Source organism: Vannielia litorea, assembly GCF_019801175.1.
GTDB classification, from domain to species: Bacteria; Pseudomonadota; Alphaproteobacteria; order Rhodobacterales; family Rhodobacteraceae; genus Vannielia; species Vannielia litorea_B.
In genome coordinates this window covers 276,950-332,700 of the sequence record NZ_JAHVJR010000001.1, presented here as the reverse complement: position 1 = coordinate 332,700, position 55,751 = coordinate 276,950, and the positions used below count along the sequence as shown (strand labels likewise).

52 protein-coding genes and 1 tRNA gene (2 of these 53 running past the window's edge) are annotated in these 55,751 nt (G+C 67.0%); 28 read left to right on the top strand and 25 right to left on the bottom strand.

The window, feature by feature from the left end; genetic code table 11:
• From KUV38_RS01675 to KUV38_RS01665, 3 genes are all read left to right on the top strand, one after another.
• Nucleotides 1-207 carry the end of an ABC transporter ATP-binding protein gene (locus tag KUV38_RS01675; protein ID WP_222468391.1) on the top strand. 453 nt of this gene lie to the left of the window's left edge, so the window shows 207 of its 660 coding nt (coding positions 454-660); its start codon lies beyond the left edge, outside the window; the stop codon is at nucleotides 205-207.
• Nucleotides 208-307: 100 nt separating this feature from the next.
• Nucleotides 308-2,707, top strand: coding sequence for an FtsX-like permease family protein (locus KUV38_RS01670; protein ID WP_222468390.1), 2,400 nt, complete (start codon nucleotides 308-310; stop codon nucleotides 2,705-2,707).
• Nucleotides 2,704-3,771 (top strand): lipocalin-like domain-containing protein, encoded by a 1,068-nt coding sequence (locus KUV38_RS01665; protein ID WP_222468389.1) that lies wholly within the window; start codon nucleotides 2,704-2,706, stop codon nucleotides 3,769-3,771. The genes KUV38_RS01670 and KUV38_RS01665 overlap by 4 nt, the downstream gene beginning before the upstream one ends.
• On the opposite strand, the gene KUV38_RS01660 is transcribed toward KUV38_RS01665, so the two are convergent.
• Both KUV38_RS01660 and KUV38_RS01655 read right to left on the bottom strand, forming a co-directional pair.
• The gene (locus KUV38_RS01660) at nucleotides 3,768-4,445 is read right to left on the bottom strand and encodes a phosphoribosyltransferase (RefSeq protein ID WP_261385265.1); all 678 of its coding nucleotides are present in this window, start codon (nucleotides 4,443-4,445) and stop codon (nucleotides 3,768-3,770) included. The genes KUV38_RS01665 and KUV38_RS01660 overlap by 4 nt on opposite strands.
• Nucleotides 4,446-4,450: 5 nt before the next feature.
• Entirely contained in the window at nucleotides 4,451-6,019 is a 1,569-nt protein-coding gene (locus KUV38_RS01655) for a gamma-glutamyltransferase family protein (protein WP_222468388.1), read from the bottom strand.
• A 470-nt stretch (nucleotides 6,020-6,489) separates the two neighbouring features.
• On the opposite strand from KUV38_RS01655, the gene KUV38_RS01650 reads away from it, so the two are divergent.
• From KUV38_RS01650 to KUV38_RS01630, 5 genes are all read left to right on the top strand, one after another.
• The gene (locus KUV38_RS01650; protein ID WP_222468387.1) at nucleotides 6,490-7,713 is read left to right on the top strand and encodes an amino acid ABC transporter substrate-binding protein; all 1,224 of its coding nucleotides are present in this window, start codon (nucleotides 6,490-6,492) and stop codon (nucleotides 7,711-7,713) included.
• Between the two features lie 85 nt (nucleotides 7,714-7,798).
• Nucleotides 7,799-8,659: a branched-chain amino acid ABC transporter permease gene (locus KUV38_RS01645; protein ID WP_222468386.1), complete on the top strand. Its 861-nt coding sequence runs from the start codon at nucleotides 7,799-7,801 to the stop codon at nucleotides 8,657-8,659.
• Nucleotides 8,659-9,642, top strand: a complete 984-nt coding sequence (locus KUV38_RS01640) for a branched-chain amino acid ABC transporter permease (protein WP_222468385.1) — start codon at nucleotides 8,659-8,661, stop codon at nucleotides 9,640-9,642. Before KUV38_RS01645 ends, KUV38_RS01640 begins: the two co-directional genes overlap by 1 nt.
• On the top strand, nucleotides 9,639-10,397 hold the full coding sequence (locus tag KUV38_RS01635; RefSeq protein WP_222468384.1) for an ABC transporter ATP-binding protein: 759 nt from the start codon (nucleotides 9,639-9,641) through the stop codon (nucleotides 10,395-10,397). The genes KUV38_RS01640 and KUV38_RS01635 overlap by 4 nt, the downstream gene beginning before the upstream one ends.
• The gene (locus tag KUV38_RS01630) at nucleotides 10,390-11,106 is read left to right on the top strand and encodes an ABC transporter ATP-binding protein (protein WP_222468383.1); all 717 of its coding nucleotides are present in this window, start codon (nucleotides 10,390-10,392) and stop codon (nucleotides 11,104-11,106) included. The genes KUV38_RS01635 and KUV38_RS01630 overlap by 8 nt, the downstream gene beginning before the upstream one ends.
• A gap of 33 nt (nucleotides 11,107-11,139) precedes the next feature.
• On the opposite strand, the gene KUV38_RS01625 is transcribed toward KUV38_RS01630, so the two are convergent.
• From KUV38_RS01625 to KUV38_RS01605, 5 genes are all read right to left on the bottom strand, one after another.
• Nucleotides 11,140-11,685, bottom strand: coding sequence for a MarR family winged helix-turn-helix transcriptional regulator (locus tag KUV38_RS01625; RefSeq protein WP_222468382.1), 546 nt, complete (start codon nucleotides 11,683-11,685; stop codon nucleotides 11,140-11,142).
• Between the two features lie 16 nt (nucleotides 11,686-11,701).
• Nucleotides 11,702-12,823 (bottom strand): xanthine dehydrogenase family Fe-S subunit, encoded by a 1,122-nt coding sequence (locus KUV38_RS21075; RefSeq protein WP_222468381.1) that lies wholly within the window; start codon nucleotides 12,821-12,823, stop codon nucleotides 11,702-11,704.
• Nucleotides 12,820-13,635, bottom strand: coding sequence for an FAD binding domain-containing protein (locus KUV38_RS01615; protein WP_222468380.1), 816 nt, complete (start codon nucleotides 13,633-13,635; stop codon nucleotides 12,820-12,822). The genes KUV38_RS21075 and KUV38_RS01615 overlap by 4 nt, the downstream gene beginning before the upstream one ends.
• Complete coding sequence (locus KUV38_RS01610) at nucleotides 13,632-15,971, bottom strand: xanthine dehydrogenase family protein molybdopterin-binding subunit (protein WP_315898580.1); 2,340 nt, start codon at nucleotides 15,969-15,971, stop codon at nucleotides 13,632-13,634. Before KUV38_RS01610 ends, KUV38_RS01615 begins: the two co-directional genes overlap by 4 nt.
• A gap of 139 nt (nucleotides 15,972-16,110) precedes the next feature.
• Nucleotides 16,111-17,013 (bottom strand): LysR family transcriptional regulator, encoded by a 903-nt coding sequence (locus KUV38_RS01605; RefSeq protein ID WP_222468379.1) that lies wholly within the window; start codon nucleotides 17,011-17,013, stop codon nucleotides 16,111-16,113.
• Between the two features lie 110 nt (nucleotides 17,014-17,123).
• On the opposite strand from KUV38_RS01605, the gene atzF reads away from it, so the two are divergent.
• From atzF to KUV38_RS01580, 5 genes are read left to right on the top strand one after another with little or no spacing between them, the layout of a single operon-like run.
• Complete coding sequence (atzF, locus tag KUV38_RS01600) at nucleotides 17,124-18,941, top strand: allophanate hydrolase (protein ID WP_222468378.1); 1,818 nt, start codon at nucleotides 17,124-17,126, stop codon at nucleotides 18,939-18,941.
• A gap of 20 nt (nucleotides 18,942-18,961) precedes the next feature.
• Nucleotides 18,962-20,581 carry an ABC transporter substrate-binding protein gene (locus tag KUV38_RS01595; protein ID WP_261385117.1) on the top strand — a complete coding sequence of 540 codons (1,620 nt, stop codon included), beginning with the start codon at nucleotides 18,962-18,964 and terminating at the stop codon, nucleotides 20,579-20,581.
• Nucleotides 20,582-20,583: 2 nt separating this feature from the next.
• Entirely contained in the window at nucleotides 20,584-21,603 is a 1,020-nt protein-coding gene (locus KUV38_RS01590) for an ABC transporter permease (RefSeq protein ID WP_315898579.1), read from the top strand.
• A 1-nt stretch (nucleotide 21,604) separates the two neighbouring features.
• Nucleotides 21,605-22,462 (top strand): ABC transporter permease, encoded by an 858-nt coding sequence (locus KUV38_RS01585; RefSeq protein WP_222468376.1) that lies wholly within the window; start codon nucleotides 21,605-21,607, stop codon nucleotides 22,460-22,462.
• An 8-nt stretch (nucleotides 22,463-22,470) separates the two neighbouring features.
• Nucleotides 22,471-24,144, top strand: a complete 1,674-nt coding sequence (locus KUV38_RS01580; RefSeq protein ID WP_222468375.1) for a dipeptide ABC transporter ATP-binding protein — start codon at nucleotides 22,471-22,473, stop codon at nucleotides 24,142-24,144.
• On the opposite strand, the gene KUV38_RS01575 is transcribed toward KUV38_RS01580, so the two are convergent.
• From KUV38_RS01575 to KUV38_RS01565, 3 genes are read right to left on the bottom strand one after another with little or no spacing between them, the layout of a single operon-like run.
• On the bottom strand, nucleotides 24,141-25,223 hold the full coding sequence (locus tag KUV38_RS01575; protein ID WP_222468374.1) for a DUF1116 domain-containing protein: 1,083 nt from the start codon (nucleotides 25,221-25,223) through the stop codon (nucleotides 24,141-24,143). The two genes, KUV38_RS01580 and KUV38_RS01575, sit on opposite strands and share 4 nt — an antisense overlap.
• Nucleotides 25,220-25,612, bottom strand: a complete 393-nt coding sequence (gene hpxZ / locus KUV38_RS01570; protein WP_222468373.1) for an oxalurate catabolism protein HpxZ — start codon at nucleotides 25,610-25,612, stop codon at nucleotides 25,220-25,222. The genes KUV38_RS01575 and hpxZ overlap by 4 nt, the downstream gene beginning before the upstream one ends.
• Nucleotides 25,612-26,715 (bottom strand): amidase, encoded by a 1,104-nt coding sequence (locus KUV38_RS01565; protein WP_222468372.1) that lies wholly within the window; start codon nucleotides 26,713-26,715, stop codon nucleotides 25,612-25,614. Before KUV38_RS01565 ends, hpxZ begins: the two co-directional genes overlap by 1 nt.
• Before the next feature lie 222 nt (nucleotides 26,716-26,937).
• On the opposite strand from KUV38_RS01565, the gene KUV38_RS01560 reads away from it, so the two are divergent.
• Complete coding sequence (locus KUV38_RS01560) at nucleotides 26,938-28,188, top strand: amidohydrolase/deacetylase family metallohydrolase (protein ID WP_222468371.1); 1,251 nt, start codon at nucleotides 26,938-26,940, stop codon at nucleotides 28,186-28,188.
• A gap of 21 nt (nucleotides 28,189-28,209) precedes the next feature.
• Here the strand turns inward: KUV38_RS01560 and KUV38_RS01555 are convergent, their stop codons facing one another.
• From KUV38_RS01555 to KUV38_RS01530, 6 genes are all read right to left on the bottom strand, one after another.
• Nucleotides 28,210-28,584, bottom strand: coding sequence for a Rieske (2Fe-2S) protein (locus KUV38_RS01555; protein WP_222468370.1), 375 nt, complete (start codon nucleotides 28,582-28,584; stop codon nucleotides 28,210-28,212).
• A 419-nt stretch (nucleotides 28,585-29,003) separates the two neighbouring features.
• Entirely contained in the window at nucleotides 29,004-30,281 is a 1,278-nt protein-coding gene (locus KUV38_RS01550; RefSeq protein WP_222468369.1) for a lactate racemase domain-containing protein, read from the bottom strand.
• A 41-nt stretch (nucleotides 30,282-30,322) separates the two neighbouring features.
• Nucleotides 30,323-30,958: a GntR family transcriptional regulator gene (locus KUV38_RS21070; RefSeq protein ID WP_222468368.1), complete on the bottom strand. Its 636-nt coding sequence runs from the start codon at nucleotides 30,956-30,958 to the stop codon at nucleotides 30,323-30,325.
• A gap of 119 nt (nucleotides 30,959-31,077) precedes the next feature.
• The gene (locus tag KUV38_RS01540; RefSeq protein ID WP_222468367.1) at nucleotides 31,078-32,622 is read right to left on the bottom strand and encodes a tripartite tricarboxylate transporter permease; all 1,545 of its coding nucleotides are present in this window, start codon (nucleotides 32,620-32,622) and stop codon (nucleotides 31,078-31,080) included.
• A 12-nt stretch (nucleotides 32,623-32,634) separates the two neighbouring features.
• On the bottom strand, nucleotides 32,635-33,081 hold the full coding sequence (locus tag KUV38_RS01535; protein ID WP_222468366.1) for a tripartite tricarboxylate transporter TctB family protein: 447 nt from the start codon (nucleotides 33,079-33,081) through the stop codon (nucleotides 32,635-32,637).
• 80 nt (nucleotides 33,082-33,161) lie between these two features.
• Nucleotides 33,162-34,142: a Bug family tripartite tricarboxylate transporter substrate binding protein gene (locus tag KUV38_RS01530; protein WP_222468365.1), complete on the bottom strand. Its 981-nt coding sequence runs from the start codon at nucleotides 34,140-34,142 to the stop codon at nucleotides 33,162-33,164.
• A gap of 151 nt (nucleotides 34,143-34,293) precedes the next feature.
• On the opposite strand from KUV38_RS01530, the gene KUV38_RS01525 reads away from it, so the two are divergent.
• From KUV38_RS01525 to larB, 6 genes are all read left to right on the top strand, one after another.
• The gene (locus KUV38_RS01525; protein WP_222468364.1) at nucleotides 34,294-36,030 is read left to right on the top strand and encodes an IlvD/Edd family dehydratase; all 1,737 of its coding nucleotides are present in this window, start codon (nucleotides 34,294-34,296) and stop codon (nucleotides 36,028-36,030) included.
• A 2-nt stretch (nucleotides 36,031-36,032) separates the two neighbouring features.
• Nucleotides 36,033-37,073 (top strand): Ldh family oxidoreductase, encoded by a 1,041-nt coding sequence (locus KUV38_RS01520; RefSeq protein ID WP_222468363.1) that lies wholly within the window; start codon nucleotides 36,033-36,035, stop codon nucleotides 37,071-37,073.
• Nucleotides 37,070-38,617 carry a UxaA family hydrolase gene (locus KUV38_RS01515; RefSeq protein WP_222468362.1) on the top strand — a complete coding sequence of 516 codons (1,548 nt, stop codon included), beginning with the start codon at nucleotides 37,070-37,072 and terminating at the stop codon, nucleotides 38,615-38,617. Before KUV38_RS01520 ends, KUV38_RS01515 begins: the two co-directional genes overlap by 4 nt.
• Before the next feature lie 149 nt (nucleotides 38,618-38,766).
• Entirely contained in the window at nucleotides 38,767-39,915 is a 1,149-nt protein-coding gene (locus KUV38_RS01510; protein WP_222468361.1) for a LarC family nickel insertion protein, read from the top strand.
• Entirely contained in the window at nucleotides 39,908-40,681 is a 774-nt protein-coding gene (locus tag KUV38_RS01505; protein ID WP_222468360.1) for an adenine nucleotide alpha hydrolase, read from the top strand. Before KUV38_RS01510 ends, KUV38_RS01505 begins: the two co-directional genes overlap by 8 nt.
• Nucleotides 40,678-41,343 (top strand): nickel pincer cofactor biosynthesis protein LarB, encoded by a 666-nt coding sequence (gene larB, locus KUV38_RS01500; protein WP_222468359.1) that lies wholly within the window; start codon nucleotides 40,678-40,680, stop codon nucleotides 41,341-41,343. The genes KUV38_RS01505 and larB overlap by 4 nt, the downstream gene beginning before the upstream one ends.
• 22 nt (nucleotides 41,344-41,365) lie before the next feature.
• Here larB and KUV38_RS01495 read toward each other — a convergent pair whose 3' ends face one another.
• On the bottom strand, nucleotides 41,366-42,301 hold the full coding sequence (locus KUV38_RS01495) for a LysR family transcriptional regulator (RefSeq protein WP_222468358.1): 936 nt from the start codon (nucleotides 42,299-42,301) through the stop codon (nucleotides 41,366-41,368).
• Nucleotides 42,302-42,346: 45 nt separating this feature from the next.
• Here KUV38_RS01495 and KUV38_RS01490 point away from each other — a divergent pair, with 45 nt between their 5' ends.
• The 3 genes from KUV38_RS01490 to KUV38_RS01480 are packed head-to-tail and all read left to right on the top strand — an operon-like array spanning nucleotide 42,347 to nucleotide 44,801.
• The gene (locus KUV38_RS01490; protein ID WP_222468357.1) at nucleotides 42,347-43,132 is read left to right on the top strand and encodes an SDR family oxidoreductase; all 786 of its coding nucleotides are present in this window, start codon (nucleotides 42,347-42,349) and stop codon (nucleotides 43,130-43,132) included.
• Between the two features lie 20 nt (nucleotides 43,133-43,152).
• Nucleotides 43,153-43,875 (top strand): ribonuclease activity regulator RraA, encoded by a 723-nt coding sequence (locus KUV38_RS01485; RefSeq protein ID WP_222468356.1) that lies wholly within the window; start codon nucleotides 43,153-43,155, stop codon nucleotides 43,873-43,875.
• On the top strand, nucleotides 43,872-44,801 hold the full coding sequence (locus KUV38_RS01480; RefSeq protein WP_315898578.1) for a dihydrodipicolinate synthase family protein: 930 nt from the start codon (nucleotides 43,872-43,874) through the stop codon (nucleotides 44,799-44,801). The genes KUV38_RS01485 and KUV38_RS01480 overlap by 4 nt, the downstream gene beginning before the upstream one ends.
• Before the next feature lie 95 nt (nucleotides 44,802-44,896).
• Here the strand turns inward: KUV38_RS01480 and KUV38_RS01475 are convergent.
• Nucleotides 44,897-44,981, bottom strand: a tRNA-Leu gene (locus tag KUV38_RS01475).
• Between the two features lie 258 nt (nucleotides 44,982-45,239).
• Nucleotides 45,240-45,788: a tetratricopeptide repeat protein gene (locus tag KUV38_RS01470; RefSeq protein WP_222468355.1), complete on the bottom strand. Its 549-nt coding sequence runs from the start codon at nucleotides 45,786-45,788 to the stop codon at nucleotides 45,240-45,242.
• A 119-nt stretch (nucleotides 45,789-45,907) separates the two neighbouring features.
• Here KUV38_RS01470 and KUV38_RS01465 point away from each other — a divergent pair, with 119 nt between their 5' ends.
• Together KUV38_RS01465 and KUV38_RS01460 are read left to right on the top strand one after the other, a co-directional pair.
• Nucleotides 45,908-46,642 (top strand): rhomboid family intramembrane serine protease, encoded by a 735-nt coding sequence (locus KUV38_RS01465; protein ID WP_222468354.1) that lies wholly within the window; start codon nucleotides 45,908-45,910, stop codon nucleotides 46,640-46,642.
• Complete coding sequence (locus KUV38_RS01460; RefSeq protein WP_222468353.1) at nucleotides 46,639-47,016, top strand: GFA family protein; 378 nt, start codon at nucleotides 46,639-46,641, stop codon at nucleotides 47,014-47,016. Before KUV38_RS01465 ends, KUV38_RS01460 begins: the two co-directional genes overlap by 4 nt.
• Nucleotides 47,017-47,190: 174 nt before the next feature.
• Here the strand turns inward: KUV38_RS01460 and KUV38_RS01455 are convergent, their stop codons facing one another.
• The gene (locus KUV38_RS01455) at nucleotides 47,191-47,979 is read right to left on the bottom strand and encodes an inositol monophosphatase family protein (protein WP_222468352.1); all 789 of its coding nucleotides are present in this window, start codon (nucleotides 47,977-47,979) and stop codon (nucleotides 47,191-47,193) included.
• A gap of 62 nt (nucleotides 47,980-48,041) precedes the next feature.
• A complete protein-coding gene (locus KUV38_RS01450) occupies nucleotides 48,042-48,950 on the bottom strand; it encodes a LysR family transcriptional regulator (RefSeq protein WP_222468351.1) in 909 nt (302 codons plus the stop codon).
• Between the two features lie 93 nt (nucleotides 48,951-49,043).
• On the opposite strand from KUV38_RS01450, the gene metF reads away from it, so the two are divergent.
• A complete protein-coding gene (gene metF, locus KUV38_RS01445; RefSeq protein WP_261384629.1) occupies nucleotides 49,044-49,913 on the top strand; it encodes a methylenetetrahydrofolate reductase [NAD(P)H] in 870 nt (289 codons plus the stop codon).
• Nucleotides 49,914-49,945: 32 nt separating this feature from the next.
• On the opposite strand, the gene KUV38_RS01440 is transcribed toward metF, so the two are convergent.
• From KUV38_RS01440 to KUV38_RS01425, 4 genes are read right to left on the bottom strand one after another with little or no spacing between them, the layout of a single operon-like run.
• Entirely contained in the window at nucleotides 49,946-50,602 is a 657-nt protein-coding gene (locus tag KUV38_RS01440) for a class II aldolase/adducin family protein (protein WP_222489855.1), read from the bottom strand.
• Nucleotides 50,595-51,461, bottom strand: a complete 867-nt coding sequence (locus tag KUV38_RS01435) for a VOC family protein (protein ID WP_222468348.1) — start codon at nucleotides 51,459-51,461, stop codon at nucleotides 50,595-50,597. Before KUV38_RS01435 ends, KUV38_RS01440 begins: the two co-directional genes overlap by 8 nt.
• Entirely contained in the window at nucleotides 51,458-52,318 is an 861-nt protein-coding gene (locus KUV38_RS01430) for a VOC family protein (RefSeq protein WP_222468347.1), read from the bottom strand. Before KUV38_RS01430 ends, KUV38_RS01435 begins: the two co-directional genes overlap by 4 nt.
• Before the next feature lie 23 nt (nucleotides 52,319-52,341).
• Entirely contained in the window at nucleotides 52,342-53,814 is a 1,473-nt protein-coding gene (locus KUV38_RS01425; RefSeq protein ID WP_222468346.1) for a 2-hydroxymuconic semialdehyde dehydrogenase, read from the bottom strand.
• A gap of 166 nt (nucleotides 53,815-53,980) precedes the next feature.
• Between KUV38_RS01425 and KUV38_RS01420 the strand changes: the two genes are divergently transcribed.
• Together KUV38_RS01420 and KUV38_RS20805 are read left to right on the top strand one after the other, a co-directional pair.
• Nucleotides 53,981-54,763, top strand: coding sequence for a fumarylacetoacetate hydrolase family protein (locus tag KUV38_RS01420; protein WP_222468345.1), 783 nt, complete (start codon nucleotides 53,981-53,983; stop codon nucleotides 54,761-54,763).
• Between the two features lie 149 nt (nucleotides 54,764-54,912).
• Nucleotides 54,913-55,751: the beginning of an ExeM/NucH family extracellular endonuclease gene (locus tag KUV38_RS20805; protein WP_261385115.1), read on the top strand. The gene runs 4,027 nt beyond the window's last position; the window shows 839 of its 4,866 coding nt (coding positions 1-839); its start codon is at nucleotides 54,913-54,915; its stop codon lies off the right edge, out of view.

The window sequence follows — 55,751 nt, the reverse complement described above, 5'->3', positions numbered from 1 at the left end:
GGCCGCGCCTTGGCCGCCAAGCCACCGCTGATTCTCGCCGATGAGCCCACCGGCAACCTCGACGAAGAGAACGCCGCCACCGTCCTCGCCCTCATGCTCGAACTCGCCGCCGAAACCGGCGCCGCCCTCGTCACCGTCACCCACTCCGCCACCGTCGCCGCCGCCATGTCGCGCCGCCTGCACCTGTCACGCGGCAAGCTGGCATGACCCGGCCCGTCGTAATTTCCCGAGGAGCCGCAGCGCGCACATCACCGCGAGCACGCCTCGAAGGGCGGACGAGCCGCCCACGCCCGCACCCCGCCCGCCAATGACCCGCGCTGCCCTCCACGCTCTCCTGTCCCACTGGCGCCGCCACCCCGGCCAGCTCGCCACGCTGCTTCTAGGTATCGCGCTCGCCACCGCCCTCTTCTCCGCCGTCCAAGCCATCAACGCCGAGGCCCGCGCCTCCTATGCCGCCTCCGAGGCCACCCTCTCCCCCGACGCGCCCGACCATCTGACCTCCCCCGCAGGCCGCATCCCGATGCAAACCTTCCTCGCCCTCCGCGCCGCGGGCTGGCAGGTCTCCCCGGTCTGGGAGGGCGAAACGCCCGAGGGCCTCACCGTGCAGGGCTACGACTTTCTCACCCTCCCCATGGGCAGCCTGCCGGACCTCGCGCCAACCCTCGCGCAGATGCCGCCCTCCGCCCTCATCACCCTGCCCCCGCCGCAATGGGCCGCGCCTGAGAGCCTCGCCGCGGCGCCGCAAGCCACCCCGGCCCCCGGCCTCGCGCCCGGCCTCCTCGTCACCACGATCGACGGCGCAATGTCCCTCGCCCCCTCCGGCGCCATCACCCATTTGCTCGTCGCCCCCGACGCCGCACAGCCCCTCACCCGCCCGCCGCTGGCCGAGGTCGCCCCCACACTCACCCGCAGCCGCCCGCAGGGCGGGGCCGAGATCGCGCGGCTCACCCGCAGCTTCCACCTCAACCTCACCGCCTTCGGCCTGCTTTCCTTCGCGGTCGGCCTCTTCATCGCCCACGGCGCCATCGGGCTGGCCTTCGAGCAGCGCCGCCCGATGTTCCGCACCCTCCGCGCCCTCGGCCTGCCCACCCGAACCCTCGCCGCGCTCACCCTCGCCGAGCTGACCGCCTTCGCCCTCGTCGCGGGCACGCTGGGGCTCGCCCTCGGGCATGTCACCGCCGCCGCGCTCCTTCCCGATGTTTCCGCCTCCCTGCGCGGCCTTTACGGCGCCGCCCTGCCCGGCCAGCTCGCCTTCCGCCCCTCATGGGCGGCGACCGGCCTCTCCATCGCCCTCGCGGGCACGTTGGCCGCAGGCGCAGGCGCCCTCCTCGCCCTCGCCCGCCTGCCGATCCTCGCGGCCGCCAAGCCCCGCGCATGGGCCCGCGCCTCCGCCCGCAGCCTCGCGCTTCAGGCCGCCGCCGGGGCCGCCCTCGCGGCCGTCGGCGCTGCCGCCGTGCCCCTGATCGGCGGCCTGCCCGGCGGTTTCGCCCTGCTCGGCGGCCTGCTCCTCGGCGCCGCGCTCGCTCTGCCCGCCCTGCTCGCCGCGCTCCTCGCCGCCGCCCAAGGCCTCGCCCGCCGCCCCCTCGCCCAATGGCTCTGGGCCGATGCCCGCCAGCAACTCCCCGGCCTCCGCCTCGCCCTCATGGCCCTGCTGCTGGCGCTCGCCACCAACATCGGCGTGGGTACGATGGTCAGCTCCTTCCGCCTCACCTTCACCGGCTTCCTTGACCAGCGCCTCGTCTCAGAGCTCTACGTCACCGCCCGCAGCGAAGATGAAGCCACCCGCCTCCGCGCCTTCCTCGACACCCGCCCCGAGGTGCAGGCCACCCTGCCCATCTGGCACGTCGACATTCCAATGGCCGACCAAGGCACCGGCGAGCTCTACGGCGTGGCCGACCACCCCACCTACCGCGATAACTGGCCGCTCCTCTCCGCCACCCCCGGCGCATGGGACCGGCTCGCCACCGGCGACGCAGTGATGATCAACGAGCAACTCGCCCGCCGCGCTGCCCTCGGCCCGGGCGACACCCTTCAACTCGCGCCCGACTGGAAGCCCCAGATCGTCGCCACCTATTCCGACTACGGCAACCCAGGCCCCCAAGCCATCGTCGCCACCCCCGCGCTCACCCGCCACTTCCCCGATGTGCCAAAGCTCCGCCACGGCATCCGCGTCGCGCCAGACAATATCCCCATGCTCACCGCCGCCTTGACGGATGACTTCGGCCTGCCCCCCACCGCGCTGGTGCCCAACGCCGAGATCAAGGCCTACTCGCTCGCCATCTTCGAGCGTACCTTCGCCGTCACGGCGGCCCTAAATGCCCTCACCCTCGGCGTCGCCGCGCTGGCGATCCTCACCGCCATGCTCACCCTTTCCACCATGCGCCTGCCCCAAATCACCCCGGTTTGGGCGATGGGCACCACACGCGCCCGCCTCGCCACGCTGGAAGCCCTGCGTACCCTCGCCCTCGCCGCCTTCACCGCCCTGTTTGCCCTGCCCCTCGGCCTCGCCCTCGCCTGGGCGCTGCTGGCGGTGGTCAACACCGAGGCCTTCGGCTGGCGCCTGCCCATGTTCCTCTTCCCCGCCCAATGGGCGCTACTCTTCGCCACCGCGCTGGCAGCAGCCGCGCTGGCCTGCTTCTGGCCGGTGCTGAAGCTCCGCCGCACCCAGCCCGCCACCTTCCTCAAGACCTTCGCGAGCGAAAGATGAGCCTCACCCGCCGCACCCTCCTCGCCGGCCTCGCCGCCACGCCGCTCTCGGCGACCGCGCAGGGCTTCGCCGGTCTCGGCACCGAGGCCGATGGCTTTGCCCTGCCTTCCCGCAGCACCACGCTCACCTTCCCCACCGATCACGGCCCCCACCCCGCTTTCCGCATCGAATGGTGGTATCTCACCGCCACCCTCGCGGGGCCGGACGGCACCCCCTACGGCATCCAGTGGACCCTGTTTCGCTCTGCCCTCGCACCGGGAGAGCGTGAAGGCTGGTCCTCCCCGCAGGTTTGGATGGCCCACGCCGCCCTGACCACGCCCGAGAGCCACCACTCCACCGAGCGCCTCGCCCGTGGCGGCACCGGGCAGGCAGGCGTCACAGCCGCCCCCTTCGCCGCATGGATCGACGATTGGCACATGGTCGCCAACGGCTCCGGCACTGGCGACGAACTCGACCACCTCGACCTCACCGCCTCCGCCCCCGACTTCGCCTACAAGCTCCAGCTCACCGCTACCGGACCCCTCGTCCTCCACGGCGACAAGGGCTACTCGGTCAAATCCCCCACCGGCCAAGCCAGCCACTACTACTCGCAACCCTTCTACGAGGTCTCCGGCCGGCTCATCCTCCCGAACGGCGACATCCCCGTCACCGGCAACGCCTGGCTGGACCGCGAGTGGTCTTCCCAACCCCTGGCCGAAAATCAGGACGGCTGGGATTGGGTCTCCCTCTCCTTCTCCACCGGCGCCCGCCTAATGGGCTTCGCCCTGCGCGCCACCGACGGCACCGCCTTCACCTCCGCCACATGGATCGACCCGGACGGCACCACCACCTCCTACGTTAACGGCGCCCTAACCCTAACCCCGCTGAATGGCAGCACGCCCCCCACCCGCTGGCGCGTCACCCTGCCAGACAAGGGCGTCGATGTTGAAATCGACGCCCTCCGAGCGGACGCATGGATGAATGTCAGCTTCGAATACTGGGAAGGCCCGGTCTCAATCACCGGCAGCCACACAGGCCTCGGCTATCTGGAGATGACAGGCTATGACCGCCCGTCTCGGCCCTAACCCACCGGCGCGTATCCCCCCGGCCAAGCCTCCAGCAGAGGCGAGTGAAACACCCCTTCCACCGCCACCCGCCCGGCCAGCGCGGGCTTCCAGCGTTCGGTCTGCAGCATCGCCGCCCCCACCACCACCACCTGCGCGCCGACCTTGTCCAGCAGGTCCAGCGCGGCCACCATCGAGGTGCCGGTCGAGACCGCATCGTCGATCACCGCAACGCGCGCGCCTTTCAGCAGCGGCAGCATGCGCGGGTCGATGTAGAGCCGCTTGCCGCCCCCGGGGCTGGTGACCGAGCGCAGCGGCTCCGAGAGCGCCTCGTCGTACCAGAACTTGCGCGAGGTGCCGAGCGGCAGGTAGCGGCCGTGGCCCAGTGCCTCCGCCACCCCCGCCGCCAGCCCGAGGCCCAGCGTGGGCAGGCCGACCACCCGGGTCACGCCATGCGGGCGCAGCGCCTCGGCCAGCAGCGCGGCCAGCTGCCCCGCCACGCTAAAACTCGCCTGGTTCAGGATCAGCGAGGCCAGCGCCGTCTCTGTGCCCTCCAGCGGGCGCAGCGGCAGCCACAGCACCTCGCCGCCCGGCAGCGCCGCCGGAAAGCGCCCCACGTAGGGCGGCGGTGGCGGCGGGCCCGGCTCGATTTTTTGCCAGAAGTCCTCCGGCGCCATGCCACCCGCGCCCGCCATACCCGTCAAAGCCCCAGCGCCGCGCCATCGGCGCGCGGGTCGCTGGCGGCCTCGCGCAGCCCGCCGGGGTGCAGCACCACCGCGCCCGCATGGCCTGCAAGATCGCTGAAGGGCGGCAGCATCTCCACCTCGTGGCCCGCCTGCCGGAGCTCTGCCACCAAGCCTGGGTCCATACGGCTCTCCACCTTCAGCGTGGTGGTGTCGTCGCCCCATGTCTTGCCCAGCAGCCAACGCGGGGCGGTCACCGCCTCCTGCAAGCCCATGCCGAACTGCGCATACCGGCTGAACACGGCGGCCTGAGTCTGCGGCTGGCCCTCGCCGCCCATCGTGCCATAGGCCATCACCCGCTCGTCCGTCAGCTCTGCCATCGCCGGGTTCAGCGTGTGGAAGGGCCGCTTGCCCGGCGCCAACTGGTTCGGCCCATCACCCAGCGAAAACGCCGCGCCACGGTTCTGAAACACCACGCCCGTCTTGGGGCAGGTTAGGCCGGAGCCGAACTCCCAGAACACGCTCTGGATGAAGCTCACCACCGTGCCCTCGGCATCCGCCGCGCCCATCCAGATCGTGTCGCCCTGCCGCGGCTCATAGGGCCATGGCAGTGCCCGCGCCGGGTCGATCCGCGCGGCCATATCATCCACCGCCGCCGCCTCCAGCCACGCCTGCGCCTCCACCCCGTCGCCCAGCTCGGCGTTGCGCCGGATAAAGGCCTGTTTGGTCGCCTCGATCAGCCCGTGGATATGGTCGAACCCCTCGCCTTCGCGCACCCCGAGCCGGTCGAAGAGCGCCAGAATGCTGAGCGAGGCCACGCCCTGCGTCGGCGGCAGCATGTTCCACAGTCGCCCCTGCGAGGTGCTAACCTCCAGCGGCACCCGCCGCTCCGCGCGGTAAGCCTCCAGATCGGCGCGGCGCAGCGGGCTGCCCGCAGCCTCCAGAAAGTTGCCGTGGGTCGCCGCGAGATCGCCGCTGTAATAGTCGACCACCCCCGCCTCCGCGATCCGCTCCAGCGTGGCCGCAAGGGCGGCCTGCGTCAGCCGGCTGCCCCGCTCCGGCGCGCTTCCGCCCGGCATGTAGATATCCGCGAAGCCGGGCACCGGCGCGAGGCCCTCGGCCTTTTCTGCCGTGCAGTCCGCCTGATTGCCCGTCACCGCAATGCCCTCGCGGGCGAGCGCGATCGCTGGGGCGAGCAGCCGCGCAAGCGGCATCGGTGCATCGCAGAGCGCCAGCGCCGCGCCCCAGCCGCCTACCGTGCCCGGCACCGTGAGCGCCGCCAGCGGCCCCCGCGCCGGGATCGCCTCTGCATGGCCCTGCGCGGCATACCAATCCGGCGTCGCCAGCCCCGCCGCCTGCCCGCCCGCGAAGATCGCGACCGGCGCCTGCCCGGCCCGCTTGATCAGCCAGAACCCGTCGCCGCCGATACCGTTCATATGCGGATAGGCCACCGCCACCGCTGCCGCTGCGGCCACCATCGCCTCTACCGCGCTGCCTCCTTCGGCAAGCACGCCCGCCCCGGCCTGTGCCGCCGCCTGATGCGGCGCGGAGATGGCCCCCTTGAGGCCGAGTGCGGGGTTGAGCATGTGGTGTCCTCTCGGTCGCGCCGGTGGTGGTCTGCTGCGTCTTGCGGCCCCAACGGGCACATTGCGCAGTATGCCACCTATATTGCCGCGAAGCCGGGCGCATGCAAGCGCCCGCCCCCGGCAGCCGCTCCGGCACATCCAGCGACCACCAGAAAATCCGATCAAAACAGTCGGCTTACTGAAGGGTTTACCCTCTGTCTGTCCGCAACCCAATTCACGCCTATCCAGTGGAATCACACACGGCTCACGCCGCAACACAACTCCACGTTGCGCCACGATACGCAGTATGCCCACAAAACACTCAAACGCCGCGCCCGCCCGCCTCATTCTGGCACATCCACGCAATCCCACCCCCGCACCCGGCTTGGTCAGTAGAATACACAGTATGCTGATAATATCGTCTCCGGAGGACAGGAATCCCGGTCGTGGCCCGCCTCGACCAGCCAGAGAAGCCAACAGGAGACGTGACAATGACCACCCAAGGGACATCCCACATCAAGGCCAAGACTCTTGCCGCCGCACTCGGCGCCGTAGCCGCCGCCAGCCTCGCCGCCCCGGCGATGGCGCAGGACGTGCTGAAGATCGGCGCACCGCTCGCGCTCACCGGCGGGCTGGCCGACGAGGGCCACAAGCAGGAACTGGTCTGGAAGATGTGGAGCGACAAGGTCAACGCCGCAGGCGGCATTGATGTAGGCGGCACCAAGATGCTGGTCGAGATCGTCGAGTACGATTACCAGACCGACGGCAAACGCGCCGGCCAGCTGGCCGAGAAGCTGATCAACGACGACGAGGTCAATGTGCTGATGGCCCCCTTCGGCTCGGGTCACACCAAGATCGTCGCCGCCGTGGCCGAGCGCTACCAGATCCCGCTGGTCGCCTGCGTCTCCTCCTCGACCGAGGTCTTCAACCAGGGCTTCAAGTATCTCTTCGGCACCCTCGCGCCCAACAGCGGCATGACCGAGGCGATGGTCGCCGAGTTCAAAGAGACGATGCCTGAGCTGGGCACCATCGCCGTCTATGGCCGTGACGACGTGTTCCCCAAATCTATGGCCACCGCCATCTCCGCCGCCGCCTCCGGCGCGGGCATCGAAGTCGTCTATGAAGAGCTCTACCCGGTCGGCGCGATCGACCACTCCGCGGCGCTCTCCACCATCAAGTCCATGTCGCCCGACTGGGTCTACATGACCGGCTACACGCAAGATCTGATCCTCGGTCGCAAGCAGATGGAAGACCTCGGCATCGAGGCCCCGATCATCACAATGGTCACCGGCCCGGCCTACAAGGAGTTCACCGAGGGTCTTGGCGAGCTGGCCAACGGCGTGAGCAGCTCGACATGGTGGCACCACGCCACCGGCTACACCGACGTGTCGGGCGCATGGGACTCCACCGATGCCTTCTACCAGGCCTTCCTCGAAGCCTCCGGCGGCGAAGATCCCGACTATGTCCACGGCTCCTGTGCCGCCGCCCTCGATGTCGTGGCCGATGCCGTAACCCGCGCGGGCTCGGTCGAGCCGACCGCCGTGCGCGACGCGCTGGCCGCCACTGACCTCGAAACCTTCTATGGCCCGATCAAGTTTGGCGAGAACGGCATGAACGAGGGCCGTGAAATGCCGATCATTCAGGTGCAAAGTGGCGAGATCAAGATCCTCTACCCCGAGAGCATCGCCGACGCCGAGATGATGGTGATCGAGTAACGCCTCCGGCTGGCCGGGCTGCCCCTGCGGCCCGGCCAGCCACCGGCCTCTCCCCCTCCGAATTTCTCCCAAGGAAACAGAATACATGGGTTTCGCGCAGATTCTGGCGAACGGAGTCGTGCTGGGCACGCTCTACGCCTGCATCGCCATCGGCTTCTCGCTGGTCTGGGGTGTCCTGAACGTCATCAACATGCTGCACGGCTCGTTCATCGTGCTCGGCGGCTACCTGACTTACTTCGCATGGGCCTCCACCGGCATCAGCCCCGTGATCATCCTGCCCGTCGTGGCGGTGGCGCTCTTCGTGCTGGGCTACGCCTTGCAATACCTCTTCATCAACAAGGTCGTGACGGCCCCGGTGCTGACAACGCTCACGCTCACTTTCGGCCTCGACATGATCCTCTACAACCTGATGACCGTGTTCTTCACCGCCACGCCCCGCCGGGTCTCGCTCGACTACGGGCGGATCGACGCGCTCGGCGTGTCGATGCCGGTCGACCGGCTGATCGGCATGGGGCTGGCGCTGGTGCTCACCGGCCTGCTGTTTCTGGTGCTGAAAACCTCGCGCATCGGCCGCGCGATCGTCGCCGTCCGGATGGACCGTGAGGCGGCGGCGCTGATGGGCATCCGGGTCAACCACATCTACGCCACCACCTTCGCCATCGCCGCGCTGATGGCCGGGGCGGCAGGGGCGGTCTTTGCCATGGTCTTCCCGGTCACCACCAACCTCTCGGGCGTGTTCCTCGGCAAGGCCTTCGTGATCTGCGTCATCGGCGGGCTGGGCGGCGTGTCCGGCGCTCTGGTGGGCGGTCTGGCCCTCGGCATCATCGAAAGCTTCGCCGGCGTCATCGTCGGCCCGCAGAACGCAATCACCATCGGCTTCCTGATCATGCTGTTCCTGCTGATCGTGCGCCCCACCGGCCTCGTCGGCGTGAAGGGATACGAGTGATGTCGCGCAAATCCAACCTGACCCTCATCGTCATGGGCCTCTGGGTTCTGGCGCTGGCGCTCGCGCCCACCGTACTGGGCAACTACGAGGTGCGCATCGCGATCTCCATCGCCATGTTCACCGCGCTGGCCCTGAGCTGGAACATCATCGGCGGCTTCACCGGCTACCCCTCCTTCTCCACCGCCGCCTTCTACGGCATCGGCTGCTACGTTGGCGCACTGGCGCAGCGCAGCGGCGTGCCGGCGGCACTGGCATGGGTGGCGGCAGCGGCCTTTGTCGGCGGCGTCTCCTTTGCACTCGGGGCCATCGTGCTCCGGCTCAAGGGCCACTACTTCGCCATCGGCTCCATCGCGCTCGTCGATATCTCCCGTCTGGTGATCTCCTCCTGGGGCAGCGTCACCGGCGGCGGCAACGGCCTCAATGTGCCCCTGCTCGAGGGCCGCCCACCCGAAGTCTCTGCGCTGGTGCTCTACGTGATGCTCGGCATCATGGTGCTCGCCTTCGTCACCAACGTCATCGTCGACCGCACCCGCCTCGGCTTCGGCCTGCGCTGCATCGACCAGAACGAGGACGCCGCCGACATGGTCGGCATCGACACCACCCGCTACAAGATCGCCGCCTTCGTGCTCTCCGCGATCTTTCCGGGCGCCGTGGGGGCCGTCTATGCCTCATGGGTCGGTTACATCGACCCGACCGACAGCTTTGACATCCTCACCACCGTGAAGGTGCCAGTGATGGCCATGCTGGGCGGCGCGGGCACCCTGCTCGGCCCGGTTGTCGGCGCCTTTAGCTTCGTCATGCTCGAAGAGATCTTCTGGGCCAACTTCCTCGAGTGGAACCGGGCGATTATGGGGGCCATCGTGGTGGTGCTCATCTTCTTCCTGCCCGGCGGCATCCTGCGGCTGGACTGGAAGCGCATCCTGCGCCGCCTCTCCGACCGCAGCAAAGCCCGCAGCACTGACAAGGGGAGCGCCAAGGAATGAGCGCCATACTCGAACTCTCGAACGTGTCGCGCCAGTTCGGCGGCATCAAGGCGCTGAACGATGTGTCCTTCTCCCTTCACGAGGGCGAGATCGTCGCCCTCATCGGCCCCAATGGCGCGGGCAAGACCACGCTGGTCAACGCGATCACCGGCGTTCACAGCCCGAGCAGCGGCAAGGTCGTCTTCAAAGGCGAGGACGTGACGAAGCAAAAGCCGTTTCAGGCCGCCCGGCGCGGGCTGGCCCGGACCTTCCAGATCGTGCAGCCCTTCCCCCGGATGACAGTGGTGGAGAACGTCGCCGCCTCGGCGCTCTTCGGGGGCAACCCCGAGAGCATCGCGGCGGCCCGCGACCGGGCGATGGAAGAGCTGGAGTTCGTCGGCCTCGGCCATGTGGCCGAAACCCCGGCATCTTCGCTCACCCTGCCCAACCGCAAGCGGCTGGAGCTGGCCAAGAGCCTCGCGATGGGGCCAAAGGTGCTGCTGCTCGACGAGGTGAACGCGGGCCTCAACGCTACCGAGATCGACGTGGCGCTCGACCTGATCCGCCGGATCGCGGCGCGCGGCGTGTCGATCCTGATCATCGAACACCTGATGAAGGTGGTGCTCAGCCTCTCCAGCCGCGTGCTGGTGCTGCACCACGGCGAGCTGATCGCCGAAGGTCCGCCACAGGAGATGGTCCACGACCGCAAGGTGATCGAGGCCTACCTCGGCCCGAAATTCGCAGAACGCTTCCAGAAGGAGATGGCCGATGGCTGAGGGCCTGCTCGAAATCTCCGGCCTCCAGGCCGGCTACGGCGACGTGCAGGTGCTCTGGGATATCTCCCTCAGCGTGAAGCGCGGCGCGATCACCTGCATCGTCGGCTCCAACGGCGCGGGCAAAACCACCCTGCTGCGCACCATCTCCGGGCTGATCAAGCCGCGGGCTGGGTCCATCAAGATGGCCGGCACCGAGATCGCCGGCGCCTCCCCCGATGACGTGCTCGGCGCGGGCGTGGTCCACGTGCCCGAAGGGCGGCGGCTCTTCAAGGGGCTCTCGGTGCGCGACAACCTGCTGCTCGGCGCCTACATGCGCCGCGACACTGTGCAGGTGAACCGAGACCTCGACTTCGTGATGAACACCTTCCCCATCCTGCGCGAGCGCTCCTCGCAGGATGCCACCACCCTTTCGGGCGGCGAGCAGCAGATGTGCGCCATCGGGCGGGGCATCATGTCGGCCCCCAAGCTGCTGATGATCGACGAACTTTCGCTCGGCCTCGCCCCGCGTCTCGTCGAGGTTCTCAGCGAGGCCCTGACCGAGATCAACGGCACCGGCCTCAGCATCCTCCTCGTGGAGCAGGACGTGCTGACCGCGCTCGACCTTGCCAGCCAGGGCTTCGTGATCGAAACCGGGCGCGTCACCATCACCGGCCCCAGCGCGGAGCTGGCCGAAGATGCCCGCATCCGCGAGGCCTACATGGGGCTGTGAAAACGGGCGGCTCGCCCCGCGCGGGGCGGGCGCTCAGTTGGCCTTGCGCTCAAGGTCCGGGTAGGCGTCCACAATGGTCCGCATCGCCTGCATCAGCTCGCGCCGGGCCTCCGCCGTCAGCGGCTCCAGCGTGCGGCTGTGCGCCGCCGAGGCCGCCTCATCCACCCGCTGAAGCAGGTTGATCCCCACCTCCGTCAGCGTCGCGATCTTGCTGCGCCCGTCCGTGGGCGATGGGCGGCGGCGGATCAGTTTGCGCTTCTCCAGCCGCTGCATCACATCCGCCGTGCTGGTCCTGTCCAGCCCGACCGCGCGCGAGATCACGATCTGCTCGCTCGGCCCAAGCTGCCCCAGCGCCGTCAGCACCGAGTATTGCACCGGGGTGATCCCCTCGCTGGCGCATTCCTGCAAGAACAGCGCGGTGTGAATCTGGTGCAGCCGCCGGATCAGAAAGCCCGGCCGGTCGCGCAGCCCGGTCTCGGCCCAATCGTTGCTGCGGGCCGCCCGCAGGAGCTTTTCCTCCTCGCCCGCATGGTCCCGCTCGGGCACCGCCTCCTGCGCCCCGCGCTCCAGATTATCCATCGCACTCATCTCCACCCTATGTGCTGCGCCCGACCATATTGCGCAGGGCCGCGAGGATCAAACGCGCAAAACCCGGCGGCGCGGAGGCTGTCGGGGCCTCGCCCCGCGCGGCGGCTTCCACGTTAGCGGTGAAGTCGGCCAGCAGCCTGTCCACCACCCCCGCCACGATCGCGGGCCGGCCCACCTGCGCCAGCGGGCCGCTCAGCTTGTAGAGGATCTCGCAGGTCAAATCGCAGCCTGCATCGCCGCTCGGAGCCAGCGCAAAATGCACCTCCCCCCGCGCCGTCGAGCGCGAGCTTCCATCGCCGCCCTGCCCCGCCACCGCGCCCCGCATCTCCGCAGGCTCGTAAGTCACAAAGGCCGTGCCGCCAAACCGCGCCGTGATCGGCCCGATCTTCGCCGCCATCGCGCCCGTCACCCGCTCGCCCTCGACGGACTCAACAGAGGCACCCGGCATGCAGGCGGCCACCTGGCGAATGTCGCTGAGCACGGCCCAAACACTCTCTGCCGGCAGGTCAATCCGCGCCACCCGCTCCAGCCGGTGCCCATCGGTCAGCGGCGCGGGCCGCTCCGCCACCACCGGCGCAGCCGCCGCTTCCGCCACTACCTCGGGCGCTTCCGCCGCGCCAAACCGCGCCGAGGCAATCACCGCATCCCGCGCGGGCGGCTCGGGCGCCACATGCGGCCCCTCCGCCAGAACGGCCTTGATCGCTGCCACGATCCCCATGTAGCCGGTGCAACGGCAGAGATTGCCCGCCAGCTCCTCGCGGATCCGCGCCTCATCAGCCTCCGGCAGCCGGGTCGCAATGTCATAGGCCGTCGCCAGCATCCCCGGCGTGCAGAACCCGCATTGCAGCCCGTGGTGCTCCTTGAAGGCCGCCCGAATGCGCGCCATCAGCGCATCGTCTCGATAATCCTCCAGCGTCCGGATCTTCGCGCCCTCGCAGGCAGCGGCGTAGGTGATGCAGCTCCGCACCGGCTTGCCGTCCTTCACCAGCGTGCAGGCCCCGCAGACCCCTTGCTCACAGCCGATATGGGTCGCCGTCAGCCCCATCTCCTCGCGCAGAAAATCCGCCAGATGGGTCCGCCCCTCGCCACTGTAGCGCACGGGCTGGCCGTTCACGGTGAACTCGGTCATTCGCTCTCTCCTTCGCGCAGCGCGGCAATGGCGCGGGCCGTGGCCGTGGCCTGCAAGGCCCGGCGCTCCGGGGGCAAAAAGGGCAGCGCCTCTTCTACCACCACACGCGGGTCGGCCCGCCCCTCGATCAACGCCTGCGCCTCGGGCAAAGCCACTGGCGCCCGCTCGATGGCCCCGGCCACCACGGCAAACTCGCCGCGCTCCGGGTCGGCCAGCACGGCCGCCGAGGCCTTGGCGAACTCACCCAGCTTGCGGCAGAACTTCCAGTAACCCCAACGTGCCCCCGCCCCCCGGCGCGGCACCCGCACCGCGCAGATGATCTCCCCCGGCCTCAGCGCCGTCGCCAGCGCCCCGGTGAAGAAATCCCCAAGCGCAAGCTCCCGCGCGCCCTCTGGCCCCGCCAGCAGCACCGAAGCGCCAAGCGCGCGCAGGGTCACCACCCAATCCGCCGCCGGGTCGGCATGGGCCAGCGAGCCGCCCACTGTGCCCCGGTTGCGCACGGCACGATAAGCAATCCGCCGGGCGATCTGCGGCAGCCATCCCGGCGTGGCATCGACCAGCCCGCCATCCTCGAACTCCGCATGGGTCAGCGCCGCGCCGTAGAGCACCGAGTCTGCCTCCTCTGTCACCCCGCGCAACTCCGCGCAGGCCGACAGGTCCACCAGCACCGCAGGCCGCGCCAGCCGCAGGTTCAGCATCGGCCCAAGCGATTGGCTCCCCGCCACCGGCTTGGCCTCTTCGCGCCCGCCCAGAAGCGAAACGGCCTCGCCGCACGACCCCGCCAGCACCAAATCAAACCGCCCCGGCTTCATCGCTGGCCTCCCGCGGCGAGCGCCGCCAGCACCCGCTCGGGCGTGATCGGCACCTGCCCAATCCGCGCCCCGAAGCCACGCAGTGCATCGTTCACCGCATTGCCAATCGCGGCGGGCGGGCCAATCGCCCCGCTCTCGCCAATCCCCTTCTGCCCGAACCGGCTGATCGGCGAGGGCGTCTCCATGTGGTCAATCACGATGGAGGGCGACTCCGCCGCGCCGGGCAGCATGTAATCGGCCAGCGTCGTGGCCAGCGGCTGGCCCTCGCTGTCATAGGGCATCTCTTCATAGAGCGCCGTGCCGATGCCCTGCACTGCACCGCCCCAAACCTGCCCGTCCACCACCATCGGGTTCACCAGCACGCCGCCATCCTCGACGATCCCGTAGCGCTCGATCTCCACCTCGCCGGTTTCTGGGTCCACCAGCACCAGCGCCGAATGGCAGGCGTAAGAGAAGGTGCCTGTGTCGCGCACCGTCTTGTAGCCCTTCGTGGCCTCCAGCCCGCCCGCATCCACGCCCTCCGGCAAGTCCTGCGGCGCATGGTACCAGGCCGCCCCAATCCTGCTCAGAGAGACCGAGCCAGACGGCCCCCGCGCCTCGCCATCGGCAAGGGTGATCTGCTCCGGCTCGGCCTGCAGCAGCTTGGCCGCAATCGCCTTCACCCGCTCCGCCAGTTCCTCGCAGGCCGTCGCCACCGCGCCGCCCGCCATGACCATGCAGCGCGAGCCCCATGTGCCGGTGGAATAGGGGGTCAGCGCCGTGTCGCCATGCACCAGCCGCACCTTGCCCGGCTCCACGCCCAGCACCTCATTGGCCACCTGCGCCAGCGTCGTCTCAAGGCTCTGCCCGTGGCTCTGCACGCCCACCCGCAGCTCCAGCCCGCCATCGGGCGTCATCCGCGCGGTCGCCTGCTCGTAGCCCGGAACCATCGGAATGCCCCAACCGCTGTAAACCGAGGTGCCGTGCGCCCCCTGCTCGCAAAAGATCGACAGGCCCACGCCCAACAGCCGCCCATCCGGCTCGCCCTTCTCTTGCCGCGCACGCAGGGCAGGCAGGTCCAGCGCCTTCACCGCGCGGTCCAGCGCCTCCACGTAATCGCCGGAGTCAAAGATCTTTCCGGTGATATTCACAAACGGCATCTGCTCGGCGGGCGCGAGGTTGCGGCGGCGAAACTCGGCAGGCTCGATCCCCAACTCGCAGGCCAAATCGTCAATCACCAGTTCCATCGCAAAGCACACGCCCGTCCGGGCCACGCCGCGATAGGGCAGGATCGCGGGCTTGTTCGTCGCCACCGACCATGTGCGGCAACGGTAGCCCTCCATCACGTAGGGCCCCGGCAGGATCGAGGCGACCTGAGCCGCCTCAAGGCAGGCCGAGAACGGATAGGCCGAATAGGCCCCGCTATCCACGATCGCCTCGCAATCCACGCCCAGCAGCTTGCCATCGGCCGAGGCATAGCCGGTGATGTCATACCAATGCTCGCGGCAGTTGGCATTACCCGCCAGCTGCTCCCGCCGATCCTCGATCCAGCGCATTGGGCGGCGCAGGCGCATGGCGAGCCAGCCCAGCACCACCTCTTCGGCCAGCAGGATACCCTTGTAGCCAAAGCCGCCGCCCACATCGGGCGCAATCACCCTTATGCGGCCCTGATCCAGCCCGAGGCACTCGGCCAGCCCGTTGCGCACGATATGCGGCATCTGGGTAGAGGTGATGATCACCAGCTGATCTGCCTGATCGTCAAAATAGGCCACCGCGCCGCGCCCCTCCATCGGAGACATGCACTGCCGCGCGGTGCGATACTGGCGGCGCACGGTCACGGTAGCCTTCTCGATGGCCGCCTCGATCCCCTGCTCGAACCCGCTTTCCAGAAAGGCGTTTTCTTCCCACTCCGGGTGCAGCAACGGCGCATCCTTGTCGCGCGCCTTCAGCATGTCATGCACGGCTGGGAGAGGCTTGGCATCCAGCCGGGTGAGGTCCGCAAGGTCTTCGGCCTCGGCGCGGGTGGCTGCCACGCAGGCCGCGATCGGCTCGTTCACATGGCGGATGCGGTCCGCGGCAAGGATCGGCTGCACAGAGCTGCGAAAGCCCGGCAGGCCGCTGTCCGCCCGAATACCCTGCACCCCGTCGAGGTCGGCGGCGGTAAAGACCTGATGCGCCGCGCCCTCCGGCTTGGCGATGCCCAAAATCTCGGCATGGGCCAGCGGGCTGCGCAGAAAAGCGACTTCCAGCATGTTCGGCATCCGGATGTCACCCACGAACCGGCCCCGGCCCTCCAGATATCTGTCATCCTCGAAGCGTGGAATCGAAGCGCCCACGCCGCGCTCGGAAGTCTTCACCGATGGAGCCTTTCTTTCGCCCCGCCTATGGCCGCAGGGCAGATTGCCAGTGTGCTGATAATCAGCATACCGATCTTTTTTCGATCTGCAAGCACCCGGCTGAAAAATCAGGCATGGCGGCGCGGCATAGGCGCGTGGCTCACTCGTAGCGTTCTGCGAGCACCTGCTGGATCTGCCGCGCAAACCCGGCGACCGCCACCGGCATCACCCGCCCCTTGAGGTGGCCAAGGTAAATGCGCCCCACGGCAAGGTCGCGCCGGTCGATCGGGCGGCTCACGGTGCCATCCTCCCAATCGCCAGAAGGCAGGCCCACCGGGATCTGGAAGGCGATGATCTCCTCCGAGCGGGTCAGGTTGCGCATGAACTCGAAGTTGTCAGACTCCACCATCACCTTCATCCGCGCCGAGCTGCGCCTGGCGGCGGCGTCGATCAGCCCGCGCACCGAGATGTTGCGCGCCGGCATGATCAGCGGATAGCCGAAACACTCGCGCAGCCGCACCACCTCCTGCCGCGCCAGCGGGTGGCTGGCGGCCATCACCGCATGCACCGGCTGATCCACCGCCAGCAGCACGTCGAAATCCGAAAGCTGCGCAGGCTCGAACACCAGCGCGAGGTCGGCACTGTGATCCACCAGCGCCTCCTCCGCCGCCGCCCTGTCGCGCTGCATCACGTTGAAGGTCACGAGCGGATGCTGCGCCCGGTAAGCCGCGATCTGCTCAGGGAAGAAATAGGGCAGCATCGCCTGCGAACATGCGATCGAAACATGCCCCCGCCGCTCCCCCTTCAGGTCCGCGAGCTGCGCCTTCAGCCGCTCCATCTCCCCGATCTGCCCGCGCGCCGATTGCACCAGCAGCTCTCCCGCCGCTGAAAGCCGCACCCCGGTCGACATCCTCTCGAACAGCTCCGCGCCCAGCTCTTCCTCGAAGGCCAGGATACGCCGGTTGAGCGCCGTGGAGGTGATCGAGAGCGTGTCCGCCGCCCGCCGGATCGAGCCGGTGCGGGCCACCGCGTCAATGTATTTCAGCGTGGTCTGAAAGCGCATGATCCCTCCATGTGGTGCAACAAATGCAGCGCGATGGTGCAGAAATAGCAGTATCGCGCATCGCCTGCGAGTGCTTCCATCGGGTCAGACTCACCGAACGGACAGGCCCAATGCTGCAAGATCTCCCCTTCTACATCACCACCCTGCACACGGCCTACGCCAGCGGCACCACGCCCGCCGAGGTGATGCAGGAGGCGCTGCGCCGGGTCGAGGCGGCGGGCGATCCGGGCATCTTCCTGCACCTCGCCACCGAGGCCGAGCTCCTGGCGATGGCCGAGGCGCTCGGGCCGTTCGATCCGGTAAAATACCCGCTCTACGGCCTGCCCTTCGCGGTGAAAGACAATATCGACGTGGGTGGATGGCCCACCACCGCCGGCTGCCCCGCCTTTGCCTATACACCTGAAAACGATGCCTTTCTGATTGCCCGCCTGCGTGCCGCCGGGGCAATTCCGCTGGGCAAGACCAGCCTCGACCAGTTCGCCACCGGCCTCAACGGCACCCGCACCACCGGCCCCGCCCCGCTCAACGCGATCAACCCCGCGCTTGTGCCCGGCGGCTCTTCGGGCGGCTCCGGCGTGGCGGTCGGGCGCGGCCTCGTCACCTTCTCGCTGGGCACCGATACCGCAGGCTCGGGCCGCGTGCCCGCCGCGATGAACGGCGTCGTCGGCCTCAAGCCCACACTCGGCGCGCTCTCCGCCTCTGGCGTCGTCCCCGCCTGCCGCAGCTGCGAGACCCCCTCGATCTTCGCCCTCAACGTCGACGATGCCTACCGCGCCTACCAATCCGCCGCCGGATACGACCCCGCCGACGGCTACGCCCGCCCCATCGCCACCCCCGCCCCCGGCGCGCTTCGCCCGCTCGCCATCGGTGTGCCGAGCAAGGCTACCCGCGAGTTCTTCGGCGACAGCGCGCAGGAAGAGAATTTCGACGCCACCCTCGCCCACCTCATCGCCGCCGGGCACCGCATCGTCGAGCTGGATTTCAAGCCCTTCTACGAGGTCGCCGTCATGCTCTACGATGGCCCCTGGGTCGCCGAGCGCCACACCGTGATCGAAGACCTGATGCGCGATGATCCGGAGGCCGTGCTGCCGGTAATCCGCGAGATCGTCGGCAAGGCGCAGAGGTTCTCGGCCACCGATACCTTCCGCGCGCAATACCGTTTCCGCGACCTCAAGCGCCTGATCGAAACCCAAATCGACGGGCTCGACATGCTCTGCGTGCCCACCATCCCCGCGCTCTGCACCGTGGCGGATATCGCGGCCGAACCCGTCGCCGCCAACTCCCGCCTCGGCACCTACACCAACTTCGTCAACCTGCTCGACATGTCGGCGCTGGCGGTGCCGGTCGCACCCCGCGCCGATGGCCACCCCGGCAACGTGACCCTCGTGGCGTGCGCGGGCGAAGATGCCCTGCTCGCCGCCCTTGGCCGCGAGCTTCAGGCCACGCTGGCCCCCGCCCCCGGCGGCACCGGCTGGCCGCTCCCGCCCCTCGCCCCTGCCAGCGATGCGCCCGCCGAGGATGAAATTGCCCTTGCCGTGCTTGGCGCCCACATGTCGGGCCTGCCGCTCAACGGCGATCTCACCAGCCGCGGCGCGCGCTTTCTCTACGCCTGCGAGACCGCACCCGACTACCGCTTCTTCAGCCTCCCGGGCGGCCCACCGCACCGGCCCGGACTCCTGCGCTGCACAGAAAAGGGGCAAGGCCACCGGATCGCGCTTGAAGTCTGGGCAATGCCTGCCTCCAAAATGGGCAGCTTCCTCAAAACCCTCCCCGCCCCTATGACCATCGGCACACTGACTATATCCGATGGCCGCGAAGTTACGGGGTTCCTGTGCGAGTCTGCGGCCACCGCCTCGGCCGAAGAAATTTCCCGGTTCGGCGGTTGGCGCGCCTTTCTCGAAACCCAATCCGCAAAAGCGGACACCTGATAACCGACATGGAGACCATGATGAAACGACGCGACTTTCTCAGGGCCGGTTCGGCCACCATCGGCGGCGCCGCCCTGCTGCCCTTCCTCCGCGCCCTGCCCGCCTCTGCGGCAGCCGGGGATGACACCCTGCTGGTGGTGATCGGCGACACGATCAACAGCCTCGATCTGCACCGCACCGGCACCAACCGCCCCTCCTACCAGGTGGCCGTCAACATCTATGACCGGCTCGTGCGCTTCGGCACCAAAACGCTGGAAGATGGCACCATCGCCTACGATTCCACCGTCATCGAGCCCGAGATCGCCGAAAGCTGGGAAGTCGCCGAAGACGGCAAATCGATTACTTTCAAAATCAGCCCCAAGGCCAAGTTCTGGGATGGCAGCCAGGTCACGGCTGAAGATGTGAAATGGTCGTTCGACCGCGCCGTCACCCTCGGTGGCTTCCCGCTGACTCAGATGAAGGCGGGCTCAATGTCGTCGCCCGAGCAGTTCGTGGTGGTCGACGAGATGACCTTCCGGGTCGATCTGCCCGCCCCCTCCAAGCTCGCCCTGCCCGACCTCGCCGTGCCGGTGCCGCTGGTGATCAACTCCAAGGTGGCGATGGAGCACGCCACCGAAGATGACCCATGGGCCACCGAATATCTGCACGAAAACCCCGCAGGCTCCGGCCCCTACAAGGTCACCCGCTGGGATGCCGGCCAACAGTTCGTCTACGAGCGCAACGAGGATTGGGCACTTGGCACCCTGCCCCCGATGAAGCGGGTGATCGTGCGCGAGGTGCCCTCCGCCGCCACCCGCCGGGCCCTGCTCGAGCGCGGCGATGTGGATTTCTACATGGATGTCCCCTCCAAGGACGCCAAGGAGATGGCCGAGAGCGGTGTCGCCAAGGTCGAGGGCGCGCCGATCGACAACTGCCTGCACGTGCTGGGCCTCAACGTGGCCATGGCGCCCTTCGACAACAAGCTTGTGCGTCAGGCCATCGCCTTCGCCCTGCCATACGAGGATATCCTCGCCGCCGGGGCCTATGGCCGTGGCAAGCCGATGTGGGGCGGCACTGAGGCCAGCCCTTCCACCACCGAATGGCCCCAGCCCTTCCCCTATGCGACCGACCTCGAGAAGGCCAAGGCGCTGATGGAGGAGGCCGGGTTTGCCGACGGGTTCGAGACCACACTCTCCTACAACCTCGGCCTCGCCGACTGGATGGAGCCGACCGCGCTGCTCATCCAGGAAAGCCTCGCCAAGATCGGCATCACCGCCACGCTCGACAAGATCCCGGGCGCCAACTGGCGCACCGCGGCCCTCGTCGAAAAGCGCCTGCCGATGCATCTCGAAAACTTCGGCGGCTGGCTCAACTACCCCGACTACTACTTCTACTGGGCCTATATCGAGGGGCACCTCTTCAACTCGTCGAACTACTCCAACCCCGAGATCGCCTCGCTGGTGGAGGAGACCCTGACGATGGAAACCGATGATCCGGCCTATGAACCCAACATCAAGCGGATGATCGAGATCGCTTTTGAGGACGTGCCGCGCATCCCGCTCTACCAGCCCTATCTCGACGCGGCGATGAAGCCCGAGGTCGAGGGCTACGTCTCGTGGTTCCACCGCCAGCTCGCCGTCACCAACATGGCCAAGGGCTGATCGTGGAAAAGCTCTCGCGCATCTTCGGCAGGGTCGTTCAGGCGATCCCCCCGGTCTTCGGGGTGACCCTGATCACCTTCCTGCTGACCCGGGCCCTCCCGGGCGACCCGGCGGTGTTCTTTGCCGGTCTCATGGCCAATGAGGACACCATCGCCCAGATCCGCGCAGAGCTGGGGCTGGATCACTCCCTTCCTGTCCAGTTCCTCTACTACCTCCGGGATCTCCTGCATGGAGATCTCGGAAACTCCCTCTCCACCGGCCGTCCGGTGCTGACCGAGCTGATGAGCCGCCTGCCCGCCTCTCTGGAGCTGACCCTCGCGGGCCTGCTGCTGTCGATGGCCATCGCCATCCCGCTCGGCGTGCTGGCCGCCACCCGCCCCGGCAGCTGGGTCGATCACCTCTGCCGCGTGCTTGTCACCGCAGGCGTGTCGCTGCCCACCTTCTTCACCGGGCTGTTCCTGATCTACATCTTCTACTACCTGCTCGGCTGGGCGCCCTCGCCGCTGGGCCGGCTCGATTTTCTCTACCTCTCGCCCCCGCAGGTGACCGGATTCTACTCCATCGACGCCGCGCTTGCCGGCGATTGGGAGGTGTTCTGGGCCAGCCTGCGCCAGATGATCCTGCCCGCCATCACCCTCAGCCTCTTTGCACTCGCACCCATCGCCCGCATGACCCGCGCCGCCATGCTGGCCGCGCTCTCGGGCGAATACGTCCGCACCGCGCGGGCCAACGGGCTGGGCGGTGCGCGGGTGATCTGGGTCTATGCCTTCCGCAACGCCGCCCTGCCGGTGCTGACCACGCTGGGCATGGTGTTCTCCTTCCTTCTCGGCGCCAACGTGCTGGTCGAAAAGGTCTTCTCCTGGCCCGGCATCGGCTCCTACGCCATCGGCGCGCTGGTCGCCTCCGACTATGCCGCCGTGCAGGGCTTCGTGCTCTGCATGGCCCTGCTCTTCGTGGTGGTGAACCTCTTCATCGACGTGGTGCTCACCCTGATCGACCCGCGCATCGGACTGGAAAGCTGACATGGCCGCAACGCTCACAGCCCCCCTCGCCCGCCTCCGCTACACGCTCTCCGGCAACCCCCTCACGGCGGTCGGCTTTGGCCTCTTCGCGCTGATGATCTTCCTCGCCCTCTTCGGCCCGGCCATCGCCCCCTACGACCCGCTCGCCACCCGCGCCGTCAATGCGCTGCAACCGCCCTCATGGGCGCACCCCTTCGGGACCGACCACCTCGGGCGCGACGTGTTCAGCCGCGTCATCGTCGCGACCCGGCTCGATCTGGGCATCGCCCTCTCCGCCGTGGCGCTCTCCTTCGTCATCGGCTCCGCGCTCGGCTGCCTCGCGGGCTTCTTCGGCGGCTGGGCCGACCGCATCATCGGCCGCATGTCCGATACCATCATGGCCTTCCCCCTCTTCGTGCTGGCAATGGGCGTGGTGGCGACCATGGGCAACACGGTCGAAAACGTGATCTACGCCACCGCCGTCATCAACCTGCCCTTCTACATCCGCGTCGCCCGCGCCGAGGTGGCCGTGCGCCGCAACGCCGGCTACGTGCAGGCCGCCCGGCTCTCGGGCAGCTCCAGCCTGCGCATCCTCGCCACCCAACTCTTCCCCAACGTGTTGCCGCCGATGATGGTGCAGATCTCGCTCAACCTCGGCTGGGCCATCCTCAACGCGGCGGGCCTCTCGTTCATCGGGCTGGGCGTGCGCCCGCCCGCCGCCGAATGGGGCATCATGGTCGCCGAGGGCGCCTCCTACATCATCTCCGGCGAGTGGTGGCTGGCCCTCTTCCCCGGCACCGCGCTGATGCTCGCCGTCTTCTGCTTCAACCTCATGGGCGACGGGCTGCGCGACCTCGTCGACCCGACCCGCCGCACGTGAGGCCGCCAATGACCCCGCTTCTCAAGGTCGAGAACCTCTCCATCGCCTTCCGCACCCGCAACGGCGAGGTCACCGCCCTGCACGACGTCAGCTTCGAGGTCGGCGCGGGCGAGGTGGTCGGCGTGGTGGGCGAGAGCGGCTCGGGCAAGTCGGTCTCCGCCTACACCACCATCGGCCTGCTCGATCAGGCGGGCCGGGTGGCGGGCGGCAGCGTCAGCTACGATGGCAAGCCGCTGCTCGGCCAGCAACGCCCGCTCCGGGGCCGCGAGATCTCGATGATTTTCCAGAACCCACGGGCGGCGCTGAACCCGATCATGACCGTCGGCCAGCAGCTTTCCGACGTGCTCAAACGCCACGCGCTCGCCGGGCGCACCGATGCCAAGGCCAAGGCCATCGACCTGCTCCGGCAGGTCCAGATCAACGACCCCGAAGAGCGCTACAACGCCTATCCCTTCGAGCTGTCGGGCGGCATGTGCCAGCGGGTGATGATCGCCCTCGCACTGGCCTGCTCCCCCCGCCTGCTGATCGCCGACGAGCCGACCACCGGCCTCGACGTGACCACCCAGAAAACCACGATGGACCTGATGCGCGAGCTGACCCGCGCACGCGGCATGTCGGTGGTGCTGATCACCCATGATCTCGGCATGGCCGCCGAATATTGCGACCGGATCGTGGTGATGGAAAAGGGCCGCGTGGTCGAGAGCGCCCCGGTGCGCCAGCTCTTCACCGCGCCTCGCCATCCCTATACCCAAAAGCTAATCGCCGCCTCCCCCGGCCCCGACTCGCGGCTGGAGGATCTGACCCGCGGCCAGCTCGAAGCCCCCGCCAAGATCACCCCCACCCCGCAAAACCGCCCCGGCCCCGACCGGCTGCTGGAGGTGGTGAACCTCGTGAAGGAATTTCCCCGCCGCGGCACCGGCTTCTTTGGCCGCAAGCCCGCGCCCTTCCGCGCCGTCGATGGCATCAGCTTCGAGTTGCGGCGCGGCGAGAGCCTCGGGCTGGTGGGCGAGAGCGGCTGCGGCAAGTCCACCACCTCCTCCATCATCGCCCGCCTGCAAGATGCAACCTCCGGCTCGGTCATTTTCGATGGGCATGACATCCTGCACCACCCGGCCCAGCGCTTTGCCCGGATGCCCCAGCGCGGGCAGGTCCAGATGGTGTTTCAGGACAGTCACGACAGCCTCGATCCGCGCTGGTCTGCATCGGATGTGATCGCACAGCCCCTGCGCCGGATCATGGGCATGAAAGACGCAGGAGAACTCAGCCGCCGCACCGCCATGCTGGCCGAGATGGTCGGCCTGCCCGGCGAGTTGCTATCGCGCTATCCGCACCAGCTTTCGGGCGGGCAGAAGGCGCGGGTCAACATCGCCCGCGCCATCGCCACCGACCCGCTGCTGTTGATCCTCGACGAGCCGACCTCGGCGCTCGACGTGTCGGTGCAGGCCGTGGTGCTGCAACTGCTCGACCGTCTGCGCCGCGAGCTGGGCATGAGCTACATTTTCGTTAGCCACGATCTCAACGTGGTGCGCCTGCTCTGCGAGCGCACCATCGTGATGAACCGGGGCAAGATCGTTGAGGAAGGCAGCGCCGAGCAGGTCCTTCACGCGCCGCGCGCCCCCTACACGCAAAAGCTGGTGGCCGCGATCCCGCATTTCGAGCCGGAGAAACTGCGGGTGTCCTAGGCCCCCGGCCACCCCGCCAGCCCACGCCCCACAAGCCCCTCGCCCTCCGCACCGAGCATCGCCAGCATGATGCCCGGATGCCGGCCCAGCCGCGCGGCGGCGCAGCCGAGGTGAATATCCTCCGGCAATTCCGGGTGCGGCGCCAGAAAGGCGGGCGAGGCTTCAAAGACCTCAGCGCCATAAAACGGCGCAAGCGCCTCCCGCAGCGCAGGCGCATGCCGCAGGATCGGCCCGCCAAGCCCCAGCGCATCAATCACCGCACTATCGCCAATCGCAGGCAGCACCTTCGCCGCGCCGCCATCCATCCTCGGGCCTTCGGGCGTGGTCGCGGCCCGCACCTGCCAGACCCCCGGCGCGTCCGAGGTCATCCAGCCAAAGGCCACCCCGTTGCCTCCCGCGGCTATTACCATCGGCTCCGGCGCCCGCGCCGCGCCGGCCTTCAGCATAACCGCCGCCGCCGCCATCACCGCGTTCAGCGCAAAGAGCGGCATCCGCGCATAGGCCTCCGCCGCCCCGCTCATTCCCAGCCGATCCGCCAGCGCCGCGCTCATCGCGGCCACCGAGCCGTGCAGGTCATCCCCCGCCGCAATCGCCTGTGACATCAGCGGCATAAGCGCGACGCCCTCTCCAATCGCCGCCCGCAACGGCCCCTCCATCGCCACCATCTCCCCGATCCGCGCCACCTGCGCCGCCGGATTGGACACGCCAAACCGCAAGGCTCCGTCCAAGGCTCCATCGCTTACCGGCGAAAACGCCTTCACCCCCCCGGCCTCCACCACCAACACCGGCATGTTCGGGGCGACCACACAAGCCAGCGGTGTCACCACCCCCACCTCCTGCGCCGGACACATCGCCACCTCGCCCGCCCGGATCATCCCTTCCGCCGCCTCCGGCGCATCCGCCCAACCCTCCGCCAACACCGCCGCCACAGCCGCATTTACCACCGGCCGCGGCATCACCGCCGGACCCTCAAACGCCGGCCCCGCATGCAGCAACACCCGCGCCCCGAGCCCCGGCACCGCCTCGCCCAGCCGCAGGCAGCCCGTCAGCACCAGGCTGATACCCTCCCACAGGCTCATTGCCCGCCCTCCATCAGCGAGACATGCGCCGCCACGATCTTCCAACCATCCTCGAACCGCACCCAACTGTGCGTCTGCCGACCGATCCTGTCGCTCCCCTCGCGGGTGAACTCAGTGCAGGCGGTGGCAAAATCCTTGCCGAAGCTGGTGATCACCGTGTTCTGCAACGCCCTGTCCAACCCCTTCGAAGGCCGCGCCTTGCGAAACGCCCGGATCGCCTCGATCCCATACAGGTTCTCCCCCGCCCCCAGCCGCACGGTCAGCCCGTGGTGCCAAAAGAGGTCATCCATCTCGTCGATCAGGTTGCTCGTCAGGGCGCGTTCGTAGCGGGCAAAGGCAGCTTCCACCTCGGCCAGCGTTTCGGGGTCGTTCACCACAGGGTCGGTCATCAGGGCTCCATATCTTCGGCAATTGCAATGAGGTCAGCGTCACGGCCCGGCGCCGCGATCAGCGAGAGAGAGAGCGGCGGGCCGTCGGGGTTGGCCACCGGCAGCGCATATTGCGGCAGGCCCGCGAGCCCCGCGACCGAGAGCAGGCCAATCGCCCGGCCCCGCGTGCGATCCAGCACCTCAGGCGCGGCATCGCGCATCGGCGCCGGGGCGGGCGTGGTGGGCATCAGCAAGAGCGTGTCGCCCGCCAGCGCCTCGCCCATCGCCGTGGCAAACCGCGCCCGCGCCGCCACCGCCGCCTTATAATCGCCGGGCGTCATGTCGCGCCCCACCTCGAACCGCGCCCGCACGTCCGGCGCCAGCCCGGCGCCTCGCGCGGTCACGAAATCGCCCAGCGCCGCCCAGGCCTCGACCGCCTGCACCCGGCGAAACACCTCGCCCCGATCCATCCCGCACTCGGGCAGCGCAGCATCCTCCACCGCCCGCCCCGCCACGATCCGCTCCGCCGCTTCCCGCAGCGCGGGCGCCGTCCCGGCCCAGAGCGCGCCCGGCATCCAGACCCGCGCAAACCCGCCCCGCCGCGCCAGGCCGGAAACCTGCGCGACCGCCGCCATAGGTGCAGCCGAACGGGCAAACCAGCCGACCACGTCAAAGCTCGGCGCCAGCGGCGTCACCCCGGCCATCGGCACCGCCCCGTGAGTCGTGCGCAGCCCATGCAGCCCGCACCACGCCGCCGGAAGCCGCACCGACCCGCCGGTATCGGTGCCCAGCGCAATATCCGCCGCCCCGCAGCTCACCGCCGCCGCGCTCCCCGAAGAGGAGCCGCCCGGAAGCCGCTCCGGCGCCGCGCCATTGGGCGGCGTGCCGTAATGCGCATTGCGCCCCATCAGGCTGAAGGCCAGCTCATCCATCACCGTGCGCCCTACCATCTGTGCGCCTTCCGCCAGCAGCGCCGCCAGCACCGGCGCATCCGCCTCCGCTGCCGCCCGGCCCTCGGCCCACCCCGGCGTGCCCGAGCCATTCACCCAGCCCGCACCGTCGATATTGTCCTTCACCGCCAGCCGCAGACCGGCAAGCGGGCCCGCCCCTTCAGCGGCCGCCATGCTCCGCGTGATGAATATTTCGTCAGCAAGCTGCGTTTCTGCCCGCATTTCGCGCAAATCCCCTGTTCTACATGGCGGTGGCGCCTTGATAAGAAGAATTGATCAGGATACTGATTAAATCAAGAGGAGGTCACCGCCGCCCGCCAATCCGCGCCCGCAACGGGCCACAACGGGCCGCCCGGTGACACCGAAACGCGACGCAGGAAAGGGACGCATATGACCATGGGCTACGAGACTGTGCTGAAGGGCGGCCGGGTGATCGACCCGGCAACAGGCCGCGACGGGCAGTTCGATGTTGCGATCAAGGGCGGCAAGATCGCCGCCATCGAACCCACCATCGCCCCCGACGGGGCCGAGGTGGTGGACCTCTCCGGCAAGATCGTCATCGCCGGCATGATCGACACCCACGGCCACATCTACCAGCACGTCACCGGCAAGTTCGGCCTCAACCCCGATATGGTCGGCGTCCGCTCCGGCGTGACCACCATCATCGACCAGGGCGGCCCCAGCTGCATGACCCTGGGCGGCTTCAAGCACCTCATCGACCCGGCCGCCAAGACCAAGCTCTATTGCTTCATCTCCGCCTATCTCGTCGGCGGACTGGAGGGGCACATGTACCCCGATCTCTACGGCCCCAACGGCGTGAACCCCGAGCACACCATCCGCGTCGCCAAGGAGAACCTCGACATCGTGCGCGGCGTGAAGGCCCATGCAGAGATCGGCGGCCAGTCGCGCTGGGGGATGGAGGTGATCAAGGTCGGCAAGCAGATCTCCCGAGAGCTGGGCCTGCCGCTCTACATCCACCTCGGTCAGCTCTGGCCCTCGCTCGAGGAAGGCCCCGTGCCCGACCCCGACGAGCTGATCCGCGAGCTGGTGCCGATCATGGAAGAGGGCGACATGCTGGCCCACCCCTTCACCCGCCATCCCGGCGGCTTCGTCTCGGAGGAGGGCGAGGTGCACCCGATCGTCTTCGAGGCCATCGACCGCGGCGTGCGCGTCGATGTGGGCCATGGCTCGCATTTCAGCTTCGAAGTCGCCAAGAAGGTGCTCGACACCGGCATCAAGCCCTTCACACTCGGGGCCGACATGCACGGCTTCAACGTCACCGTCCCGCCCGAGGGGCTCGACAAGGGCCTGCGCGAATCCAACCCTTTCTTCGGCGCCGCCCCCTTCAACCTCACCGTGGCGATGACCGAGCTGATCACCCTCGGCATGACCCTCCCCGAGGTCGTCGCAACCGTCACCCAGAACCCCGCCACCGTGCTCGGCAAATCCGATGAGCTTGGCTCGCTTCAGGTCTCGCGCGGGGCTGACATTTCGGTGCTCGAAATCATCGACGGCAAGTTCAAGCTGTTCGACAATTCCGGCGTCGAGGTGGTGACAGACAAGCTCGTGCGCCCGGTGATGTGCTTCAAGGATGGCGAGCGCTTCGACTCCGACTCGCCGCTGATCCCGCCGCCGGTCTACGCCTGACCCGGCGGCCCTCGCGGCGCTTCAGGACAAATCCCAAACCTTCTTCTGGCCCTCCGGCGGATCGCGTCGGAGGGCCTCTGCGTCCACCTGTACCCAGCCCTCCTGCACCCGCGCCGGATAGAGCCGCAGGTCATCCACCCGCCACCCGACAGAGACCTTCCCGCTCTCCAGATCGAACCGGGCAAAATGGCGCGGGCATTGCACTTCGCAGCCCTCGATGCGCCCGTCCTGTAGCGAGGCCTTGTCATGCGGGCAAAGACTCTGAAACACCCGCGGCGATGCGCCCACCAGCGCCACCCCCACCAAATGCCCCGCCACCCGCGCCGTCACCACCCGCCCCTCCGGCAGGTCGCGCATGAGAGCCACGTTCTGATAGTCGGGCAAATCGTCAGACACCGCCGCCTCCGCTGGTCGCAACCTGCACCACGCAGGCAGATACTCAGCACCCTGATCATTTTACCTCAGATGATCAACCCTTCCAGCCCCGGCGCCTCTTTTCGCGCCGATTAGGGTTGGTGGGTCTCTGGTAAGCGGCCGGAAACATTAAAAGCAGTCAAGCCAGTGCTAAGATTGAACCTGAGAGGCGAGACAGCCGCTTCTCCACCGCGCACCGCACGCCGCCAATTCATTTCCAATCGGCAACAGCCACAAAGAGTGTGATACACCCACGTCACGCGAGCCAGCGGTTCCAACATCGGTTGACCACCCTCTGCGTACCAGCGTCGGCATCGAAAAACTCAATCGACCCGTCCACCATCTACCGGCCATGTCTCCTGAGCGTACCCCCACGCAGCAGAGCTTCAGCCACCCTGCGGTCAGTCCCCGTACAGCAGGCTCCCCGCCGCGTCGAACATCATCGGACTCGGATCACCTAGGATTTCAATAGAGGGGTTGCTGCGGGCCTCGGGCAGCAGGGCCTCGGAAATCTGGATCTCTTCGAGATGCAGCGTGTTCGATAGCCTGACCATCTGCAGCTGATCCAGATCGGGAACGTTGCAGGTCTTGACCGCGATCCGGGCGGCATCCCGGTCGGTTTCCATGATTACCGGAATGCGCGCGCCAGCCAGAACCGTCGAGGTGATGCAATTGGCATAGGTCGCCGGAAAATCGATCTTCTCGTAGAGTCGGCGCGTGCAGATGTCGGCAAGTCCGATCCCGGTGGCATTGCCGCCGCTGTTCTCGGTGAGGTCGAGCACCGCCATCTTCCCGACCTCCTGAGTGGTGGTCACATAGGGCGTGGAGGCGCGGCCGGTGATGTTGGGGTCCATCCCTGTACCCGAATACTCCTTGCCCATGCGGTCGACGATGAGCACATCAATCGGGCGGAAAAGGATGCGCGGCATGTTACCACGCGCCTCGGCCAGCAATTCGGGCTCTCGCGCGAGGATCCTGTCGCCCGCAACCGCTTCGATCCGCGAGATCCTGTCATAGGCATTTTCCACCGTCGCGAGGCCAAACAGGATCGGTGTGTGTTCCAGCTTGAAACGGGCCATCTCCAGCACGTTCTCCGCCATCTTGCCAAACCCGAGCGCATGGCAACTTTCGGCGCCCTGCTGCTTGCCAAGCCCGATCGTCACCATCTTGGCGAGGCCGCTTTCTATGGTGCCGCTGAAACTGGTGTGCGGTTTCACCCGGTTGATGACGATGATGCCATCAGCCTGCATGGCCTCCTTGTCCATCAGGATTGGCAGCCCGTTGGGCAAGCGCCCAAGCTCGACGGTCTCCATCGAGGACCGGATCGGGCAGCCCGCGCTTTCCTCGGTCACGCCAAGCTTGCCGAGCAGCTTGATCTGGCCTTCGGGCGTAGCGCCGCCATGGCTGCCCATGGCCGGCACGATGTAGGGCCGGGCACCCAGCGCACGAAGGGCGTCGACAGTCGTTCTCACCAGCGTGGGCAGCTCGGCGAGCCCTCGGCTTCCAACGCCGACGGCAACCGACATGTCAGGGCGTACCAGAGCGGCGATCTCAGGCCGCGCGATCTCTGCACGCACCGCGCTGGCAACATCGGTCACGGCATTGTCGGCGAATACCTGTCTCACCGTCACCATGCGGGGCAGTTCGACATTTGCCAGAAATTCGTCAATGACACTCATCGCCTGTCTCCTGCCTCTTTCCCGGGCCGCCGAACGCGCATTCAATCAAACCGCGAGCGCCAGACGGAGATGTAGTGATCCTTCGCGGGCGCAAGATGGTCTCTACAGGCCACCACAAGCGCGTCTCGGTCGCCTCGCCTGCACGCGTCTATCATCGACAGATGCTCACTCGCGGCCCATTCCAGCGAGGCAAGGTCATTGGTGAAGATCGAGCGATAGGCATGGCTCTTCTGCGCAAAAATCTCGATGGCTTCGATCAGCGCTGCATTTCCGCAATGCGCAAACAGCTCCCTATGAAACTCGATGTTGGCGTGAAAGACCGCGCGCTTGTCGCCCTCGGTGATCCCGATCGAATGGCGCCCCTGGATCTCTTCGAGCTTCGTGACAGAATCCGCATCCATCGGAAGCGGAATGAGGCCGGCGGCCTGCGTTTCCAGCAGCACCCGCACCAGGTGGATGTCGTTGACCTCCTGCGGGGTGTAGAGGCGCACGACGGCACCGCGATTGCGGATGCGGTCCACAAGCCCCAGCCGTTCGAGCTCGATGATCGCCTGCCGGGCAAGGTAGCGCTTGATGCCGAAGCGCTCGGCGATCTCGTCCTCTACAAGCCGCTCGCGCGGGTGAAGGTGGCCAAAGACGATATCCTCTTCCAGCCGCCGCGTGATGTCGCGCGTCACTTCTTCGGCGCTGCCGCTCGTTTTCGGATCTTCTCTACCCGCCTTGGTCACTTCACATCTCACTTCTGGCTTCGTTCACGTCACCTGTCTGGAGCACTCTATCTCTGGATCGGCAAGAATCATCCATGTGTCTTACGCGAGTCAACCTCGCTTTCCGAGGCGCTCGCTGATCTGCGGCGGAGTCCACCGAGCCAGCTGAAGAGCGGCGTCGCCTGCAGAATGGACAGAAAGGCAATCCCCAGCAGCACGGCCGAAATCGGGCTCTGGAGAAAGATCATCCAGTTGCCCTGCCCGATCAGGAGGCTCTGCTCGAGACTGGTATCGAGAACCGGCCCAAGGATCAGCCCGATGACCAGCGGCGGCGTCGGAATCTTGCAGGCGTCGAGGACAAACCCGAAGAGCCCGAAGCCCAGCATCAGCCAGATCTCGAAGATCGAGTTGTTCAGCGCATAGGCACCGATGATCGACAGAACCACGATGACCGGTCCGACAACCCTGTTGGGGATCTTGGTGACCGAGACACAAGCCCGGGTAAACAGCATGCCCACGGCAAAGAGCGCGACATTCGCAAACAGGACGGCCCAGAGAAGCGTATACGTCACATCGCCATGGTCGGTCATCAGCGTCGGGCCGGGCAGGATGCCATGCACCATGAGCCCGCCCATGAGAACCGCCGTCGAGGACGAGCCCGGAATGCCCAGCGAGATCGTCGGAATCAGCGCCCCGCCCACGACAGAGTTGTTCGCCGCTTCGGGTGCCACGATGCCCGCCGGATGACCGGTGCCGAAGGCCGCCTTGTTGCGCGAGAACCGCTTGGCCTCGTTATAGGCAAACCACGAGGCCGTATCGCCGCCGGTTCCGGGGATCAGGCCGGTGGCCACGCCGATCCCGGCAGAGCGGATGCTGTTCGGCAGCATTTTCACGAACTCGATCGCCGTCGGCAGCATCCGGTCCCGCACATTCGAGATCCTGCTGCTGGTCTGGGTATCGCCGCCCATCATCAGGCGAATGGCCTGCGGGATGGAAAAGAGCCCGATCAGGGCAACGGTAAACTCGACGCCTCCGAACAGGTTCAGGTTTCCGAAGGTGAAGCGGGGCGTGCCTGTCGTCGGGTCCATGCCGATCATCGAGATCAGCAGGCCGAGCGCGCCGGACATCAGGCCAAGCACGGCAGAGCCTTGCGAAAGCGACCCGATGATCGTGATCCCCAGCACCGCAATCGCAAAAATCTCGACCGGCCCGAAGTTGAGCACCAACCGGCCCAGCATCGGTGCCACCGTCAACAACACGATTGACGAAACGACACCCCCGATCAGCGATGCCGTCAGCGAGTATCCAAGCGCCTTCCCGGCCTTGCCGGCCTGCGCCATCGGGTAGCCATCGATCACCGTGGCCGCCGCGGCGGGGGTGCCCGGGGTGCGCAGCAGGATCGCCGCAATGGAGCCGCCATACATCGCGGACAGGTAAAGCGACGCCAGCATGGCAAGGCCCGTCGCCGGTTCGAAAGAAAAGGTCAGCGGCAGCAGCAGGGCGATGGCCATCGTCGCGGAGAGGCCCGGCATCGCGCCGACGAACATGCCGATCAGCGTGCCCATGACGATTGCCGCGATGTTGATGGGCTGGACCACATTGGTCAGCCCGATCCAGAGGAAAGAGTCAGTCACGTCAGGTTCCCCTCATGCGCCGGGATAAAGCGGCAACGGAAGGCCAAGGAAATGGATGAAAACCGCCCAGATGACGCCTGTCACGAGCGCGGTGGTGATCAGGATGCGGCTCCAGCCGATGGGCCGCAGTGCACCGAGCGACAGCAGAAGAAAGACGGGCGTGGCGATGAGGTATCCCACCACAGTGATCGCCGCCGCATAGGCGATGCTCAGGCCCGCAAAGCACACCCCGATGGTGATGGCACGCGTGTCGATGGCGGGGATGAGCCGCAAGGCACCTTCTGCGCTTTGCCTTCTCCAGGCCATCAGCTGACCGCCAATCGCCAGCAGGGCCAGCAGGATCACGGCCCAGCCAAGCAGGGTCGGAAGGCGCGCGGCGGCCCTTGGATAGTCTTGCGCCGTGTAACGGAAAAAAAGGGCCAGAGCGATCGCAGCCATGGCCACCAGAATGCGTCCCATCGGTTACTCCCAGAGGAAAGGCGGACAGTATCGGAAGGGCAAGTGGCGGCCCGAAGGCCGCCACCCTGTGCCGAAACGGCTCAGTTCGACTGAACGTCGTCCTTCACTTCGTTCCAGACCTCGGTGAAGGTCTTTTCCTGAGCTTGCAGGAAGGCGGTGTAATCATCGCCACCGATGAAATCGATGTTCATCGCCTGGGCCGCTGCGGCCGCCTGAAACTCGGGGTTCTCGGTCACGCGGCGAAGCCCCTCGACCAGCTGAGTGCGGGCCTCCTCGGGGAAACCGGCCGGCGCGCTGTAGCCACGCGAAGACCCTGCCACAACATCGTAGCCCAGTTCCTTCGCGGTCGGCACGTCAGGCAACTCGGCGAGGCGCTCCTCCGCAAAGACGACCAGCGCGCGCAGATTGCCCGCCTCGACCTGCGGGAAGGTGATGCCGACGTTGTTGAAACTGGCGTCGATCTGCCCGCCCATCGCGGCAGTCCACGAAGGTCCATCACCCTGGAACGGCACCTTCTGGAATTTCACACCGGCGGTGCGCTCGAAGGCGACCGTGGTGAAGAAATCGTCGCCGCCGATGCCGGAGTTACCGACAGTGACAGCGCCGGGGTTGGCCTCAGCCGCTTCCATAAGGTCAGCGAAGGTCTGATAAGGGCTGTCCGCGGCCACAACCGCAATGCCCGGGTCGGTCACGATGTTCGCAAGCGGCGTGAGTTCCGAGATGTTGTAGGTGATCGTGTCGTTCATGATGTAGTTGGTCATCAGCATCGGCGTATTCGTGATGCTGATGGTCTCGCCGTCGGGCTTCACCTGCTTGGCCAGCCGGGTCCAGGCGATCGCGCCGGTCGCGCCCGGCATGTACTGGTTCACGAAACTCACGCCGAGCTCTTCGGCAAGGAAGGGCTGCACAAGCTGCGCCAAGGCGTCAGATCCGCCCCCGGCCTTGAAGCCCATCAGAACCGTCACTTCGCTCGCCGCGTCATAGCCCTGGGCCACCGCAACGGCCGGCGCGGAAGCCCCGATCGCTAGAGCGATAGCTGCTGTCGAAAGTAGTTTTCTCATAAGAAGTCCTCCCATTTTTCAATTCCCGCCGCGACGTTAGAAATCGCCGACCATTCTGTCAAACAAATTATTGACAATCTGCTTGAAGGTTGGTGAGTAGGCTATGCAGAACAGTACGTTCCGCATGAATTAAGTGATGGAGGATGGCCGCATGAGCACGAAAGACGACACGCCCAAGGGTATGCGCAAAGGGCTCACCAGCTATGGTGATGCCGGGTTTTCGCTGTTTCTGCGCAAGGCCTTTATCAAGGGGATGGGCTATAGCGACGCCGCGCTCGACCGCCCGATCATCGGCATCATTGACACCGGCAGTGATTACAACGCCTGCCACGGCAACATGGCTGATCTTATAGAGGCGGCAAAGCGGGGCGTGATGCTGGCCGGCGGGCTGCCGATTCCCTTCCCGACGATCTCGATCCACGAATCGTTCTCGCACCCGACCAGCATGTACCTGCGCAACCTGATGGCCATCGACACCGAAGAAATGATCCGCGCCCAGCCGATGGACGCCGTGGTCATGATCGGCGGCTGCGACAAGACGGTTCCGGCCCAGCTGATGGGGGCCGCCTCGGCCAATCTTCCTGCAATCCAGCTTGTCACCGGCCCGATGCGGACCGGCAGCCATCGCGGCGAGAAGGTCGGGGCATGCACCGACTGCCGCCGCTTCTGGGGCCGCTACCGCGCCGGTGAGATTGACGATCAGGAGATCACCGAGGTCAATGACCAGCTCGTGCCGGGCACCGGCACCTGTGGCGTCATGGGCACCGCATCGACGATGGCACTCGTCACCGAAGCGCTGGGCATGATGGCCCCGGGCGGCGCCTGTGCCCCCGCCGTCTCTGCGGACCGTCGCCGCATCGCCGAAAGGTCGGGCGAGCTCGCCGTGCAGATGGCCGCCGCCGGGCTCACGCCCGACAAGATCATGACCGAGGCCGCTTTCGAGAATGCATTGGCCGTGCTTCTGGCCGTCGGCGGCTCCACCAACGCCATCATCCACCTGACGGCCGTTGCCGGGCGCATGGGCATCAAGATCAACCTCGACAAGTTCGATGCCCTCGGCCGCAAGATCCCGGTTCTGGTCGATCTGAAGCCTTCCGGCACGCAATACATGGAAGACCTGCACGCTGCTGGTGGGCTCGTCACCGTGCTGCGCGAGTTGCGCGAACACCTCAATCTCGATTGCCTGACCGTAACCGGCCGCACCCTTGGCGAAGAGATCGACGATGCGCCCGCCGGCTTCGCTCAGAACGTCGTCTCAAACCGAGAGGCCCCGCTGTTTGCCGAAGGCGGCATGGCCGTTCTGCGGGGCAACCTTGCCCCGCGCGGCGCGATCATCAAGCAATCCGCCGCCAACCCTGACCTGATGGTTCATCGTGGCCGCGCTGTCGTCTTCAATTCCATCGAAGACCTGACCCGGCGGGTGGATCTGCCCGAACTTGATGTCACCAAAGACGACATTCTGGTTCTTCAGAACGCTGGCCCCAAGGGCGCGCCGGGCATGCCCGAAGCGGGCTACATGCCGATTCCGCGCAAACTGGCGGAACAAGGGGTGAAGGACATGGTCCGCATCTCGGATGCGCGCATGAGCGGCACGGCCAGCGGCACCATCATTCTGCATGTCACGCCCGAAGCCGCCAGCGGCGGGCCTTTGGCGCTAGTCCGTGACGGCGACGAGATCGAGCTGAACGTGCCGGACCGCGCGATCACCCTGCATGTCAGTGAAGATGTCCTGGCTGAACGACGCGCCGAACTATCGGTTCCGGTGCACCCGAACTCGGATCGCGGTTACAGAAAGCTGTTCCTCGAAACAGTCACCGAAGCCGACCTTGGTTGCGATTTCGACTTCCTCGTGCCCGCGCCACAAGCCACCGGGCAGGCAGACGGCTGACCATGCGGCTGCCTCCCGAAACCCTCAGGCGGTTCGCGGCGGAAAAGCTTGGCGAAGCCGGTCTGTGTTCGAACCATGCCGAGATCGTCGCGGACACGCTCGTCGAGGGCGATCTGCTCGGGCACGTGACGCACGGGCTCGCCCTGCTCCCTCGCTACCTCGACGAGTTGCGCAGTGGCGGCATGGCGCATGAGGGCGCCGCCGATGTCACCAGCCCGGATGGCTCTGTTGTGGAGCGCTGGGATGGCAACTGGCTCCCCGGCCCGGTGCTGGTCCGCGCGGCACTCACCGTCGCCTCGGCCAAGGCGCGCCAACACGGCGTGGGGGCAATTGCCATCGCGAGAAGTCACCACATCGCCTGCCTCGCCGCTTACCTCGAGGCAGTCACCAAGCAGGGCCTCGCTGTCATCATCGCCTCCTCCTCTCCGTCAAACCGCGATGTCGCGCCCTTCGGGGCCACCGGTGGCGTCTACTCCCCCAACCCGATTGCCGCGGGCTGGCCGACGAATGGCGCACCGGTGATGCTGGATGTCTCGATGTCGATCACGACAAGCGGAATGGTCGCCGCAATGGCGGCACAGGGCAGCCGGCTTCCCGGCGGTTGGCTGGTCGATACGGAGGGCCGGGCCACCGACGATCCGGCAACCCGCGCGGCGGGCAGCGGCGCCCTGTTGCCGCTCGGCGGGCTCGACCACGGGCACAAGGGCTTCGCGCTGGGCCTGCTGGTCGAAATGCTGACAACCGGCCTCTCCGGCCACGGACGGCTCGAGGGCACCGACCGCTGGGGGGCGTCGGTCTTCGTTATGGTCCTCGATCCCGCGCATTTCGGCGGGCGAGAGGCCTTTTGCGCACAGGCCTCTTGGATTGCACAGGCCTGCCGCGTGGCAACCGTCGCAAACGGCGCGCCGCCGGTGCGGCTGCCGGGCCAGCGCGCGCTGGAACGGCGAGCGGACAACATAGCCAACGGCCTGGCCCTGGCACCCGACCTTCTGGCGGTGTTGCAGAAGCTGGGCCTGCAAAGCGAAACAAGGGTAGCACAATGAGCGAAACACTGGAAAAACTGCACCGAGGCCCGGCCATCCGCCTGCACCCCGACGACAATGTCGTGGTCGCCTACCGCGAGATTGCGCCCAAAACCGAGATCCCGGGGGAGGGCGTCACCACGAACACCCCGGTCCCGGCAGGCTACAAGATCGCCACCCGGGCAATCGCCAAGGGTGAGCCGATCCGCAAATACAACGTCACCATCGGGTTCGCGGCAAAGGATGTGCGGCCCGGCTCCATGCTGCACAGCCACAACATCGAGTTCCGCGAGTTTGATCGCGATCCCCGCCATGCCAGCGAGTATCAGCCGGTGGTGCCGGTGCCCGAAGAGGATCGGGCGGTGTTTCAGGGCATCATTCGGCCCGATGGCCGCGTGGCCACCCGCAACTACGTCGGCATCCTGTCGTCGGTAAACTGCTCGGCCACGGTCGTCCGCAAAATCGCCGCGCACTTCACCCCCGAGGTTCTGGCCGACTATCCCAATATCGACGGTGTCGTGGCGTTCCCCCACGGCCTTGGCTGCGGCATGGAAATGTCGGGCGAACCGATGGACCTGCTGCGCCGCACCATTGGCGGCTACGCCACCCATGCCAACCTTGCAGGCGCCATCCTGATTGGGCTGGGTTGCGAGAGAAACCAGATCCCGGCGCTCATGCAGCACAACGGCCTCTCGCAGGGCCCGCGCCTGCTGAATCTCGTCATGCAGGAGACGGGCGGCACCCGCAAAACCATCGAGGCCGGCATCGCCGCGGTCAGGGAGATGCTGCCCGAGGCAAACGATGTCGCGCGCCAGCCCGTCCCGGCCAGCCACCTGAAGGTCGGCCTGCAATGTGGCGGGTCTGACGGCTTCTCGTCCATCACCGCCAACCCCGCCCTCGGCCACGCCGTGTCCATCCTCGCCCGCCACGGCGGCACCGGCATCCTGTCGGAAACGCCAGAAATTTACGGCGTCGAGCACACCCTGACCCGGCGGGCCCGTTCGGTCGAGGTCGGTCAAAAGCTGATGGACCGCATCCGGTGGTGGAAGGACGAATACTCCCCCGGCCGAGACGTGCAGATCAACGGCGTGGTCAGCCCGGGCAACCAGATGGGCGGTCTGGCAAACATCTTCGAAAAGTCGCTCGGCTCTTCCATGAAGGGCGGCACCGGCCCCTTGATGGAGGTCTACAAATACGCCGAGCGCGTGGAGGCCAGCGGCCTCGTCTTCATGGATACGCCCGGCTTCGATCCGGTTTCCGCAACCGGCCAGATCGCAGGCGGCGCCAACCTGATCTGTTTCACCACCGGGCGTGGCTCCATGTTCGGAGCCAAGCCTGTGCCCTCCATCAAGATCGCGACCAACACGCCAATGTATAATCGCCTGACAGAAGACATGGATCTGAACGCGGGCGTCATTCTTGATGGCGAAGCGACGCTGGAGGAGACCGGCGAAATGATCTTCGCCAAGATGCTCGAAACGGCGTCTGGCGTTCCGACCAAGAGCGAGGAACTGGGCCTGGGTGACAATGAATTTGTCCCGTGGAGCATCGGCATCATGAGCTGAGGCTGCTACAAACGGATCGGACCTTGGCCGGGCGCAGCAGTGAGTCAGCCAAGTGGGAGCGGAGGAAACCAGATGCCAGCATCATACCCCTGCCGGGGCAAGGCGGGTGAGCGCCGCTTAAGGAGCCATGCCCGCTGGAGTCGTCTGGCATGAGCCGCCACGTCCACATTGATGCGATTGGCGGCCTGTCAGGTGACATGTTCGCCGCGGCCATGCTGTCCACCTTCCCCGAGGCCCGGGATACCCTGATTGCCGATCTGCAGGACGCCGGACTTTCCATGCACGTCACGCCGCGCATCGACAGCATTCGCAAGGCAGGGTTCGCGGCCACGCAGATCGTGTTCGACATCTCCTCCGATGCGCCGCCCACCCACCACTGGAAAGACATTCGCGCGCGCCTTGAAGGGTCGGGGCTCAAAGCCTCGGTCAAGGCCACCGCAATCGGCATCTTCACTGGTCTTGCCGAGGCAGAGGCCGCCAGCCACGGCGTTCCGGTCGAGACCGTCCATTTCCACGAAATCGCGGATTGGGATTCTCTGGCGGATATCGTCGCCGCGGCCTCGCTGATCGAGAGCGTGGAGGCCGGGAGCTGGTCCTGCTCCACATTGCCGCTCGGGCGCGGGCGGGTCGATACCCAACATGGGCTGATCCCCGTGCCCGCCCCCGCAACCGCCCATCTGCTGGCCGGGTTCTGCTTTGTCGATGACGGTGTCGAAGGCGAGCGGATCACCCCCACAGGCGCGGCGATCCTGCGTTTCCTCGCGCCAACGCAAAACGGCCCGCCCCCCGGCATGAGGCTCTCGGGTTCCGGCATCGGCGCTGGCCAACGCGATCTCAAAGGCATCCCGAACGTCTGCCGGCTCCTGCAGTTCGAGCCTGCCGCTGGCGAGGTCGACATGGTCGGCCAGATCTCCTTCGAGATCGACGACATGACCCCGGAAGAGCTCTCCGTCGCGCTGGATCACATCCGCTCAGGAGAGGGCGTCATGGATGCGGGATACACCGTCGGATACGGCAAGAAGTCGAGGATCCGCTACAATGTCACCGTCCTTGCGCAGGCATCGCGGGTCGATGAGGTCGCCCAGCTCTGTCTTGTCGAAACCAGCACCATCGGCCTGCGGATCGAAACGGTGCGCCGGCGCGTGCTGAAGCGCGAGGCCGGAAAGGCGGACGGTTTGCGCACCAAGACGGTCGCGCGACCCGGAGCCTCGACCACCAAGGTCGAGAGTGATGATCTGGCCGCGATCCCCACCCTCGCCGCCCGTCGCAAGGCCGCAACCGGTGCGATCGATGGTTGATGCCGAAACACGCCTCGCGCAGGTCTTAACCCGCTATCCCGATCTCACCATCGCCGTGAGCGGTGGCGTGGACAGCCTGACATTGGCAACATTCGCCGGCAGGATTGCGCCCGTTACCGTCGCACACGCCGTGTCACCCGCCGTCCCGGCAGAGGCCACCCAGCGCGTCAGGGATCTTGCGCAGTCCGAGGGGTGGACACTCCGGGTTCTCAACGCTGGCGAGTTCAACGACCCCGCCTATCTCAGCAACCCGCTCAACCGCTGCTATTTTTGCAAGACCAACCTCTACGCGCGTATCAGGGAGGTCGTGACAGGCACCATCGCGGCGGGCACGAACACCGATGACTTGGGCGAGTATCGGCCCGGTCTGCAGGCCGCTTCCCAGCACGGCGTGGTTCACCCCTATGTCGAAGCCGATGTTTCAAAGGCGGATCTGCGCGCCTTGGCCGCGCGGCTCGGCCTTGGCGAGATCGCGGCGCTCCCGGCCCAGCCCTGCCTCGCCAGCCGCGTCGAAACCGGCATCCCGATCCGCGCCGAAGACCTCGCGTTCATCCATCGGGTGGAACAGGCGGTCAGGCAGATGAGCGGGCTCGAAGATGTGCGCTGCCGGCTGACCGGGGCTGGCGTTCGGCTTGAGACAAGCGGCGCGCTGCCAGAGGCCTCCGTCGCGCGCGTGGCCGAGTTCTGCCGCACGGCAGGGCGTGCCTTCGTTGGCGTTGCCCCCTACCGGCGCGGCAGCGCATTCGTCGCGCAGGGCTCGCAATGACGGGGTCTCACACGGTCATGGATTGGGAGCGCGGAGCCCGAACCGGCGTCCCCGAGGTTGTCTTCGCCCAGTCCAAGACCGAGGCGCAGCTCCGCGATATCGTCGCGGCCCACCAATCGCGCAACCTGCCCTTGCTGCTGACCCGCCTGACCGATGCGCATCTCGCCGCGCTTTCGGACCTGTCCGTAGCCTTCGATGCCCTCGCCCGCACCGGCGTTCTGAACGCACCCGAAATGCCTGCTCGCGCCCCCCGGCTGGGCATCGTCAGCGCTGGCACCTCCGACCTGCCCGTCGCGCTCGAGGCCTTTCACACCGCCCGATTCCTTGGGCTGGATGCGGAGCTGTTCCCCGACCTTGGCGTCGCCGGACTGTGGCGGCTTCAGGACCGGCTCGAGGAGGTCGCCGCCTTTCCCCTGCTGATCGCCGTTGCCGGAATGGAGGGCGCCTTGTTCTCGGTTCTCGCCGGGCTGGTGCGCGCGCCTGTCATCGCAGTGCCAACATCGGTCGGATACGGGGTGTCCGAAGGCGGCAAAGCCGCGCTCTCTTCCGCGCTGGCAAGCTGCGCACCCGGCATCGTCACCGTGAACATCGACAACGGCTTCGGCGCCGCAGCCGCTGCCCGCAAGTTTCTCACCCTGTCCGATCCGCAATCGGAGGGCTAACCGGGGCCTCGGCCACAAAGGCTCAAGCCAGCATCTGCTCTTTCAGAACCGTCCCGGCAACCTGATCGAGCACCTCGGCCAGATGGGTGCGCGGCGCATTGCGCTGGTACAGCAGCCCGATCCCCCGCGACGGTATCGCCGTCGGCAAGGGCAACACCCGCACCCGGCTTCCCTCCGGCCTCGGCCCGGCCCAATCAGGCACCACCGACACACCAAGCCCCCGCCCGACAAGCACCGCAATCGCATCCAGCGCATCGAGTTCAAACCGGATGTCTGCCGCGATCCCGGTGTTCTCGATCCACTGTGCCGCCAGCCTGCCGCCCCATTGCTCACGGTCGTAAAGTATCAGCGGTGACGCCGCGAGAATGTCGAATACGCTCGTGCGCGGCTCGTCCGCCGGCACCATCAAGACAAAGGTCTCCCGGCGCCAGAGCGAGAACTCCAGCATCTTCGGCAGGTCAAACTCCGGCGCCACGATCGCCGCCGCGTCGATCCCGCCCTCCGTCGCCATGGTGAAGAGCTCCGCCGATGTCCCCGGCACGAGGTGCAGCCGCAGATGCGGATAGAGCTTGGTGCTGGCCTCTAGAATTGCGGGCAGCAGCCCGGTCAGGGCCGTCGCGATGGCGCCGATCCGTAACTCCCCCGCAATCTCCGACCCGAGCGCGGCGGTTCGCAGGTTCCGCAGGTCCGCAAGGAAGCCGGGCAACTGCTGCAACACGGCATGCCCGGCCGCCGTCGGGCGCACGACACGGCCCGCGCGCGCCACCAAGGCTTTTCCGAACTCCTCCTCAAGCGCCCGCAACCTGAGCGCCACGGCGTTCGCCGTCAGGCCCAGTTCGCGCGCCGCTGCCGCCATGGAGCCCTTCTCGGCCACAATCTTGAACGTGATCAGGTTGTCCGTATCCAAACCCAAGTTTCCCTTCGTTTTGAACTCAGAATTACCCTGTTTTTCCTTCATTGAAAATTGCCTAGCTACGGTCCTGTTCAAATACGGGAGAGCAAGATGGATCTGGGTCTGAAAGGGCGCGTGGCGCTCGTGCTTGGTGGTGGCGGCGGCCTTGGCAGCGGCATTGCCAAAAGCCTCGCCGCAGAAGGCGCCTCGGTCGCCGTGGCCGATATCGACAAGGCAACAGCAGAAGCGACGGTATCTGAGATCACCAGCGCGGGCGGCAAGGCCACCGCGATGGCCTGGGATCTGTCAGATCTCGGCGCGGTCGACGCCAATGTCACGGCAGTCGAAAGCGCGCTGGGTCCGGTCGACATTCTGGTGGCGATCACGGGCGGCCCGCCCCCGGGCACCGCAAGCGGCCAGTCCACTGAGACATGGCGCAAGTTCTTCGATTCGATGATCGTTTCGGTCATGTCCATCTCCGACCGCGTGCTCCCCGGCATGCGCAGCCGTGGCTGGGGCCGCATCATCACCTCAACCTCCTCCGGCGTGGTCGCGCCCATCCCCAACCTCGGCATCTCGAACGCGCTGCGCCTCACGCTGGTCGGCTGGTCCAAGACCGTGGCGGCCGAAGTCGGCAAGGATGGGGTCACTTGCAACGTGGTTATGCCGGGCCGTATCGCGACCGGTCGCATTACCTTCCTCGATGAGAAGAAAGCCGAGCGCGAGGGCCGAAGTGTCGAAGACGTGCGCGCCGACAGCCTCGCGATGATCCCGATGGGTCGCTACGGTGACCCCGCAGAATACGCCGACATGGTGACCTTCCTCGCATCGGATCGGGCCGGCTACATCACCGGCTCCCAGATCCGCATCGACGGCGGCTACATCCCCAGCATCTGACAGCAAAAAGGCAACCCGACATGACGGATACCAAAGTCACGCCTCTCGACGCCGCGGCCATCGAGGTTCTCAAGACGATCACCACCGCCACGCTCACCACGATCCTGCTGAAGAAGGGTCTGCGCAATGTCTGGATCCGGGGCGGCATGCCGCTGCGCCCGGGTCAGGAAAGGGTCGTCGGCCCCGCGTTCACCTTCCGCTTCGTGCCCGCCCGCGAAGACCTTGCAACCCCCGCCAGCTGGGGCAGCCCGATCTCGACCCGTGCCGCTATCGAGGCGATGCCAGAAGGCGCCTTCGCCGTGATCGACGCGATGGGCGTGGCCGATGCAGGTGTCTTCGGCGACATCCTCTGCGCCCGAATGGTCAAGCGCGGCGCCGTCGGGCTCGTCACTGATGGCGTCGTGCGCGATGTCGACGGCGTGCTTGGCACCAACCTGCCGGTCTGGTCGCGCGGGGCCGCGGCGCCACCCTCGGTGGCCGGCCTCACCTTCGTCGGCTGGGAAGAAACCATCGGCTGCGGCGGCGTCTGCGTCATCCCGGGCGACACCATCGTGGCCGACAAGGACGGCGCGGTCGTGATCCCGGCGGCCTACCTCGGCGAGATCCTCGAAGAAGCCCCCGAGCAGGAACGCCTCGAAGGCTGGATCGTGAACGAGGTCGAGAACGGCGAGAAACTGCCCGGCCTCTACCCGATGAACGAGGCCACCCGTGCGCGCTACGACGCCTGGAGGAAAGACGCGTGATCTCGGCCAGCACCAAGGGCGTCTTCGCAATCGCGCCCACACCCTTCGATGATGAAGGCGCGCTCGATGTGGCCTCACTGGCCCGGATGACCGAGTGGTTCCTCGACCGCAAGGTCGACGGCATCACGATCCTCGGCATCATGGGCGAAGCCCAGAAGCTCCGCCCCGAGGAAAGCGTCACCGTGGTCAAGGAGGTCATCGCCGCGGCGCGCGGCCTGCCGATCGTGGTGGGCGTGTCCGCGCCCGGCCTCGCCGCCATGCAGGATCTCGCCGCAAAGTCGATGGAGCTGGGGGCCGCGGGCGTCATGATGACGCCGCCGGGCACCATGCGGACCGATGATCAGATCACCGGGTGGTTTTCCGGGGCCGCCGGAGCCATCGGGCCAGACACGCCTTGGGTGCTGCAAGACCATCCCACGGCAACCGGCGTCGTGATGTCCTCCTCCGTCATCCGGCGCGTCGTGGAGCAGCATGAAAACTGCGTCATGCTCAAGCATGAAGACTGGCCCGGGCTCGAAAAGATCACCGCCATTCGCAGGTGGCAGAGCGAGGGCGCTATGCGCCCGCTGTCGATCCTGTGCGGCAACGGCGCCCTGTTCCTCGACATGGAGATGGGTCGCGGCGCCGACGGTGCCATGACCGGCTACGCCTTCCCCGAAATGCTGCGCCGCGTCGTCGATCTCTCCGCGACTGACCCGGATGCTGCGGCCGATATCTTCGACGCCCATCTGCCGCTGCTCCGCTACGAGCACCAACCGGGCATCGGCCTCAGCGTCCGCAAACACATCCTCGCACGTCGCGGCGCCATCGCGAGCGCAGCCCTGCGAAAGCCCGGCCCGGCCTTGAGCAAAGAGGCCAAGGCCGAGATCGACCGATTGCTCGCGCGCCTCGCCGTAAAAGACCCCACCTCGCTTCCAGCGGCGTGAAGCACCACACGGCTGAATCCCCGATCAAGTCAGCGTCGGCACCATCACTGATGCGCCAGCATCAGTGATGCTCTGGCCGATTTCGGAGAAGCCTTTGGTACCCGCGGCCGGACTCGAACCGGCACGGCATAAAGCCAAGGGATTTTAAGTCCCCAGTGTCTACCATTCCACCACGCGGGCACGAGGAGGCGTAACGGCGCGACCATACCCGCCCCTGCGGCGAGGGCAAACCCGAAGGGCGGGCGGCCCGGGTGGAGTTGCTGAAAATAAACTTTGCTCAGCGCGGTGGGTTAACCACCGGCGATCATGTCATCTGACATGCGCATGGGATGTGCATGGGATGTGCATCATTTGTGCATCAATAAAATATGGGGTTAACGCCAATCCGGCCCTAGGCGGGCGCAGGGTTAACGGATTGGGGCAGATCGCGGCGGCGACTCAGATGTCTTGGTTTTCCAGCATCGGCATCAGCCCGCGTTCTGGCAGCCACGGGTTGAGGTCCAGCGCCTCTTCCAGCGCCGTCTTCGCCTCGCCATTGCGGCCCAGCCCCATCAGGGTCAGGGCCTTGCCTGCGATGGCAGCGAAGTGGTCAGGGGCGCGGGTAATGGCGGCGTCGAGGTCGGTCAGGGCGGGGGCATAATCCTGCTGCATGAACCGGATGAAGGCCCGTTGGTTGTAGCCTTCGGCGTAGCTCGGGCAGTAGTCTACCAGCGCATCGAAAGCCTTGATTGCGCCCTCGAAATCATAGGCTTCGCGGCGGTCCAGCCCTTCGTCGAGCAGCTCCTGCGCGCGGGCGTCCGGGGCGGTCGACCAGATCTCCCACATCTCGTTGGTGTGGGCGCGGGCTTCCCGCTCGCTGCCCGCGTCGCGGACCGATTGCAGCACCGCCTCGCGCTTGTCCGGCTCGACGAGCACCTCCATGTCGCAGCGCTCCGCGGCGAGCGGGGTGGCGGCCATCAGGGCGGGGATCAACCATTTGCTAACCATGAGCCAGCCTCGCCCTTGTGGCCCGGTTGCGTCAACGCCTCACACGAAAACATGATTAACGCCGCGCCGCCGGGCCGCCGCCGCTTGACCCGCCCGCGCCCTGCGGGCACTCATCCCCCATGTTCCCGATCCGAGACCACAACCCCTCCCGCAAAACCCCATGGGTCACCCTCACCCTGATCGGGGTGAACGTGGCCGTTTTCCTGCTGCTGACCCTGCCGCTGAACGACCGCCAACTCATTGCGCTTTATACCGAATATGGCGTCACCCCGGCCCGGGTGGAGGCGCTCGATTACATCACCGCCATGTTCCTCCACGGCGGGGTGATGCACCTGCTGGGCAACATGCTCTTCCTGTGGATCTACGGCGACAACCTCGAAGAAGAGATGGGCCCCCTCCCCTTCCTCGCCTTCTACCTCGCCACCGGCGTCGTCGCGACATGGCTGCACGTGGTCTTCTCCCCCGGCAGCACCGTTCCGCTCGTCGGGGCCTCTGGGGCCATCGCCGGGGTGATGGGCGGCTACCTGCTGCTCTATCCCAAGGCCAAGATCGACGTGCTCTTCATCATTGTTATCATTCCCAAAATCTGGCCAATCCCGGCATGGATCGTGCTGGCGATCTGGTTTGCCCTGCAGCTGGTGAACGGCACCATGACAGTCGGCTCCGGCGCGGGCGTGGCCTATTGGGCCCACATCGGCGGCTTCGTCGCGGGCCTCATCGGCACGCTGCCGTGGTTCCTCAAAGAAGGGGCCGCCCGCTGGTGGCAAAAGACCGACGGCCACCCGCCCCACCCCGATGCCGAATACGGCCGCCTTTCCTCCACCTCCATCCCCACCGTCCGGAGACGCAAATGACGGAAACGCCGCGCAAGGCCACCTGCCACTGCGGCGCGGTGGAGCTAGAGGTCACCCTCGTGCCCGCCGGTCTCGGCACGATCCGCCGCTGCGACTGCTCCTTCTGCCGCCGCCGCGGCGCTGCCCCGGTCTCGGCCCGGCTGGCCGACCTTAAGGTGGTGAAAGGCGCGGAGAGCCTCACGCTCTACACATGGGGCACCCACACCGCGCAGCACTGGTTCTGCGCCACCTGCGGCATTTATACCCACCACCAGCGCCGCTCGAACCCCGAGCAATACGGCGTGAACGCGGGCTGCCTTGAAGGCGTCAACCCGCGCGATCTGGAGCCGGTCCCGTGGTCCGACGGCGTGAACCACCCGAGCGACCGCGCCTGAGGCGGCCGTTCGGCATGGATATTTGCAGCAAGAAAATGCAGCGGAACGGTGGCCATCAAGCCCGCGCTCCCCAAAAGGGAACACATTGAATCAAATGCGCGCCGCCATTGGCCGCGCGCATCTGCATTCATTCACTCACGTAAGGGAAGCCCCGACCCCCGCTCCGGAACGTCCTCAGGCGCCGCGCACCTGCTTGGCGAACTTGTTGAAGATGGTGGGGTTCGCGGCGATCAGCGCGCCGCCTTCGAGCACCCGCTGGCCCTCATCCATCGGCTCCACGAAGCCGCCCGCCTCGCGCACGATCAGCTCGCCCGCGGCGATGTCCCATGCGTTCAGACCGCGCTCCCAGTAGCCGTCGAGCCGGCCGGCAGCCACGTAGGCCAGGTCCAGAGCGGCGGCGCCCCAGCGGCGCACGCCGGCGCAGGTGGGCAGCAGCCGGGCGCAGGCCTTCAGGGTTTCGGGCAGCTCGGGGCGGCCGCCGAAGGGCAGACCTGTGGCGAAGATGCACTCGATCATCCGCTCGCGGCCCGACACCCGCAGCCGGGTCTCGTTCATCCAGGCGCCCGCGCCCTTTTCGGCCCAGAAGCACTCGTCCTTGGCCGGGTCATAGACCACGCCCGCCACGACCTCGCCCTTGTGCTCCAGCGCGATCGACACCGCCCAATGCGGCAGCCCGTGCAGAAAGTTCGTCGTGCCGTCGAGCGGATCGACGATCCAGCGGCGGGTCGGGTCTTCGCCATCCTCGCCGCCGCCCTCTTCGCCCAGCCAGCCGTAGGTCGGCCGCGCGCCCATCAGATCTTCCTTGACGATCTCCTCGGCCCGCATGTCGGCCCGCGACACAAAGTCCCCCGGCCCCTTGGACGAGACCTGCAGGTTCTCCACCTCGCGGAAGTCCTTCACCAGCGAGCGGCCTGCTTTGCGGGCGGCCTTGATCATGGTGTTGAGGTTTGCGCTGCCTTGCATCACTCGGCTCCTTTGGCGTTCAAGCCCGCGCGTATAGGCCGGAATCGCGCCGCTGCCAAGCGCTAGCCCGCGCGTTGCAGCTTCAACGGCTCAGTGCGGGCGAGGCGGAGGAAATGGGCCATGTAGGGCTTGGTCGCCTCCTCGTCGCGGGTGGCGGCATAGAGGCGGCGGGTCAGCCCGTTCTCTGTAAGCGGGCGGGTGATGTAATCGTCGCTCTTCACCGTCGCGCGGAGCACCCAGTCGGGCAGCACGCTCACGCCGCGCCCCGAGGCCACCAGCAGCAGGATCACCGCCGTCAACTCGCTCTGGCGCACCTGCCGGGGCTGCACCTTGGCGGGGGTCAGAAATTGCGAGAACACATCGAGCCGGGCCTGATCCACCGGGTAGGTGATGAGCACCTCGTCGCGCAGGTCTTCGGGCTCCACCCATCCCTTCGCCGCCAGCGGGTGGGAGGCGGCGGCGACGAAGGTGGGCTGATAGTCGAACAGAGGCGCAAAGCTGATGCCGGGCAGCTCTTCGGGGTCGGAGGACACCACCAGATCCACCTCTTCGCGGTTCAGCGCGGGCAGCGCGTCGAACGCAAGGCCGGGGCGGATATCGACATCCACATCCGGCCAGGCCCGGCGGAACTGCTCCAGCACCGGAAACAGCCACTCGAAGCAGGCGTGGCACTCGATGGCAATATGCAGCCGCCCGGTCTTGCCCGACTTCAGCGCCTTGAAATCCGCCTCCAGCGCCTCGATCTCCGGCAGCACCTTCTCGGCCAGCTTCAGCAGCCTGTGCCCGGCGGCAGAGAGCTTCAGCGGTTTCGACCGGCGGACGAAAAGCTCCACCCCTGTCTGCTCCTCCAGCCCCTTGATCTGATGGGAGAGCGCCGACTGGGTGATGTTCAGCATATCCGCCGCCCGTGCCAGCCCGCCCGCCTGGTGGATTGCCCGCACGCTCCGCAGATGCCGAAACTCTATATGCATGTGAAACTCATGATCGTGTTGAGAGTTATGAGCTTGTTTCACATCCGCGCAAATGCGACAACCAAAACCGACCAGATACCCATGAGAGCCGACATGCCCGCCGTTCCTTCCGTTTCTTTCGAGTTCTTCCCGCCGCAAAATCTTGAGGCCTCGTTTCGCCTCTGGGATACGGTGCAGGTTCTCGCCCCGCTGAATCCCTCCTTCGTTTCCGTCACTTATGGCGCAGGCGGCACCACCCGCGAGCTGACCCGCGAGGCCGTGGCCACCCTTCACAAGTCCTCCGGGCTCAACGTGGCGGCCCACCTGACCTGCGTGGATGCCACCCGCGAAGAGACGCTGGGAATCGCCCGCGGCTTCCATGAGGCCGGCGTGCGTGAGATCGTCGCCCTGCGCGGTGACCCGCCCAAGGGCTCGTCCGGGTTCGAGCCGCACGCGGAAGGTTTTGCCAATTCCTGCGAGCTGATCACCGCGCTCAAGGACACCGGCGACTTCAAGATCCGCGTCGGCGCCTACCCCGATCCGCACCCCGAGGCAAAGGGCGACGGGGCCGATGTGGAATGGCTCAAGCGCAAGTTCGAGGCCGGGGCCGATGAGGCGATCACCCAGTTCTTCTTTGAGGCCGAAACCTTCCTGCGGTTCCGCGACGCCTGCGTGAAGGCGGGCATCGACAAGCCGGTGATCCCCGGCGTGCTGCCGATCGAGAACTTCCGCAACACCGCCCGTTTTGCCGCGCGCTGCGGCGCCAAGGTGCCAGCCTGGCTCGAGGAGGCCTTCGCCGCCGCCGAGCGCGACGACCGCGAGGAGCTTCTGGCCACCGCGCTCGCCACCGAGCTTTGCACCGAGCTGCTCGACGAGGGCGTGGAGCACCTGCACTTCTACACGCTCAACCGCCCCGGCCTCACCCGCGACGTGTGCCGCGCGCTCGGCGTGCAGCCGGTGCAGACGCTCGAAAACGTGGCCTGATCTCGTAGGGCGGGACCTGTTCCGCCTTACCCCTACCCCTCCGGGTCTCCGAACGTCAGGTAATCCCACATCCGGTCCATTATGCGCCCGCCCCATGTGTCGCGCGCCTCGGCCTCCTCGGGCGTCACAAGCGGCCCGTCCAGCCCTGAGCCCAGCACCTCCAACTCGATCCGGGCGGCATCCTCGGCGTACCACGCCAGCACCACGGCCTCTTCGATGCTCTCGCCCACCGTCACCAGACCGTTGCCGCGCATCACCCCCGCCCGCTGGCCCGCCATCTGCGCCGCCAGCGCCTCTGCGCTCGCGTCACCACGGATCAGCAGCGGCGAGTCCCAGAGCGCGATCCCTGCCCTGAAGTAGGCTCCCATCCCGTGCCGCATCTGCGGCACCCGGCCCAGCGCCGAGAGCGCCATGATCTTCGGCGGCATCGTCCGGGTGATCCCACCCGCCTCGGGCCGTGCCTTGTAAAGCTGCTGATGTATCCGCACCTCGCCCAGCACGCCCTCGGGCAGCGGGCCGTTCACAGGCACCACCGTGCCTGCCGCGCCCACAGGCACCTGCCCCATTGGCACCGGCGCGCAGACGAGAAACTCGCTTTCCGAAAGCCGGACAGAACAATGCCCATAGGCATGGGCCAACCCCGCGCGGCCCAGCGCGCGGCCGGCCATCCGCAGCTTCACCTCAGTCATCGCTGTCACGGAATTCCGCAATGTCCGGCTTCGCGCCCCACTTGCAAAACCCCTTCGGCTCCGCCGGAAACTGCCGCTCGCGCCAGAGCAGCTCATCGGCAATCTCCGCCACGCCGCTGGAGTATTCAAACACCATCCCGTCCGGCCCCTCGAAATAGAGGAACTTCGCCGTCGAGGTCGGATGCCGCCCCGGGCCGAAGACCATCCGCACATTCCGCTGGCGCAAAAAGTTGAAGCTCCGCTGAATATCGTCCGCCGACTCAACTTGGTGATTGATGTGCTGAATCCCCTTCCGCTGCGCCGGGAAGAGCGCAATCGTATGGTGCACTTCGTCGATCCGCAGCAAGGGCGCATCACCGATCCGGTCACTCACCCGCGCATTGCACACCTTTGTCCAGAACGCCTCGTCCCGCACCGGATCGGTGCTGCAGAGGCCCACGTGGCTGAACCCGGTGATCCCCGCATCCCGCGTGCCATGATACCGCTGCCCGCTCATCTCGGGCCGCACCACCAGCTCGATCCGGTTGCCCGTAGGGTCATCGAACCCGATGAAGGCCCGCACCTGCCGCAGCCCCGCCTCTTCTGGCGTGCCCACATGCACCGCATGGCCAATCGCCTCCAGCGCCGCCGCCGCCTCGTCCAGCTCGGCCTCGCTGGCCACCTCGAAGCCCACCGCATGATCGGTCGGGTCGCCCTCGAAGTAGCACAGCGTATGCGCCCGCGCGTCCGAGCGGAAATAGGCGGCCCCGCGCCGCCGCTCCGCCACCTCCAGCCCGAGGTAATCGCGGGCAAAAAACTCCGCGCCCTCAAGGTCGCGCGTGCCCATCCGCACGTAGCTCACATCGCTGAGTGAAATCATGGCTCCCCCCCGTATTCCGGCACCGTGCTGCCGCTGCCCCAGGCGCAAAACCCGGCCCGCGTGGCTGGAAACTGCCGCGCCAGCCCGTCCTGCGCCGCGCCTTCGGCCACATAGCCAAAGCGCATCTCCTCCGGCCCGCGAAAGCTGATAAAGAGCGCGCCGGATGCCGGGTTGCGCCCCGGCCCGCTGACCACCGGCACCTGCCGCGATTGCAGGAAGTATCCAGCCTGCATCACCTGATCCATGCCTTCGACCTCGAACTGCATTTCCATCAGCCCGTCCCGTTCCGATGGCAGCAGAAGCACGCGATGGTGCGCGCCGTCGATCGCCAGATAGGCGCCCTCGCCCACCCAGTCGCTCACCCGCGCGCCCAGCGCCTCGCGCCAGAGCGCCACGTCGGCTTCCACATCCGTCGAGCCAATCACCACGCTTGAAAACCCGACAATCCCGGCATCGCGCGGCCCGTGATACCGCCAGCCGCTCGCCAGGGGGCGGACAACAAACTCCAGCGCCAGCCCGCCGCGCAGCCGCACGCCCGCCATCGCCTTGCAGCGCCGCGCGGCGCAGTCGGCCTCACTGCCGCGCCAGGGCTTCAACCCCCGTGCTGAGAGCCGTTCCGCCAGCGCCTCCAGCGCTTCCGTGTCGCGCAGCTCCAGCCCGAGTGAGGCGCTGGCGCCATCGCCCTCCGCCCGCTGAACCAGCGCCAGCGCATGGTCGCGAAAGTCCGAGCGGAAGAGCGCCACGCCCTCCTCCGCCTCTACCCGCTGCAGGCCGACAATGCCTTCTGCAAACTCCGCCGCGCGGGCCAGATCGGCCACGGCAAGCCGGACGTATGACAGTTTCTCAATGATGCTCATCTGCGCGCTCCTTGGCCCCCGCCTCAGAGTTTCACACAGATATTGCGGGTTTCTGTATAAAACTCCAACCCGTGAACCCCGCCCTCGCGGCCGATCCCGCTCGCCTTCATGCCGCCAAAAGCGGTGCGCAAGTCGCGCACGAACCACGAGTTCACCCATGTGATCCCCGCCTCCAGCTGCGCCGCCACCCGATGGGCGCGGCTCACATCCTGCGTCCAGAGCATGGAGGCAAGGCCATAGGGCGTGTCATTGGCCCGGCTCATAACCTCCTCCTCCTCGTCGAAGGGCGCGATATGCACGCAGGGGCCGAAGATCTCCTCGCGCACCACCGGGCTGTCATCGCTGAGCCCAGTCCAGATCGTCGGCTGCACCCAGTTGCCGCCCGCCAGCGCGCCCGGCATCTCCAGCCGCCCGCCGCCGGTGACCACCTCGGCCCCGCCCGCTGCTGCCTTCTGGTAGTAGCCCAGCACCTTGGCCGGATGGTCCGAGGGGATCAGCGGGCCGAATGTGGTGCCCTTGTCGAACGGATTACCCGGCACCAGCGCCTCGGCCTTCGCCTTCAGCCCCGCCACAAACTCCTCGAACACGGGCCGCTGCACGTAAAGCCGCTCGGTCTGCAGGCACACCTGTCCGCCATTCATGAATACCGCCCGCGCCGCCTGCTCCAGCGCGGCCTCCATATCGGCATCGGCAAAGATCACCCCCGCGTTTTTGCCACCCAATTCGAACGACACCGGCCGCACGCCCTTGGCCGCCGCACACATGATCGCCTCGCCAGTGCGCGTCTCGCCGGTGAAGGTGATGCCATCCACGCCCGGATGCTCGGTGAGCCATTGCCCGGCGGCATTTGGCCCACCGCCCTGCACCACGTTGTAAACGCCCTCCGGGATGCCCGCATCGCGGATCACCTCGGCCAGCAGCGCCGCCGTGGCCGGGGTTTCCTCCGAGGGCTTCACCACAACCGTATTGCCGCAGGCCAAGGCCGGGCCAACCTTCCATGTCATCAGCAGCAGCGGCAGGTTCCAGGGGCAAATCACCGCGATCACCCCGCGCGGGCCGCGCAGGGAATAGTTCAACGCATCCCGTCCATCGGGCGCCACGAAGGGAAAGGCCTCACCCGGCGTGTGCTTCAGCACCTCGGCAAAGGCCCTGAAGTTCGCCGCGCCGCGCGGAATATCGAGGTGCGAGGCCATGCTCACCGGCTTGCCCGTGTCGAGGATCTCGGCCCGCAAGAACTCCTCCGACCGCGCCTCGATGCCATCGGCAATCGCGTGCATCGCCTTGGCGCGTTGATCCACCGTCATCTTGCCCCACGGCCCGCGCAGCGCCGCCCGTGCGGCCTGCACCGCAGCATCCACCTGCGCCGCGCTCGCGGCTTGAACCAGCGCCACAACCTCGCCCGTCGCCGGGTTGATATCCTCGAAGAGCTCTCCCTCCGCCGGCAGGGCCTTGCCCCCGATGAAGCTCGAAATCCGCCGCGCGCTGCCGCCGTCCATGGCCTGCCTCCCTCTCACTACCGAAACCGTAAAACCGGGCTTCGGGCCGGTCAACGAAATTATCGATAATTTCCCTATCACCGATAAAAACGCAAGTCATTAACATGTTATCTCTTGGCAAATCCTCCCCGACAGGCCACAAAAGCGCAAACGGAGGACCCTCATCATGCTGACCGAAGATCAACGCGCCAAGGCCGTCGCATCCCTGCTCGAAAGCCACCGCACCAAGGTGCAGGGCGAGCGGCCCTCGGCCATGTTCCCCGAGATCGAGCTTGAGGACAGCTATGCCATTTCCTCCGCCGTGGCCGAGGCGCGGGTGGCCGATGGCCGCCGGATCGTCGGCCACAAGATCGGCCTGACCTCCAAGGCGATGCAGGCGGCCAGCAAGATCGACGAGCCCGATTTCGGCTACCTCTTCGATGATCAGCTTCTGGCCGATGGCGCCAAGGTGCCTTTCGAGAGCTTCTGCAAACCCCGCGTCGAGCCCGAGCTGACCTTCGTGCTGCACTCCCCCCTCAAGGGCCCCGGCGTGCAGCTGATCGACGTGCTTCGCGCGACCGAATGGGTCATCCCCTCCATCGAGATCATCGACGCCCGGGTGACCGAGCCGCGCAAGATTTTCGACACCGTGGCCGACAACGGCGCAGGCGCGGGCATCGTCCTCGGTGGCCGCCCGGTGCGCCCCGATGCCATCGACCTGCGCACCGTAGGCGCCGTCTTCTACCGCAACTCCGAGATCGAGGAGACCGGCCTCGCCGCAGGCGTGCTCGGCCACCCCGCCATGGCCATCGCGTGGCTGGCCAACAAGCTCGGCCCCTATGGCACCGAGTTGAAGCCGGGCGACTACATGCTCTCGGGCAGCTTCACCCGTCCGGTGCACGCGCAAAAGGGCGATACGCTGCACGCCGATTTCGGCCCGCTCGGCTCGGTGGCGGTGCAGTTCACATAACAGGCGATCCCCCGCCTACTGGCCTCCTGCCGCCGCGTAACCCCTTCCCATGCTCACCGGGCCATGCCCGAATGTGAACGTGTTCATCTTCACGTTACGCTGGCCTGTTTTTTCAGGGCCAAACAAGAATTTTTCCAGGGGGAATCACCATGCCGCGCGATAACGGTCACTCTTTTCACTCCAACGGTCATCACAAGGGGCGCGGCCACGGCCACGACGATCACCGCCCACAAGTGATCTTCCAAGGCAGCCGCCGGGATGATGTGATCGAGGCCAATGATTCCAGCAACCTGATCTTCGGCCACGGCGGTGATGACATCATCTTCTCCGGCGCGGGGCTCGACATCATCAACGGCGGGCGCGGCACCGACACCTCTGTCTATTCCGGGTCGGTCTCCGACTACGATGTGTCCACCCTCGGCTGGGGCTGGTTCAAGACCACCGTGGTCACCGGCCCCGAAGGGGTCGACGTGCTCACGGGCGTCGAGGCGCTCTACTTCCAGGCCGATGACTATACCCTCTGGATCGACGGCACCAACAACGCGGTGCTCGCGGGCGACGATGCCGCCGCCACCGATGAAGACACCCCCCTGACGATCGACGCCGCCACTCTGCTGGCCAACGATCAGGAGTTCGATGGCGACGCGATCACCATCACCTCGGTCGATGCCACCTCTGCCTCCGGCGCCTCGATCAGCTTCGACGGCACCACAATCACCTACGATCCGGCCGTATTCGACGCGTTGGCCGAGGGCGAAACGCTGGAGGACACCTTCACCTACACCGTGGATGACGGAAAGGGCGGCACCGACACTGCCACCGTCACGATCACCGTCACCGGCGTGAATGACGCGCCCGAGGTGACGGCCACCAGCGTAACGATCGACGAGAACACCACCGCCGTTGCTGCCGGGGTCTCCGCGACCGATGCCGAGGGCGATGCGCTCAGCTACAGCCTCTCCGGCGCCGATGCCGCACTCTTCACCAT

Coding starts and splice junctions, on each gene's coding strand:
- KUV38_RS01565 (WP_222468372.1), bottom strand. CDS start 26,715: ATGGCGGCCGCTGAAGGGGCGGGCCCGCTTGCCGGTCTGCGGCTGGCG.
- KUV38_RS21075 (WP_222468381.1), bottom strand. CDS start 12,823: ATGACCGAGTTCACCGTGAACGGCCAGCCCGTGCGCTACAGTGGCGAG.
- KUV38_RS01455 (WP_222468352.1), bottom strand. CDS start 47,979: ATGCAAGGCAGCGCAAACCTCAACACCATGATCAAGGCCGCCCGCAAA.
- KUV38_RS01440 (WP_222489855.1), bottom strand. CDS start 50,602: ATGACTGAGGTGAAGCTGCGGATGGCCGGCCGCGCGCTGGGCCGCGCG.
- KUV38_RS01465 (WP_222468354.1), top strand. CDS start 45,908: ATGTTCCCGATCCGAGACCACAACCCCTCCCGCAAAACCCCATGGGTC.
- KUV38_RS01630 (WP_222468383.1), top strand. CDS start 10,390: ATGGCTGAGGGCCTGCTCGAAATCTCCGGCCTCCAGGCCGGCTACGGC.
- KUV38_RS01635 (WP_222468384.1), top strand. CDS start 9,639: ATGAGCGCCATACTCGAACTCTCGAACGTGTCGCGCCAGTTCGGCGGC.
- KUV38_RS01420 (WP_222468345.1), top strand. CDS start 53,981: ATGCTGACCGAAGATCAACGCGCCAAGGCCGTCGCATCCCTGCTCGAA.
- KUV38_RS01560 (WP_222468371.1), top strand. CDS start 26,938: ATGGGCTACGAGACTGTGCTGAAGGGCGGCCGGGTGATCGACCCGGCA.
- KUV38_RS01495 (WP_222468358.1), bottom strand. CDS start 42,301: ATGAAGGAAAAACAGGGTAATTCTGAGTTCAAAACGAAGGGAAACTTG.
- KUV38_RS01460 (WP_222468353.1), top strand. CDS start 46,639: ATGACGGAAACGCCGCGCAAGGCCACCTGCCACTGCGGCGCGGTGGAG.
- hpxZ (WP_222468373.1), bottom strand. CDS start 25,612: ATGACCGACCCTGTGGTGAACGACCCCGAAACGCTGGCCGAGGTGGAA.
- KUV38_RS01510 (WP_222468361.1), top strand. CDS start 38,767: ATGAGCCGCCACGTCCACATTGATGCGATTGGCGGCCTGTCAGGTGAC.
- KUV38_RS01640 (WP_222468385.1), top strand. CDS start 8,659: ATGTCGCGCAAATCCAACCTGACCCTCATCGTCATGGGCCTCTGGGTT.
- KUV38_RS01625 (WP_222468382.1), bottom strand. CDS start 11,685: ATGGATAATCTGGAGCGCGGGGCGCAGGAGGCGGTGCCCGAGCGGGAC.
- KUV38_RS01595 (WP_261385117.1), top strand. CDS start 18,962: ATGAAACGACGCGACTTTCTCAGGGCCGGTTCGGCCACCATCGGCGGC.
- KUV38_RS01425 (WP_222468346.1), bottom strand. CDS start 53,814: ATGGACGGCGGCAGCGCGCGGCGGATTTCGAGCTTCATCGGGGGCAAG.
- KUV38_RS01525 (WP_222468364.1), top strand. CDS start 34,294: ATGAGCACGAAAGACGACACGCCCAAGGGTATGCGCAAAGGGCTCACC.
- KUV38_RS01580 (WP_222468375.1), top strand. CDS start 22,471: ATGACCCCGCTTCTCAAGGTCGAGAACCTCTCCATCGCCTTCCGCACC.
- KUV38_RS01655 (WP_222468388.1), bottom strand. CDS start 6,019: ATGCTCAACCCCGCACTCGGCCTCAAGGGGGCCATCTCCGCGCCGCAT.
- KUV38_RS01585 (WP_222468376.1), top strand. CDS start 21,605: ATGGCCGCAACGCTCACAGCCCCCCTCGCCCGCCTCCGCTACACGCTC.
- atzF (WP_222468378.1), top strand. CDS start 17,124: ATGCTGCAAGATCTCCCCTTCTACATCACCACCCTGCACACGGCCTAC.
- KUV38_RS01605 (WP_222468379.1), bottom strand. CDS start 17,013: ATGCGCTTTCAGACCACGCTGAAATACATTGACGCGGTGGCCCGCACC.
- KUV38_RS01615 (WP_222468380.1), bottom strand. CDS start 13,635: ATGAAGCCGGGGCGGTTTGATTTGGTGCTGGCGGGGTCGTGCGGCGAG.
- KUV38_RS01550 (WP_222468369.1), bottom strand. CDS start 30,281: ATGAGTGTCATTGACGAATTTCTGGCAAATGTCGAACTGCCCCGCATG.
- KUV38_RS01520 (WP_222468363.1), top strand. CDS start 36,033: ATGCGGCTGCCTCCCGAAACCCTCAGGCGGTTCGCGGCGGAAAAGCTT.
- KUV38_RS01515 (WP_222468362.1), top strand. CDS start 37,070: ATGAGCGAAACACTGGAAAAACTGCACCGAGGCCCGGCCATCCGCCTG.
- KUV38_RS01490 (WP_222468357.1), top strand. CDS start 42,347: ATGGATCTGGGTCTGAAAGGGCGCGTGGCGCTCGTGCTTGGTGGTGGC.
- KUV38_RS01470 (WP_222468355.1), bottom strand. CDS start 45,788: ATGGTTAGCAAATGGTTGATCCCCGCCCTGATGGCCGCCACCCCGCTC.
- KUV38_RS01670 (WP_222468390.1), top strand. CDS start 308: ATGACCCGCGCTGCCCTCCACGCTCTCCTGTCCCACTGGCGCCGCCAC.
- KUV38_RS01505 (WP_222468360.1), top strand. CDS start 39,908: ATGGTTGATGCCGAAACACGCCTCGCGCAGGTCTTAACCCGCTATCCC.
- KUV38_RS01535 (WP_222468366.1), bottom strand. CDS start 33,081: ATGGGACGCATTCTGGTGGCCATGGCTGCGATCGCTCTGGCCCTTTTT.
- larB (WP_222468359.1), top strand. CDS start 40,678: ATGACGGGGTCTCACACGGTCATGGATTGGGAGCGCGGAGCCCGAACC.
- KUV38_RS01665 (WP_222468389.1), top strand. CDS start 2,704: ATGAGCCTCACCCGCCGCACCCTCCTCGCCGGCCTCGCCGCCACGCCG.
- KUV38_RS01430 (WP_222468347.1), bottom strand. CDS start 52,318: ATGAGCATCATTGAGAAACTGTCATACGTCCGGCTTGCCGTGGCCGAT.
- KUV38_RS01575 (WP_222468374.1), bottom strand. CDS start 25,223: ATGAGCCTGTGGGAGGGTATCAGCCTGGTGCTGACGGGCTGCCTGCGG.
- KUV38_RS01450 (WP_222468351.1), bottom strand. CDS start 48,950: ATGCATATAGAGTTTCGGCATCTGCGGAGCGTGCGGGCAATCCACCAG.
- metF (WP_261384629.1), top strand. CDS start 49,044: ATGCCCGCCGTTCCTTCCGTTTCTTTCGAGTTCTTCCCGCCGCAAAAT.
- KUV38_RS01485 (WP_222468356.1), top strand. CDS start 43,153: ATGACGGATACCAAAGTCACGCCTCTCGACGCCGCGGCCATCGAGGTT.
- KUV38_RS01660 (WP_261385265.1), bottom strand. CDS start 4,445: ATGGCGGGCGCGGGTGGCATGGCGCCGGAGGACTTCTGGCAAAAAATC.
- KUV38_RS01530 (WP_222468365.1), bottom strand. CDS start 34,142: ATGAGAAAACTACTTTCGACAGCAGCTATCGCTCTAGCGATCGGGGCT.
- KUV38_RS01650 (WP_222468387.1), top strand. CDS start 6,490: ATGACCACCCAAGGGACATCCCACATCAAGGCCAAGACTCTTGCCGCC.
- KUV38_RS01435 (WP_222468348.1), bottom strand. CDS start 51,461: ATGATTTCACTCAGCGATGTGAGCTACGTGCGGATGGGCACGCGCGAC.
- KUV38_RS01645 (WP_222468386.1), top strand. CDS start 7,799: ATGGGTTTCGCGCAGATTCTGGCGAACGGAGTCGTGCTGGGCACGCTC.